At 61.7% G+C, this 57486-nt stretch carries 54 protein-coding genes (1 of these 54 only partly in view); 26 read left to right on the top strand and 28 right to left on the bottom strand.

Annotated features, from left to right (window positions below):
- Positions 1-532: the beginning of a sensor domain-containing phosphodiesterase gene (locus C8D92_RS07100; RefSeq protein ID WP_116918892.1), read on the bottom strand. 1820 nt of this gene lie to the left of the window's left edge; only the first 532 of its 2352 coding nucleotides appear in the window; it begins with the start codon at positions 530-532; the stop codon falls past the left edge of the window.
- Positions 533-780: 248 nt separating this feature from the next.
- On the opposite strand from C8D92_RS07100, the gene C8D92_RS07095 reads away from it, so the two are divergent.
- Complete coding sequence (locus C8D92_RS07095) at positions 781-1527, top strand: ParA family protein (protein WP_116918891.1); 747 nt, start codon at positions 781-783, stop codon at positions 1525-1527.
- A 36-nt stretch (positions 1528-1563) separates the two neighbouring features.
- On the opposite strand, the gene C8D92_RS07090 is transcribed toward C8D92_RS07095, so the two are convergent.
- Complete coding sequence (locus tag C8D92_RS07090; protein ID WP_116918890.1) at positions 1564-3156, bottom strand: GMC family oxidoreductase; 1593 nt, start codon at positions 3154-3156, stop codon at positions 1564-1566.
- 258 nt (positions 3157-3414) lie between these two features.
- On the opposite strand from C8D92_RS07090, the gene C8D92_RS07085 reads away from it, so the two are divergent.
- Positions 3415-4995, top strand: coding sequence for a hypothetical protein (locus tag C8D92_RS07085; RefSeq protein WP_116918889.1), 1581 nt, complete (start codon positions 3415-3417; stop codon positions 4993-4995).
- An 11-nt stretch (positions 4996-5006) separates the two neighbouring features.
- Here the strand turns inward: C8D92_RS07085 and C8D92_RS07080 are convergent, their stop codons facing one another.
- Entirely contained in the window at positions 5007-6761 is a 1755-nt protein-coding gene (locus C8D92_RS07080; RefSeq protein WP_116918888.1) for a GGDEF domain-containing protein, read from the bottom strand.
- A gap of 228 nt (positions 6762-6989) precedes the next feature.
- Between C8D92_RS07080 and osmF the strand changes: the two genes are divergently transcribed.
- From osmF to C8D92_RS07060, 4 genes are read left to right on the top strand one after another with little or no spacing between them, the layout of a single operon-like run.
- Positions 6990-7913 carry a glycine betaine ABC transporter substrate-binding protein OsmF gene (gene osmF / locus C8D92_RS07075; protein WP_409456184.1) on the top strand — a complete coding sequence of 308 codons (924 nt, stop codon included), beginning with the start codon at positions 6990-6992 and terminating at the stop codon, positions 7911-7913.
- 3 nt (positions 7914-7916) lie between these two features.
- Complete coding sequence (locus C8D92_RS07070) at positions 7917-9095, top strand: ABC transporter permease (protein WP_243402395.1); 1179 nt, start codon at positions 7917-7919, stop codon at positions 9093-9095.
- Positions 9092-10036: an ABC transporter ATP-binding protein gene (locus C8D92_RS07065; RefSeq protein ID WP_095611987.1), complete on the top strand. Its 945-nt coding sequence runs from the start codon at positions 9092-9094 to the stop codon at positions 10034-10036. The genes C8D92_RS07070 and C8D92_RS07065 overlap by 4 nt, the downstream gene beginning before the upstream one ends.
- Complete coding sequence (locus tag C8D92_RS07060) at positions 10029-10751, top strand: ABC transporter permease (protein WP_116918887.1); 723 nt, start codon at positions 10029-10031, stop codon at positions 10749-10751. Before C8D92_RS07065 ends, C8D92_RS07060 begins: the two co-directional genes overlap by 8 nt.
- Position 10752: 1 nt before the next feature.
- Here the strand turns inward: C8D92_RS07060 and C8D92_RS07055 are convergent, their stop codons facing one another.
- From C8D92_RS07055 to C8D92_RS07045, 3 genes are all read right to left on the bottom strand, one after another.
- A complete protein-coding gene (locus tag C8D92_RS07055) occupies positions 10753-12063 on the bottom strand; it encodes a DUF2252 domain-containing protein (protein ID WP_243402394.1) in 1311 nt (436 codons plus the stop codon).
- Between the two features lie 45 nt (positions 12064-12108).
- Positions 12109-13878 (bottom strand): PAS domain S-box protein, encoded by a 1770-nt coding sequence (locus tag C8D92_RS15935; protein WP_116918885.1) that lies wholly within the window; start codon positions 13876-13878, stop codon positions 12109-12111.
- Positions 13879-14007: 129 nt separating this feature from the next.
- Positions 14008-14898, bottom strand: a complete 891-nt coding sequence (locus C8D92_RS07045) for a LysR family transcriptional regulator (RefSeq protein WP_116918884.1) — start codon at positions 14896-14898, stop codon at positions 14008-14010.
- Positions 14899-15008: 110 nt separating this feature from the next.
- Here C8D92_RS07045 and metE point away from each other — a divergent pair, with 110 nt between their 5' ends.
- Positions 15009-17279 carry a 5-methyltetrahydropteroyltriglutamate--homocysteine S-methyltransferase gene (gene metE, locus C8D92_RS07040; RefSeq protein ID WP_116918883.1) on the top strand — a complete coding sequence of 757 codons (2271 nt, stop codon included), beginning with the start codon at positions 15009-15011 and terminating at the stop codon, positions 17277-17279.
- A gap of 471 nt (positions 17280-17750) precedes the next feature.
- Here the strand turns inward: metE and C8D92_RS07035 are convergent, their stop codons facing one another.
- Together C8D92_RS07035 and C8D92_RS07030 are read right to left on the bottom strand one after the other, a co-directional pair.
- Positions 17751-18179: a hotdog fold thioesterase gene (locus tag C8D92_RS07035; protein ID WP_095611992.1), complete on the bottom strand. Its 429-nt coding sequence runs from the start codon at positions 18177-18179 to the stop codon at positions 17751-17753.
- Positions 18180-18267: 88 nt separating this feature from the next.
- On the bottom strand, positions 18268-19077 hold the full coding sequence (locus tag C8D92_RS07030; RefSeq protein ID WP_116918882.1) for a PhzF family phenazine biosynthesis protein: 810 nt from the start codon (positions 19075-19077) through the stop codon (positions 18268-18270).
- A 213-nt stretch (positions 19078-19290) separates the two neighbouring features.
- On the opposite strand from C8D92_RS07030, the gene C8D92_RS07025 reads away from it, so the two are divergent.
- Complete coding sequence (locus C8D92_RS07025; RefSeq protein ID WP_158222400.1) at positions 19291-19902, top strand: CAP domain-containing protein; 612 nt, start codon at positions 19291-19293, stop codon at positions 19900-19902.
- A gap of 24 nt (positions 19903-19926) precedes the next feature.
- On the opposite strand, the gene C8D92_RS07020 is transcribed toward C8D92_RS07025, so the two are convergent.
- Entirely contained in the window at positions 19927-20898 is a 972-nt protein-coding gene (locus C8D92_RS07020; protein ID WP_116918880.1) for a GGDEF domain-containing protein, read from the bottom strand.
- Positions 20898-21914 (bottom strand): response regulator, encoded by a 1017-nt coding sequence (locus tag C8D92_RS07015; protein ID WP_116918879.1) that lies wholly within the window; start codon positions 21912-21914, stop codon positions 20898-20900. The genes C8D92_RS07020 and C8D92_RS07015 overlap by 1 nt, the downstream gene beginning before the upstream one ends.
- Before the next feature lie 173 nt (positions 21915-22087).
- On the opposite strand from C8D92_RS07015, the gene C8D92_RS07010 reads away from it, so the two are divergent.
- Complete coding sequence (locus C8D92_RS07010; RefSeq protein WP_116918878.1) at positions 22088-23500, top strand: alanine/glycine:cation symporter family protein; 1413 nt, start codon at positions 22088-22090, stop codon at positions 23498-23500.
- A gap of 60 nt (positions 23501-23560) precedes the next feature.
- Here the strand turns inward: C8D92_RS07010 and C8D92_RS07005 are convergent, their stop codons facing one another.
- The 5 genes from C8D92_RS07005 to C8D92_RS06985 form a co-directional block, all read right to left on the bottom strand.
- The gene (locus tag C8D92_RS07005) at positions 23561-24598 is read right to left on the bottom strand and encodes an SPFH domain-containing protein (RefSeq protein WP_095611998.1); all 1038 of its coding nucleotides are present in this window, start codon (positions 24596-24598) and stop codon (positions 23561-23563) included.
- A gap of 1 nt (position 24599) precedes the next feature.
- Entirely contained in the window at positions 24600-25061 is a 462-nt protein-coding gene (locus C8D92_RS07000) for an NfeD family protein (RefSeq protein ID WP_116918877.1), read from the bottom strand.
- 1 nt (position 25062) lies between these two features.
- Positions 25063-25458: a gamma-glutamylcyclotransferase family protein gene (locus tag C8D92_RS06995; protein WP_116918876.1), complete on the bottom strand. Its 396-nt coding sequence runs from the start codon at positions 25456-25458 to the stop codon at positions 25063-25065.
- Positions 25459-25469: 11 nt separating this feature from the next.
- Positions 25470-26204 (bottom strand): nitroreductase family protein, encoded by a 735-nt coding sequence (locus tag C8D92_RS06990; RefSeq protein WP_095612001.1) that lies wholly within the window; start codon positions 26202-26204, stop codon positions 25470-25472.
- Positions 26205-26288: 84 nt separating this feature from the next.
- Positions 26289-26495: a DUF3565 domain-containing protein gene (locus tag C8D92_RS06985; RefSeq protein ID WP_116918875.1), complete on the bottom strand. Its 207-nt coding sequence runs from the start codon at positions 26493-26495 to the stop codon at positions 26289-26291.
- 83 nt (positions 26496-26578) lie between these two features.
- Between C8D92_RS06985 and chrA the strand changes: the two genes are divergently transcribed.
- Both chrA and C8D92_RS06975 read left to right on the top strand, forming a co-directional pair.
- Entirely contained in the window at positions 26579-27730 is a 1152-nt protein-coding gene (gene chrA, locus C8D92_RS06980; RefSeq protein WP_116918874.1) for a chromate efflux transporter, read from the top strand.
- A gap of 53 nt (positions 27731-27783) precedes the next feature.
- Positions 27784-28257, top strand: coding sequence for a DUF6231 family protein (locus C8D92_RS06975; RefSeq protein WP_116918873.1), 474 nt, complete (start codon positions 27784-27786; stop codon positions 28255-28257).
- Between the two features lie 117 nt (positions 28258-28374).
- Here C8D92_RS06975 and C8D92_RS06970 read toward each other — a convergent pair whose 3' ends face one another.
- Positions 28375-29178: a fructosamine kinase family protein gene (locus tag C8D92_RS06970; protein WP_279338314.1), complete on the bottom strand. Its 804-nt coding sequence runs from the start codon at positions 29176-29178 to the stop codon at positions 28375-28377.
- 38 nt (positions 29179-29216) lie between these two features.
- On the opposite strand from C8D92_RS06970, the gene C8D92_RS06965 reads away from it, so the two are divergent.
- The 4 genes from C8D92_RS06965 to proX all read left to right on the top strand — a co-directional run bounded on the left by C8D92_RS06965 (position 29217) and on the right by proX (position 32272).
- Entirely contained in the window at positions 29217-29621 is a 405-nt protein-coding gene (locus tag C8D92_RS06965) for a YkvA family protein (RefSeq protein WP_116918872.1), read from the top strand.
- Positions 29618-30355 carry a sulfite exporter TauE/SafE family protein gene (locus C8D92_RS06960; protein WP_116918871.1) on the top strand — a complete coding sequence of 246 codons (738 nt, stop codon included), beginning with the start codon at positions 29618-29620 and terminating at the stop codon, positions 30353-30355. The genes C8D92_RS06965 and C8D92_RS06960 overlap by 4 nt, the downstream gene beginning before the upstream one ends.
- A 30-nt stretch (positions 30356-30385) precedes the next feature.
- On the top strand, positions 30386-31189 hold the full coding sequence (locus tag C8D92_RS06955) for a crotonase/enoyl-CoA hydratase family protein (protein WP_116918870.1): 804 nt from the start codon (positions 30386-30388) through the stop codon (positions 31187-31189).
- A 69-nt stretch (positions 31190-31258) separates the two neighbouring features.
- A complete protein-coding gene (gene proX, locus C8D92_RS06950; RefSeq protein ID WP_116918869.1) occupies positions 31259-32272 on the top strand; it encodes a glycine betaine/L-proline ABC transporter substrate-binding protein ProX in 1014 nt (337 codons plus the stop codon).
- A 148-nt stretch (positions 32273-32420) separates the two neighbouring features.
- Here proX and C8D92_RS06945 read toward each other — a convergent pair whose 3' ends face one another.
- Positions 32421-33470, bottom strand: coding sequence for an NAD(P)-dependent alcohol dehydrogenase (locus tag C8D92_RS06945; protein ID WP_116918868.1), 1050 nt, complete (start codon positions 33468-33470; stop codon positions 32421-32423).
- Between the two features lie 123 nt (positions 33471-33593).
- Between C8D92_RS06945 and C8D92_RS06940 the strand changes: the two genes are divergently transcribed.
- Positions 33594-34760 carry an acyl-CoA dehydrogenase gene (locus C8D92_RS06940; protein ID WP_116918867.1) on the top strand — a complete coding sequence of 389 codons (1167 nt, stop codon included), beginning with the start codon at positions 33594-33596 and terminating at the stop codon, positions 34758-34760.
- 178 nt (positions 34761-34938) lie between these two features.
- On the opposite strand, the gene C8D92_RS06935 is transcribed toward C8D92_RS06940, so the two are convergent.
- Positions 34939-35820, bottom strand: a complete 882-nt coding sequence (locus tag C8D92_RS06935; protein ID WP_095611795.1) for an EamA family transporter — start codon at positions 35818-35820, stop codon at positions 34939-34941.
- 268 nt (positions 35821-36088) lie between these two features.
- Here C8D92_RS06935 and C8D92_RS06930 point away from each other — a divergent pair, with 268 nt between their 5' ends.
- Positions 36089-37945: a methyl-accepting chemotaxis protein gene (locus tag C8D92_RS06930; protein WP_116918866.1), complete on the top strand. Its 1857-nt coding sequence runs from the start codon at positions 36089-36091 to the stop codon at positions 37943-37945.
- Between the two features lie 34 nt (positions 37946-37979).
- Here C8D92_RS06930 and C8D92_RS06925 read toward each other — a convergent pair whose 3' ends face one another.
- Complete coding sequence (locus C8D92_RS06925; RefSeq protein WP_116918865.1) at positions 37980-39026, bottom strand: GGDEF domain-containing protein; 1047 nt, start codon at positions 39024-39026, stop codon at positions 37980-37982.
- Between the two features lie 168 nt (positions 39027-39194).
- Here C8D92_RS06925 and C8D92_RS06920 point away from each other — a divergent pair, with 168 nt between their 5' ends.
- A complete protein-coding gene (locus C8D92_RS06920; protein WP_243402392.1) occupies positions 39195-40334 on the top strand; it encodes an HD-GYP domain-containing protein in 1140 nt (379 codons plus the stop codon).
- Positions 40335-40374: 40 nt separating this feature from the next.
- Here C8D92_RS06920 and C8D92_RS06915 read toward each other — a convergent pair whose 3' ends face one another.
- Together C8D92_RS06915 and C8D92_RS06910 are read right to left on the bottom strand one after the other, a co-directional pair.
- Positions 40375-40776: a CBS domain-containing protein gene (locus C8D92_RS06915; protein WP_095611818.1), complete on the bottom strand. Its 402-nt coding sequence runs from the start codon at positions 40774-40776 to the stop codon at positions 40375-40377.
- A gap of 220 nt (positions 40777-40996) precedes the next feature.
- Positions 40997-41914 carry an alpha/beta fold hydrolase gene (locus C8D92_RS06910; protein ID WP_243402391.1) on the bottom strand — a complete coding sequence of 306 codons (918 nt, stop codon included), beginning with the start codon at positions 41912-41914 and terminating at the stop codon, positions 40997-40999.
- A 236-nt stretch (positions 41915-42150) separates the two neighbouring features.
- On the opposite strand from C8D92_RS06910, the gene C8D92_RS06905 reads away from it, so the two are divergent.
- Together C8D92_RS06905 and C8D92_RS06900 are read left to right on the top strand one after the other, a co-directional pair.
- Positions 42151-43515, top strand: coding sequence for an alanine/glycine:cation symporter family protein (locus C8D92_RS06905; RefSeq protein WP_116918863.1), 1365 nt, complete (start codon positions 42151-42153; stop codon positions 43513-43515).
- Positions 43516-43631: 116 nt separating this feature from the next.
- The gene (locus C8D92_RS06900; RefSeq protein WP_095611799.1) at positions 43632-44285 is read left to right on the top strand and encodes a peroxiredoxin; all 654 of its coding nucleotides are present in this window, start codon (positions 43632-43634) and stop codon (positions 44283-44285) included.
- Between the two features lie 67 nt (positions 44286-44352).
- On the opposite strand, the gene C8D92_RS06895 is transcribed toward C8D92_RS06900, so the two are convergent.
- The 5 genes from C8D92_RS06895 to C8D92_RS06875 all read right to left on the bottom strand — a co-directional run bounded on the left by C8D92_RS06895 (position 44353) and on the right by C8D92_RS06875 (position 49414).
- Complete coding sequence (locus C8D92_RS06895) at positions 44353-45129, bottom strand: MetQ/NlpA family ABC transporter substrate-binding protein (protein ID WP_165819255.1); 777 nt, start codon at positions 45127-45129, stop codon at positions 44353-44355.
- A gap of 33 nt (positions 45130-45162) precedes the next feature.
- Positions 45163-45831, bottom strand: a complete 669-nt coding sequence (locus C8D92_RS06890) for a methionine ABC transporter permease (protein ID WP_095611801.1) — start codon at positions 45829-45831, stop codon at positions 45163-45165.
- A complete protein-coding gene (locus C8D92_RS06885; protein WP_116918861.1) occupies positions 45828-46835 on the bottom strand; it encodes a methionine ABC transporter ATP-binding protein in 1008 nt (335 codons plus the stop codon). Before C8D92_RS06885 ends, C8D92_RS06890 begins: the two co-directional genes overlap by 4 nt.
- A 358-nt stretch (positions 46836-47193) precedes the next feature.
- Positions 47194-47775 carry a hypothetical protein gene (locus C8D92_RS06880; protein WP_095611809.1) on the bottom strand — a complete coding sequence of 194 codons (582 nt, stop codon included), beginning with the start codon at positions 47773-47775 and terminating at the stop codon, positions 47194-47196.
- 157 nt (positions 47776-47932) lie between these two features.
- Positions 47933-49414 (bottom strand): amidase, encoded by a 1482-nt coding sequence (locus C8D92_RS06875; protein ID WP_116918860.1) that lies wholly within the window; start codon positions 49412-49414, stop codon positions 47933-47935.
- Positions 49415-49613: 199 nt separating this feature from the next.
- Between C8D92_RS06875 and C8D92_RS06870 the strand changes: the two genes are divergently transcribed.
- Positions 49614-50369, top strand: coding sequence for a sulfite exporter TauE/SafE family protein (locus tag C8D92_RS06870; RefSeq protein ID WP_116918859.1), 756 nt, complete (start codon positions 49614-49616; stop codon positions 50367-50369).
- A gap of 48 nt (positions 50370-50417) precedes the next feature.
- On the opposite strand, the gene C8D92_RS06865 is transcribed toward C8D92_RS06870, so the two are convergent.
- Positions 50418-51302, bottom strand: a complete 885-nt coding sequence (locus tag C8D92_RS06865; RefSeq protein ID WP_116918858.1) for a DMT family transporter — start codon at positions 51300-51302, stop codon at positions 50418-50420.
- Entirely contained in the window at positions 51299-53653 is a 2355-nt protein-coding gene (locus C8D92_RS06860) for a sensor domain-containing diguanylate cyclase (RefSeq protein ID WP_116918857.1), read from the bottom strand. Before C8D92_RS06860 ends, C8D92_RS06865 begins: the two co-directional genes overlap by 4 nt.
- 199 nt (positions 53654-53852) lie before the next feature.
- Between C8D92_RS06860 and C8D92_RS06855 the strand changes: the two genes are divergently transcribed.
- The 5 genes from C8D92_RS06855 to C8D92_RS06835 all read left to right on the top strand — a co-directional run bounded on the left by C8D92_RS06855 (position 53853) and on the right by C8D92_RS06835 (position 56927).
- Complete coding sequence (locus C8D92_RS06855; RefSeq protein WP_095611814.1) at positions 53853-54626, top strand: MotA/TolQ/ExbB proton channel family protein; 774 nt, start codon at positions 53853-53855, stop codon at positions 54624-54626.
- On the top strand, positions 54613-55008 hold the full coding sequence (locus tag C8D92_RS06850; RefSeq protein ID WP_095611815.1) for an ExbD/TolR family protein: 396 nt from the start codon (positions 54613-54615) through the stop codon (positions 55006-55008). Before C8D92_RS06855 ends, C8D92_RS06850 begins: the two co-directional genes overlap by 14 nt.
- Positions 55009-55012: 4 nt before the next feature.
- Positions 55013-55426 (top strand): ExbD/TolR family protein, encoded by a 414-nt coding sequence (locus tag C8D92_RS06845; RefSeq protein ID WP_095611816.1) that lies wholly within the window; start codon positions 55013-55015, stop codon positions 55424-55426.
- On the top strand, positions 55423-56190 hold the full coding sequence (locus tag C8D92_RS06840) for an energy transducer TonB (protein WP_243402390.1): 768 nt from the start codon (positions 55423-55425) through the stop codon (positions 56188-56190). The genes C8D92_RS06845 and C8D92_RS06840 overlap by 4 nt, the downstream gene beginning before the upstream one ends.
- Before the next feature lie 218 nt (positions 56191-56408).
- Entirely contained in the window at positions 56409-56927 is a 519-nt protein-coding gene (locus C8D92_RS06835) for an Hcp family type VI secretion system effector (protein WP_116918856.1), read from the top strand.
- Positions 56928-57486 lie beyond the last annotated feature (559 nt).

Here is a 57486-nt window from a genome sequence, read left to right as displayed (position 1 = left end):
GAATTGCCAGGTTGAGTTCGGCGGTGTCAATGTATTGCGGGGCGTGTGTCTCATGGAAGACCCGAGACACCTCTTCCTCCATGAGCGCACCCAGATTCCGGAGTACGTCAAACGCCAGGGTGTCGGGGTCCCTCGGATGGGAGTCCAGCAAGCAAAGCGTGCCGATACGGGAACCGGTTGGCTCACGAATCGGCACGCCCGCATAGAACCGGATGTAGGGCTCACCGACCACCAGAGGGTTGTCCCGGAAGCGCTTGTCCTGCCAGGTGTCCGGTACAACAAACAGGCGATTCTCCCGGATCGTGTGGTCACAGAAAGAGATGGCACGGGGCGTTTCTGACAGGGTGGTGCCCTGCTTCGACTTGAACCACTGACGCTTGGCATCGATCAGTGAAAACAGGGCAATACGGACCCCATAGGACTGCTTGGCAATCCGGGTCAGGCGATCAAAGCGCTCTTCAGGCAGGGTGTCCAGCAGGTTGAGCCTGTGCAGCGCACTGTAACGCTGTTGTTCCTGTGCCGCCGTTGTCATCCCCTATCCTTCTGTGAGAACAATGGCGATTTCCGCTGTGCGCTCCAGTCTATCTATCCATTGCCGGTCGACCCCACAGTCGGCATCCACCTACCACAATAGAACAGGTTGGGTGGTTCTGCCTATGGAGATGACAGACTGTTATGATTTCCCGCAGCCTTCTGCACTGTCATCATTTTGCAATCATCACGCGCCGAGACAAAGGTATGATGTCCGGCCATTTGCTACGCCCCCAACAAGGAGATGCCATGCGGGTCATTGCTTTCCACAACCTCAAAGGCGGCGTCGGAAAGACGGCCGCTGCCGTGAACACGGCCTATCTCGCCAGCCAGGCCGGCATATCGACACTGCTGTGGGACCTCGACCCCCAGGGCGCCGCCTCATGGCTTCTGTCGGATGATGAGGAGCCTGATGCCAGAAAGCTGGGCCAACTGGTAAAAGGCAAATCACCCATCGGATCGTTCATCCGAAGCACCCCTTTTCCGAAGCTGGATCTGATTCCTGCGCATCACAGCTTCCGCAACATCGACATCAAACTCGACGATGCGGACAACGATCGAATGCTCAAGCAGTGGCTCAAGCCGCTGTCGGAAGAAACCAGTCTGGTGGTTCTCGACTGCCCGCCGTCATTGTCACGTCTCGCCGAGCAGATACTGCGGACAGCCGATGGCATTTTCGTACCCCTGATCCCGACCTGGCTGTCATTGAACAGCTGGGAACAGCTGACTGCCTTTGCCAAAGACCGGAAAATCAAAACCAACCGCCTCCACCCCTTCTTCTCCATGGTGGATCGACGCAAGTCGCTGCACCGGGACCTGGTTGCCAATAAAGACCTGCACCTGCCTGAAGGCATGCACACGACGATCCCGAACGCCAGCGCCATTGAGCGCATGGGAGAGGAACGATTGCCCGTGGAGCAGGTCAGCCGCCGCTCAGCGGCCGCAGGCGCCTATCGCGATCTCTGGTCTGAGATCCAGGGCATGATCTGGCGCTGATCCGGTCCGTTTACCCGGCCCGAATCATTGTTCCTATCATTGCCCCTTCAGGATGGCATCGGCGGCCTTCTCGGCGATCATGACCGTCGGCGCGTTGGTGTTGGCGCTGACCACATTCGGCATGATCGACGCGTCCACGACGCGCAGGCCCTCGAGACCGCGCACACGCAGATCCGTATCGACGACCGCCTGGTCGTCCTGACCCATGCGACAGGTCCCAACCGGGTGGTAGACGGTGTCGGCCCGCTGGCGAATCAGCTGGCGCAGGGCATCGTCCTCAGTGACGCCCTCGCTGAACAGGTCCTTACCCCGGTAAGGCGCCAGGGGCGGCGCTTCGAGAATCTCACGCATGGCCTTGACCCCGCGCAGCAGGGTTTCCAGATCCTCATCCTCGCCCAGAAAGTTGGGGTCGATGCGCGGTGCATCCATCGCCCTGGCACTATTCAGGCCCACAGTGCCCCGGCTCTTGGGACGAAGGACACAGACGTGGCAACTGAAGCCATGCCCCGGGTGCAGTTTGCGGGCATGATCATCGACGATGCTGACGACAAAGTGCAGCTGCAGGTCCGGTATCTCCATGTCCGGACGGCTTCTGATGAACCCGCCCGCTTCGGCAAAGTTGGTGGTGAGCATGCCACGGCGCTGGCTCTGGTACGCCCGGAAGGCCTTGAGCATGTGCACACTGCCCCGTAGCGAGAAGCCGAACAGTGTCGGGTCCGGCGACTTGTACCCGGCGATGTAATCAATGTGATCCTGTAGATTCTGCCCCACGCCGGGCAGCTCGTGATGAACCGCCAGTCCCTGACGTTCCATTTCCTCCCGAGGGCCCACCCCGGAGAGCATCAGCAGTTGTGGGGACTGGAATGCGCCGGCACTGAGGATCACCTCGCGCCGGGCATCCAGGGACTCGGTCTGGCCGTTGCGATGCACCGTCACGCCGACCGCCCGGTGCCCCTCAAAGCGCACTTTTTCCACATGGGCATCGGTCAGGATGGTGAGATTGGAACGCTCGCGCACCGGATCGAGATAGGCACTGGCGGTGCTCCAGCGCTCTCCGTCTTTCTGCGTGACCTGAAAGCGTCCAACGCCCTCGAAGGTCGCGCCATTGAAATCCTCATTTCGGGGGTAGCCACAGGACTCGCCGGCCTCGATAAAGGCCTCGTCGATGGGGTGGGGCGAGCGCAGGTCCGCGACGTTCAGTGGACCACCGACCCCGTGAAACGCATCCTCACCCCGCTCCTGATTCTCACAGTAGCGAAACCAAGGCAGCACGTCGTCCCAGGACCAGCCCGGACAGCCCGACTCGGCCCACGCGTCGTAATCAGAGCGGTGACCGCGTGTGTAGATCATGGCGTTGATGGCGCTGCTGCCCCCCAGCGTGCGCCCGCGTGGCTGGTATCCACGACGGCCATTGAGACCGGGCTGGGGCACGGTGTCAAACCCCCAGTTCAGCGAGCGATACAGTTTGTTCGGGAGAATCGCCACGCAGCCGGCAGGCGCATGGATCATCCGGCTCTTGTCGGTCGGACCGGCTTCCAGCAGGCACACGCGGTTCTGTCCATCAGCGGACAGACGGTTCGCCAGAACACAGCCTGCGGAGCCACCACCAACAATGATGTAGTCGTACATGGATTGCCCTTGTTGTTGTTTTGGGGGTAGTTAATCACTGAACGGTATCAAAGCACGGGCCACAGGCCACCGTCCACACGTCATCATATCGTCATCGCTTGTGTGGAGACTCCCTGGTGTCCTGTCTGATTCATTCGCTGACCCGGTTTGGAACGACCAAGCCGTCGCTATCGCGCCTTGCCCACAGACCGTTCAGCAGTGGCTCAGTCAGCAAAAGAACCCGACCGGACACGAGACATTTTCCTCAGGAGTAGCAGTATGTCGGAAGCGTCCTCGCTGATCGTTGAAAGACTCTGGCGCCTCAAGCGGGGCGTTGATAACGGTGACTGCCAGGGACTGGCCTTTGTCCACCTCAACAACCTGCTTCGCGACCCCGTCTACCGGGACGAGGTCCTCGAACAGGTTGCCCGTCAGGGCACGGACGAACTGCGGGCACTGGCACGGGAAATCCAGGCGATGGATCAAGGCGAGCCGTTGCTGGCCCGCTCGCCCCAACCTGTCCAACACACTCAACGGACCACCGCCACGTCGAAAAGACACCCCTGGCGCCGTCGGGCGCTCTGGCTTCTGCCGGCCATGGGGACGGCTCTGGCCATTTCGGTGGGGTTCACCGCGTTCGAAAACCGGGCCGAACGGATCGACAGTGACATCACGAGCGTCACCACCTGGGAGTCGGGACGTACCTATATTCTTGACGACATTGTATTCGTGCGGAATACCCGCCTGACCATTCAGCCGGGCGCGCGAGTCGAGGGCACCAATGGGGCCGCGCTGGTCGTGCTGCCGGACAGTCAGCTTTACTCCCGCGGGCAGGCCGGCAACCCGGTGGTGTTCACCAGTCATAAAGCCGAGGGACAGCGCAGCCGTGGCGACTGGGGCGGTGTCGTGCTGCTCGGCAATGCGCCGGTCAACCAGCCCAACGCCTCCATCGAGGGCCTGCACGCGGGCACACGGGCGGGTCAGTTCGGCGGCAGCGACGCCGATTCAAGCTGTGGCGTCGTCGAATACACCCGGATCGAGTTCGCGGGCTACGAGGTGTCCAAGGACAATGAGTTGAACGGTCTGACGCTGGGGGGCTGCGGCCGCAACACCATTATCCGCAATGTGCAGGTCCACCGGGCCCTGGACGATGGCATCGAAATGTTCGGCGGCACGGTCGATCTCAAGAAGGTCCTGATCACCGGCGCCGGTGACGACGGCATCGACTGGGACTGGGGCTGGAATGGCCGGGTCCAGTTCGCAGTCATTCAGCAGCATCCGGATGCCGGCGACAATGCGTTCGAGGGCGACAACAACGGCGACAGTCATCAAGCCACGCCACGCTCCGAACCGACGTTCTACAACGTCACGCTCGCCGGCTCCGGCCAGGGCGCGACCCAGCACCGAGGCATGGTCCTGCGCGAAGGCACAGGCGGCCATTTCCACAACATGATCATCGACAGCTACGGTATCGGCGCGCTGGACACCCGTGATGAAGTCTCCGCTCTGGTCGGCAATGACCGGTTGACCTTCACCAACAACCTGATCGCCAACACCGGCCGGATCGGCGTCCGGAAACAGGAGCGCGGCGACCGGGACGATGACTTCGGCTTCGATGAACAGGCATGGATCAAGACACCGTCGTCCGACAACTTCTTCGAGATCGGCAGCGCGCTCCAGCCCGCCGCCCGGAATGTCCGGCATCCGGCGTTCGAGTCGTCCATTCCCATGCGCCAGATGACGGCGACGACACCACCGCAGAGCGAGTTCTTCGAGGAATCCGCCACGTTCCAAGGCGCTCTGAATCCACTGACGCGGGACTCCTGGATAGAAGGCTGGACCGCCTTTCCCGTGGATTGATCAGCACGTCCTTAACTGACCGCCCGCGCTGATGGCCGCGGTTCGGTGGTCTCAATATAGAGACCACCGGCCGCGCCCTTGGCCCGGGTCTTGGCCAACGAGGCGGTATCCGCCAGCTGTGCCGGGGTCCGCTCGTCACCCGTCGGTACCCGGACAATCCCGGCCGACAGGCTAACTAACGGGAACGTGGACTGGGCGCCAGTGCGGTCCAGGCTCTGTACGCGTCCGGCCTGTCGCATCGACGCCGGGTAGTGCCCCTGGCAGTCGCGCGCAAACAGGACCTGGGCCCGCTCGCACAGTCGCACACTGCCAGGGCCATCGGTCATCACGACGAAATCGTCTCCGCCAATGTGTCCAACGAACGCCTCGTCCGCCCGGAACAGGCTGGTGAGGATGTCCGCCAGTTGCACAATCACCTGATCCCCGGTCCGGTAACCCAGTACATCGTTGAGTGGTTTGAAGTGGTTGATGTCGAAATAGATCAGGTCAAAGGCCTCGCTGGCGGTGACCCGGCGCTCCATTTCCTGCTGAATGGGGACATTGCCTGGCAACCCGGAGAGCGGATTGGCATGGCGAGCACGAGCCACCTTCTCTTCGGTAATGCGCTGGAGCACGGAACGGGTGGACCCCAGTCCCACATACCGCTGGTTCTCGGTCACGATGAAGTGCTGCTTCAGGTAATGGACGTCCTCATCCACCAACAGCCGGCTGACCGATTCAAGTGGGGTGTCGCGGTCGACGACCAGCGCGTCTGTCGACAGCATCGTCGTCACCGAGTGGCGCTCATTGAGAGAGCGTCCGTAGGGTGAGCTGAACGTTTCCAGCACGCGCCACTTGTGCAGCAGCCCCAATGGTCGGCCGTCTTCAACCACCGGCAGAGCGTACACCCCAGGTTCCGCCTGGAGCCGTTCCCACGCCTCGGCTAGCGTCGTCGAGGGGCTTGCAGGCGGGACAGACTCGGTCAGGTGCCGCGCGGTTTCCCGACCCGGACTCTTTGGCGCTGGCGGGCGGGCTCGGACCAGCGGCGCCAGATCGGCTCCCGGAATGGCCGCTGGCCGGCCATAGAGAAACCCCTGAATATAGGTGATCCCCAGAGCGGTCATCACCCGCTGCTCGGCCTCGGTTTCCACGCCTTCTGCGATGAGCTGGCACCCCAGCCTCCGGGAGAGATCCACGACCGAACGCACGAACTCTTTCTTGACCAGATCGGCATCGATGCCCCGGATGAAGTGGCGATCGATCTTGACGAAATCCGGCTTCAGCTCGGCCCAGAGCTTCAGGCCGGAGTACCCGCTGCCGAGGTCATCGATGGCGACCGCAAAGCCCTGCTCCTGCAGCCAGGACAGGCTTCCCCGGAGCGTGGAGAGATCAATGGCTGGGTAGCGTTCGGACAGTTCAACGACGATGTCCGACGGATTCAGTCCATGCTGCTCCAATAGGTGTCTGAGACGAACCTTCTGAAATACCGGCGGCATCAACAGTGCCGGGCTGACATTGACGAACAGCTTGTGGGGAATGCCGTGGCTGGCCCAGGTGGCCGCCGCCATCCGCAGACAGGCCCGTTCCAGCTCCACGGTCCGCTCACACCGCTCCGCTGTTTCGAAAAGCAGTGGTGCCGCGTGCAGGAGGCTGTCGGATGGTCCGCGACTCAGTGCCTCGTAGCCAAACACCTGCTGTTGCCGGGTGTCCACGATCGGCTGAAACAGGGTTCGAACCGTGCCGGTCTCCAGAATGCGCGCGAGGTCACGGGCGAGGTCATCATACATCGGGATTCTCTCTTGCTGGCAGTGCTAACGCACCACCGAGCCTGTCTATCAGAATGACCCCATGACTGTAACGCGGGAATGTGACAGCGCCTTGACGCGTTCGATAACCGGAAGTGTCGCAAAACCAGCCCGGTCTTCAGCACGTACTGATTGGCGAATGAATTAGCCAGACGGGACACTCTCCGCCTAGACTGACTGGAGGTCCCCAACCACGACAAAGGAACCAACATCGTGATTGCCACCACTTTGCGCCGCGTCGTCCAGACACTGCTGCTGACCCTGCTCCCGCTGACTGCCAGCCAGGCCAGCGAGCCGGTCGTTGTCTCCTCCAAGATTGATACCGAGGGATCAGTACTCGGACAGATGATTCTCCAGCGTCTGGAGAACGCAGGGATTCCCGTGGAAAACCGCTTGCAGCTCGGCGGCACCAGCATCGTACGCAATGCGCTGATTGCCGGCGAGATCGACATCTACCCCGAATACACGGGCAACGCCGCATTCTTCCATGACCGGGCAGGCAGCGATACCTGGCAATCCGCCGATACCGCCTATGAAATGGCCGCCAAGCTCGACCGGAAAGCGCACGACATTGCCTGGCTGACGCCAGCCGACGCCAACAACACCTGGGCGATGAGCGTTCGACAGGAGCTGGCGCAACAACAGGGGCTGAAGACGCTGGAGGATCTGGCCCGCTACCTCAACAAGGGCGGTCGATTCCGGTTCGCCGCCAGCGCGGAGTTCGTCGAATCCGCCAGCGCCCTACCGGCGTTCGAGTCCGCCTACGGGTTTGACCTGACGGAAAGCCAGCTGCTGGTCCTGTCCGGGGGCAACACGGCGGCGACCATGCGTGCGGCCGCGCTGAACAGCAACGACGTCAATGGGGCCATGACCTACGGCACCGACGGCGGCCTTCAATCCATGGGCCTGCGGGTTCTTGCGGACACGAAAGGGGTTCAGCCTGTCTATCAACCGGCCCCGATCATTCGTCGCACCACCCTCGAAGCCTATCCACAGATCCGGTCTCTGTTGACGCCGGTCTTCAAGGCGCTGGATCTGGAGACCCTCCAGACGCTCAATGGCAAGGTCGCTGTGCAGGGGGCGCCGCCGGCGACAGTCGCCGCCGATTTCCTGGAAACGCTGCCCGCTGACTGACCCGTGCCGTCCAGTCGACGTCCGGTCAACCGGGTTCTGTTCAGTCTCTCGCTGCTGGCGCTGGCATTACTCTGGGGGCTGGACACAGGGACCGTCGTACCCAACCGGATCATGCCCGGTACCGGCCACGGTCCGGTAGACGGCATCGGTATCGGTCTGGCGCTCGCAATCAGCCTGGGCCTGGCCGGTGTGGCCTTACTGGCACTGCTGCCCTCAGCGCCCCGGGACGCGTTCATCACGGTGCTTCTCACGGCGTTGCTCGTGTCCGTCCCGTTCCTGTTGGACCATTTCATCACCCGGAAAATGGCGGACGCCGGACCCTACGCCAGGGCAGGCATTGGCGCGGGGCTCTGGTGTCTGCTGTTTCTGCTGGTGCTGATGCTGGGCGAGTCACTGAAGTATGCCCGCTGGCGGCGCCTCTGGCAGCCGCTTATCCTCGTCATCACCCTCGGTGCCTGGGGCCTGGCCGTCAGCCAGGGTCGACTGGATGCCCTGGCACTGGTCCGGGAATTCCAGGCACGACCGGGGCCCTTCATGGAGGCGCTGTCAGCGCATCTGCTGCTCGCCATCGGCTCGGTGCTGGTCAGCCTGCTGATCGGCTTCCTGCTGGCGGTCAGCGGACTCCACCGTCCGCGATGGCGTTCACTGGTGCTCAATACCGTCAGTTTCCTTCAGACCATACCCAGCCTGGCGCTATTCGGCCTGCTGATTGCGCCATTGAGCCTGCTGGTCGACGCCGTGCCCGCTCTCAAAGCATTCGGTATCAGCGGCATCGGCTGGGCGCCGGCGTTTCTTGCCCTGGTGGCCTACAGCCTCCTGCCCATGGTCCGGAACACCCATGTCGCGCTCACCGGCGTCGCCAGCGACGTGCTGGACGCCGCCCAGGCCATGGGCATGAACGGCTGGCAGCGTTTTGTTCAGGTCCGCCTGCCGCTGGCGATGCCGGTGGTTCTGGAGGGCATTCGCATCACCACCATTCAGGCCATCGGCCTGACCGCTGTGGCCGCTCTGGTCGGCGCTGGCGGCTTTGGGACCTTCATCTTTCAGGGGCTCGGCCAGGCCGCGATGGATCTGGTAATGCTCGGCGCCCTGCCGACCATCGCTCTGGCGCTGATCGCCGATACCGTTTTCGGCGGTCTGACCCGCTGGCTCGCCCCTCCCGGACAGGAGCCGACCCGATGATTGAGTTACAGGATCTGTCCTGCCAGTTTGGCGAAAGCCGGGCCGTGGATCGGATCAACCTGACCATCAACACCGGCGAACTCTGTGTCCTTGTTGGTCGCTCCGGTTGCGGCAAGTCCACCACACTGCGGCTCATAAATCGTCTGATTCCCCGCAGCAGTGGCCAGATCCGCATCGACGATCAGGACGTCGAGCAGTTCGATGCCCGCCAGCTGCGACTCGGTATGGGGTACGCCATTCAGGGTACTGGCTTGTTTCCTCACTGGACGGTGGCCCGCAACATCGCCATGGTGCCCCGGTTGCTGGGCTGGTCACGGCAGCGCATCGACACGCGTATCCGGGAGCTTCTGGAGCTGTTCGATCTCGATCCAGCAACGGCGGCGCGTTATCCCCACCAGCTCTCCGGAGGACAGGCCCAGCGCGTCGGGGTCGCCCGGTCGCTGGCTGCCGACCCGCCGATCCTGCTGATGGATGAGCCCTTCGGCGCGCTGGATGCCATCACACGGGAAGCACTTCAGAACGAAATGCTGCGCATCCAGTCGACGCTTCGTAAGACCGTCGTCTTCGTGACCCACGACATCGACGAGGCACTCAAGCTCGGCGACCGGATCGCGGTCATGGACCAGGGCCAGATTCTGCAGCACGACACGCCGTCGACCCTGCTGCGTGAACCCGCCTCGGAGTTTGTCGACCGGCTGTTTGGCACTGGGGACCGAGGGCTGAAGCTGGCGAGTCTGTATCCGGTATCGACGGTGATGACACCCACGAAAGACGCTGTCTCGACGTCAATGACCACCATTCCCCACGACGAATCGGTCCGACAGGCTCTGTCGCTGATGGTGTGGCACGACACGCACGCTCTGACGGTGATGGACGACCGCCGGGAACCAATTGGTGTGGTCCGCTGGGATCAGCTTGCCGGGGGCGATCGGAATGCGTAATGCCCTGGCGCCCACCCTCTGGTTGGCCCTGCTGGCCGGTCTGACGTTCGCCATGCCCCTACTGGAGCCATTGCTGGCCTGGATCGAACCCGACCGCCAATCGGTGCTCTATCAGCGTGAGAGTCTGGCGGCCCTGTTGTTGAATCATTCCATGCTGGTCGTCGGCGCCACGCTGGTAGCGGCCCTGGTCGGCATCGGAGCCGGCATTGCCGTCACCCGACCCGGCGGCCGCGACTTTCTGCCACTGGCCAGCCGCCTGGCCTCCATCGGCCAGACATTCCCGCCCGTCGCGGTACTGGCACTGGCCGTGCCCATGATCGGTTTCGGCAACGGCCCCACACTGCTCGCCCTGATGCTGTACGGGTTGCTGCCGATTCTCCGGAACACACTGACCGGACTCGATGGCGTCGCCCCTGCCGTGAAGGAAGCCGGCACCGGCATGGGACTCTCCCGACCCGCGCTGCTCCTGCAGGTCGAGTTACCGTTGTCGAAGCGGGTGATTCTCGCCGGCATCCGCACGTCCATGACCATCAATATGGCGACGGCGGCCATCGGCTCGACCGTCGGCACCCAGACCCTGGGCGATCCGGTGATCGCCGGACTGGTCAATGGCAATACGGCCTACGTCCTACAGGGCGCCCTTCTCATTGCGGTGCTGGCGTTGTTTACCGACAGTCTGTTCGAAACGCTAGAACGCCGTTGGGCCATCGCCTGACTCACTCACCCGCGTCGCAGAACCACTGATAATCCTGCGTCACGCAGTCAGCGTACTGGCGGGCAATGGTCGTGGTCAGCCGGACAAAGCCCTTCTTGTCGCTGCCAATCACTTCGGCCAGCGTGTCTTCAAAACGAAAAGGGACGTCCGGATTCAACGCCCGGCTGGCACGCTTGTGCTCGGTGGCAAGAATGTGCCCCCAGGTGGCAGCCATCTTGCGGTACCGCTTGGGCTTGTCGAGGCTGTCGGTCGGGAAGTCTTTCTTGAACGGGGAACGCTCGCGAACCGAATAGGCCCCGTCGTCCAGCAGCAGCCACCCCAGATACCGATCGGGGTGTTCGGCCATCGCATGGAACGCCTCCGCGTGGCGCTGGCCTTCATGCTCGAACACACTGTCATACGCCGCGCGTTCCTCCGCCGTCATGGCAGCCAGTGCCGCCGGCCCGTCCTGGCGTTTGACGTCGAGTATCACGTCGTCGTTCTGGCCCTCGTGGTCCCCTTCAATCAACACGTAGTAGCGAGGCGTGCCCAGCGACCCGGTGCCCGCCTTGATCCGCCGCACCACGTCTTTGACCTTGAAAAAGCTGGTGTCATCCGGTGCGGCTTCGGCGTCGACAATCCTTTGACGATAGGCCTCGAACGCCGTCATGAATGCTTTGCGCTGCTGGGGAGACAGGCGCTTGAGCTTGTGATGCTCCGTATCGAAAACGCGACGGCCGTTTTTCTGGAGCCGGGTCCACTTACCCAGCATTTTCGACCGGGTTTTCTTGCTGCCTACCTTTTCCAGAAACGGTCGCAGGGGTTTGCCGGTCGTTCCGGCGGTGAAGTGCACTTCCCGGTCAGGATCGTCCGGCTGATAGTGCGTGGCGGTCTTGCGGTAGGCGGACACCATCTCCGCCAACCCCTCGTCGATGGCGTCGGCATCCAGCTGATCGTTCTCACGGGCATCCAGCACCATGCTCACCGCCAGGCGCCAGAGGTCATACTGATAATCGCTGACAATGCCATCGTCGAAGTCGTCCAGCCCGAAAATCACCTCGCCCTCATGGTTGGCGAAGGCGCCGAAGTTGTAGACATGGGCGTCGCCCTGAATCCAGGTCTGGGTACCCGGCACCCCGCCGTAGAACGCAAAACGCCAGTCCCGGTAGAGATCCGCCCAGAACAGGTGACTGGTACCCCGAAAAAAACGATACGGGGACTCGGCCATGGCCGCGTACTTGCGGGCGCGGGCCACGTCGTCCAGGTCCGCATTCGCCTCACGAATCTGTGCGAGGAGCTGATGACGACGGTTGTGCAGTGTGAGGTCTTTCAAGACGCCCTCCTTTGTGGCGGTGTGAGTAAACACGATACCCCGTCCTTACTCGCCATGACGATCCATATCAGACTCAGAGTGATCACTTTCTTCGACAATGAGTGCCCTCAGGGCATCTGCCAGTTTTTCCACACGGCTATTGGTTTCGCGAACCAGACGCTGGATCTCCGAGGCCGACTCGGAGGACTTTCTTGCCAACTGACGCACTTCATCCGCCACGACGGCAAACCCTCGCCCCGCCTCGCCGGCCCGTGCGGCCTCAATCGCGGCGTTCAACGCGAGAAGATTGGTCTGGTCGGATATATCGTCAATGACTCTGATAATGGACTGAATCTCATCGCTGGAACTCTGCACTCGCTCCATCTCACGATCGGCGACTTGCGCGGCCTCAGCCCGGTCACTGATATCGATGCCGTACGTGACGATGTACCGAACCTCTCCGGAAAAGTCGCTGATGGGACATACCGTCAGATCAAACCAGCGCGCCCCGTTGTGATGACTCTTTAACTGGTATGCCCCCTGAACCTGCTGACCGGATTTAACCCGGTCAAACGCCTCAGCACCAATCACTGTCCGCAGGTTCAGGCCCAATGAATCACTGTCGCCAACCCGTTCCAGTGAGAAGCTTTCCGCAAAATACTCATTGATACTGAGCAAATCACCGCCAACGGACCATTCCGCGACCGCGTTACTGGTACTGACAGCCTCGAAGCGCTTCGAATACTCCAGAGCGCGCTCTTTGGTGTCTGTGACATTGGCCTGGATGGATATGAAGTGGGTCAGGCGGTTCTGGTCATCGAATACGGGGTTGATCGCCAGAGAGACCCAGTAGGGCTGCCCGTCTCGGTCGTAGTTCAGAATCTCATCATAAAACGGCTCCCGAGCCTTGAGCGTGGCCCGTATCCTCTCCACTGTTTCGGGATCCGTATGTTCGCCCTGCAGTACCTCCCCTGGTTTTTTGCCTCGAACATCGTCCAGTGTGTATTTCGTCAGCTTAACGAAACCCTGGTTCACATACTCGACACGACCGCCTGGGTTGGTGATGATCACCGCATTGTCGGTCTCATCAGCCACCATCGAGAGCATCTCAAACTCTTCCCGGCGCTCCACCGCCTCCGTCACATCCTTGAGGAACGCGGTGTAAAGAATACGGTCCGCCAGCTCGATCTTCGATAGAGCAAGGGAGGCCCAGCGCCGATCGCCATCACGCCGATGGATCGGAACCTCGCGGGTGGTCCCAACAATCTTGTCCTCGCCAGTACGGCGATTTCGATCGACAAGCTCATCATGCTCGTCCCGGATGTCAGGCGGCACCAACATCTTAACGTTTTCACCCAGCATTTCGTCCCGGGAATACCCCCAGAGCTCCTCCGCCGACGCGTTCGCGAAGATAATTTCGTTGTTTTCGTCAATCGTGATCACCGCATCCAGTGCCTGCTCAAGCGTCTGATTGATCACCTGACGGCTTTCACGCTCTTCTCGAATATCCCGAACGAAGGCCGTGTAGTAGTGCTTGTTGCCAACCAACACTTTGGTCAGCGCCAGGCTCACCCACACCCGAGCGCCGTCCTTGCGCTCCAGCTCGACCTCGCGACTGGTACCGACGATCCGGTTCTCGCCGGTCTGGCGATTGTGATTGATGTACTCGTCATGGGCGCTGCGGTGTTCGGCAGGCACCAACATCTTGACATTCTGGCCAAGCACTTCCTCTCGTCGGTAGCCCCAAAGCCGCTCTGCGGCGCCGTTAAAGAAGGTGACGCGGTTTTGATCGTCGATTGTGACAACCGCATCCAGCGCCTGCTCCAATGCCTGCATCTGTTGATTACTTCGCCCCAACCCGAATAACAAACTCAGTCCCCCCGCAATGGTGAAATTCGACGACCTGTAAAAAAGGTAGCCGATTCGACTGCTCTTGCGTAGCGTCCGTTCAGGGAATGGTGATGACTACTGGGTGCCACCGCTCTTGCACAACGCCAGAAATCCTTTCAGGTAGTCGACCTCCGCATCCCTCTCGCGCACCCCCAGATAAATCTGCTTTTGAATACCCGTTGAACCGAGACTCAGGGGAGCAATCGCCATACGGTCGGCGTATTCATTAACCAGCCAGCGCGGCAGCGCCGCCACGCCACGACCCGCCGCCACCATCTGCAGCATGATGTCCGTGGTCTCAATGGTCTTGTGCCGGCGCGGTAGTCGCTGCGCGGGCATGAGGAACTGGCTGTAAACGTCCAGCCGCTCCATCGCAACGGGATAGGTGATCAGCGTTTCCTCCGCCACGTCCCGGGGCGTCACCCAGTCGCGCTGCGCCAGGCGATGGTCGTTGCTCACCACCAGCACCTGCTCGTAATCGAACACCGGCTCGTAGCACAGTCCGGGCCTGCGGACCGGGTCCGGTGTGACCAGCACATCAATCTCATGGCCCAGCAATGCCCCGAGTCCACCAAACTGGAACCGCTGCCGCACATCCACATCCACACCCGGCCAGATGGCGAGATAGGGGTCCACCACTTTCAATAACCACTGATAGCAGGGGTGGCATTCCATGCCAATACGCAGCGTCCCGCGCTGCCCCCGGGCAATCTGTTCGATGACATCCTCCGCATGGGCCAGTTGCGGCAACAGCCGCTCGGCCAGCGACAGCAGGTAGCGACCGGCCTGAGTGGGAATCAGGCGACGGCCTTCCCGGCGCCAGACCGGCGTGCCCATCTGCTCTTCCAGCCGGCGGACAGTATGACTCAGGGCCGACTGGGAAAGGCACAGCGTGTCGGCAGCCGCGGTCAACGACCCCTGACGGTCCACTTCACGAATCAGGGTCAGATGATGACGTTCAATCATGACGACTCCATGACATTTTTTCATGATTTATTGAAATAATACCATTTTATATCATGGGTTCGTCACTCGTATCCTTTCAGTCGCTTTTTCACTGTCAGGAGACACCCACCATGACCATCACGCACAACCTTGGCTTCCCGCGCATTGGCGCGAAGCGCGAGCTCAAGTTCAGCCTGGAAAACTTCTGGAAAGGCCTGGAAGCGGCCGAGAGCCTGCTGACCACCGGGCGCGAGCTGCGCCAGCGGCACTGGCGTCAGCAGTCGGTTCTCGATCGCGTTCCGGTGGGCGACTTCTCGCTCTACGACCAGGTGCTCGACATGAGCATGACCCTCGGCCATGTTCCGCAGCGGGCCGCCCGTCTCGGTGGGTCCGAGCTCGACACCTACTTCCGGGTGGCCCGGGGGCGGTCAGCTGGCGACAGCAACGGGGTGGCGGCCGGGGAAATGACCAAGTGGTTCGACACCAATTACCACTACATCGTGCCGGAGTTCACGGCCGATACGGACTTCGAATTGAACCCGGAACGACTGCTGACGCAGCTGGAAGAAGCCAAGGCCGCGTCGGTCCGCGCTAAACCGGTGATCATCGGTCCGGTCACGTACCTCTCGCTGGGCAAGGCCAAAGACGACTCCGACCCACTGCAGCTTCTGGAACGGCTGCTGCCGGCGTACTCGGCACTGCTGGATCAGCTGGTTGCCGCCGGAGCCGACTGGGTCCAGATTGACGAGCCGGTGCTGGTCACCGATCTGGACGAGCGCTGGCAGGACGCGCTGCGCACCGCCTACGCCACACTGGGGCAGTCCACCGCCCGACTGCTGCTCACCACCTACTTCGGGCGCCTCGGAGACAACCTGCCACTGGCCTGTGAGCTGCCGGTTGCCGGCCTGCACCTGGACACCACCCAGAGTCGTGTCGAGGCGGACGACGCCATCGCCCGGCTGCCGGACGACCGGGTGCTGTCGCTCGGGGTCGTGGACGGTCGTAACATCTGGAAAGCGGATCTCGGCGACCGTCTGGACTGGCTGGAACCGCTTCACCACCGGCTCGGTGACCGTCTCTGGCTGGCGCCATCCTGCTCGCTGCTGCATGTGCCGGTGGATGTCACCAATGAGAGGAAACTGGACCCGGAGATCCGTTCCTGGCTGTCCTTCGCACTGCAGAAGCTGGAGGAGCTGCGGGTACTGGCGCGGGCGCTGAATGAGGGCCGCGAAAGTGTCGGGACCGAACTGGCCGAGAATGCGCAGGCAATCGACAGTCGCCGCCAGTCCGACCGGGTCCGGCAACCGAGCGTCCGCGATGCCGTGGCCAACATCACGCCGGCACTGGGTCAGCGCCAGAGCCCATACGCCGAGCGCGCGAAGAAGCAGTCCGCATTCCTGAAACTGCCAGACTACCCGACCACCACCATCGGCTCTTTCCCGCAGACGAAGGACATCCGCCAGACGCGTCTGAAGTTCCGCAAGGGGGAGCTGAACGAGGGCACCTACCTGAACCTGATGCGTGAGAACATTGCCTACGCGGTGACCGAACAGGAGAAGTTGGGCCTGGACGTGCTGGTCCATGGCGAGGCCGAGCGTAACGATATGGTGGAGTACTTCGGCGAACAGCTGGACGGCTACGCCTTCAGCCAGTTCGGCTGGGTCCAGTCCTACGGCTCACGCTGCGTCAAACCACCGATCCTCTACGGTGACATCACTCGCCCGCGGGCGATGACGGTCGACTGGATCCGCTACGCCCAGTCGCTGACCCGGCAACCGCTCAAGGGCATGCTGACCGGGCCGGTGACCATCCTGAACTGGTCCTTCGTCCGGGACGACCAGCCACGAAGCGACACCTGCTACCAGATCGCCCTGGCGATCCGTGAAGAGGTGCTGGATCTGGAGAAGGCCGGTGTGCGGATCATCCAGATCGACGAGGCGGCTCTGCGCGAAGGCCTGCCCCTGCGCCGGTCGGACTGGCAGACCTATCTGGACTGGGCGGTCACCGCGTTCCGGATCGCGGCCAACGGCGTTCAGGACGAGACACAGATCCACACCCACATGTGCTATTCGGAGTTCAACGACATCATCGAGTCCATCGCCGACATGGACGCGGACGTGATCACCATCGAGACGTCCCGCTCGGACATGGAGCTGCTGGATGCCTTCGACCACTTCCAGTACCCGAACGAGATCGGCCCCGGTGTCTACGACATCCACTCGCCCAACACGCCGAGCGAGGGTCACATCGTCGAGCTGATGGCGAAGGCAGCCGAACGGATTCCCCGCGAACGGCTCTGGATCAACCCGGATTGCGGCCTGAAAACGCGGCAGTGGGAGGAAGTCCGGCCCGCGCTGGCGAACATGGTCAACGCGGCAAAGCAGCTTCGACAGAATCAGTGATCGTTTATCGCCACGGAAAAACACGGAAAGCACGGACGCCGTCCTTCGGACGTGGCTGACTCACTGTAGGAGCGAGCTTGCTCGCGACCTCTTCGGAGGTATTCGTGGGGCTCTAGTGTCTCGTCTGGTTAATTCGCTGACTTACTGAGCCATTGAAAGGTCTGAGAGCAAGGCGCGATGGCGACGGTTTGGTGGTTCCAAATCGAGTCAGCGCAACGCGGCTATCAGACCTTTCAGGGGCTCCCGAAGGGCGCGCCGCTGACGGCTCTGGAGCGGCGTTGTCAGCCCTTGACGGGGAGTGACCCCGCCTGCGAGCTGACGCCTTGCCCAGAACCGTCAGGGGCACGCAGTAAGTCAGCGAATTAACCAGACGAGACACTAGCGACATAGGTCGCTTGCAAGCAAGCTCCTACAGTTATCCCGCAGCCCTATTCCGCGTCGTTCCGCGTTTTTCCGCGGCAAACCCGATCGTTACCGCCGATCCACCACCGCCATCGTCAGCCGCGAAATACAGGTCTTTTTGCCCTGCTCGTTCTCGATGATGATCTCCCACACCTGGGTGCTGCTGCCCAGGTGGATGGGGCGGGCGGTACCGGTGACCCAGCCGGAGGTGACCGACCGCAAGTGGTTGGCGTTGATGTCCAGCCCGACGGCCACCTGATTCTCGCTGCGCAGGCAGTGGTTGGCGGCCATGCTGCCCAGCGTTTCCGCCAGCAGGACCGACGCGCCACCGTGGAGAATGCCAAACGGCTGATGCGTGCGGTGATCAACCGGCATCCGCCCGCGGACGAAGTCATCCCCCACTTCCGTGTATTCGATACCCATGGCTTCCACCGCGGTATTGCGGCTGTGTTCGACCATACCCGCCAGGTCCGGGCGTCGGCTCCAGATTGCGCTCATTGCCTTTTCCTCTCATGCAACAACACACCCTCCTGATGAGGATGCAAACCAGGCCGCAGTCTAACCGCAGTCACGACATCAGCACCATTCAGTCCGGTAACGCAATCTCTCCGGCCATGTAAAACGCGCACTGCCCGGCAATGGCGACCCGATCACCGCGCAGTTCACACTGCAGACGGCCACCGCGAGACGACAACTGACGCGCATCGAGTGCCGACTTGCCCAGGCGTTCCGCCCAGTAGGGGGTCAGCACACTGTGAATGGAGCCCGTCACCGGGTCTTCATCCACGTCGACGCCAGGGGCAAAGTACCGGCTGACAAAATCCGCCTCGTCGCCGGGCGCAGTCACGATCACTCCCTGATTGCCAAGCGCCTTGAGGGACCGCAGGTCCGGATCCGCTTGACGCACATCCGCCTCACTATCGAGCACCAGCATGTAGTTGGTGTCATTGGGAACGAAAAAAGCCCGGTCAGGCACCACACCGAAAGCCTCCCGGATGAGATCAGGCGTCTCGACCGACTCGAAGCCCAGATTGGGGAAATCCATCTCGAGCCAGCCATCGGCCCGGCGCGTCACGCCCAATGGGCCGCTCCGGGAGTGGAAACGCACCTGATCCGCCTCCCAGCCCAGCCGGTTGAACAGCACCCACGCCGTGGCGAGGGTCGCATGACCGCAGAGCGGCACCTCCGCCGCCGGTGTCATCCACCGCAACTCGAAATCGGCATCACGAACGCTCGAAGGCACAAGAAAGGCCGTTTCCGACACATTATTTTCCGCCGCTATGGCCTGCAGGACGGCATCGTCCAGCCAGCCTTCGAGAGGAACAACGGCGGCGGGGTTGCCAGAGAACAGTTGCGCGGAAAAAGCATCCACCTGGTAAAGGCGAACCGTTGGCATAGAACCTCCATCGTCATTGAGCACCCAGCAATTGTAACGACTCCTGGGGACGTGCTGATCAATTTCCTAGCGTCCCCCCCAATGGCAGACGGTCAGCGATCCCGAGCCGTGTTGCGTTCCATCACGAACGGTTACCGATTGTATTTTGACGAGGTTTTTACGTTTTTTGTGCCGGTTACTCGTCATTATGGCGACATCGACAATGGAGCCAATATGATGACACCGACAAAACAGCGTTTGATCACAGCCCTGAGCGCGCTGGCCCTCACTGCCTGCGGGGGTGGGGGCGGAGGCGACGCAAACGCCCCAGAAGAAGCACCGTCAGAGGCGGTGGCATCGGATCAGTCCAGCGATGACACAGGCACCGACAAAACCACGACGGTGGTTGTGGATGGGTGCGAAATCTCCAGGCAACAGGCCCGGGTGCTGAAAGCGGTCAACGAATTCCGATCGCAGCCACAGTCCTGCGGCGACAAGTCCTTCAACTCGGCACCGGCTGTTTCCTACAGCTGCGCACTTCAACCCGCAGCGGACCGTCATTCCAACGATATGGCAAGCAACAATTTCTTCAGCCATACGGGGTCCGATGGCCTGAAAGTCGCGCAACGAGTCAGCGAACAGACAGACTACCAGTGGTCCCTGCTCGGGGAGAACATTGCGGCCGGGTTCAGCGATCCACAGGCAATGGTTAAGGCCTGGGGGGAAAGCACAGGTCACTGCAAGAACCTGATGAATCCTGATTTTGACGATATGGCCGTCAAACGGGTGGACGGCAAACAGACTGATTATGACAATTACTGGACCCAGGTTCTGGGGGGCGCATAGCCGAAGGGCGCGACCGGACCTGGGTCAGCATTCCAAGGACGAAACGACCACCCTGTTGCGGCCAGTGTTTTTCGCCTCGTAGAGCGCCTTGTCGGCCCTCTCAAGCCATTCCTCCTGATGGCGATCAGAGGCTTTCACAGTGGCAACACCCAGGCTGACGGTAACGGAAAGGGTCTCTCCACCGAGCGTTGTGACAGAACGGGCTTCTATCGCTTCGCGGAGGCGCTCGCAGACCAGAAGGGCACCATCGTTTCCTGTTTCCGGCAGCATCAGCGCAAACTCCTCACCGCCATAACGCCCGGCAATATCCACCTGCCTCAGACACTCCCTGAAGACATTCGCGACCATCCGGAGCACCTCATCGCCAGCCAGATGACCGTGCACATCGTTCACCTGCTTGAAGTGGTCGATGTCCATCATCACCAATGCGCAGTCTTGGCCGTAGCGCCGATGGCGCTCCAGCTCTTCAATCAGAATGGTTTCCCAGGTGCCCCGATTGAGCAGTCCGGTCAGGCGATCCACCTGACTCAGAGCTTCCAACTGCCGGTTGGCCCGCTCCAGGGCCTGACGGCCCGAGGCGGCATCGGTGACGTCGTAGATCAGCAGACAGACATGCTGAACGTCACCCTGTGCATTAGTCAGTGGCGAGATCGTAATGTTCTGGTACATGAACCGTTCGGTTCCGGTGACAGGACGGCTGTTACGAAACCGGAACAGGTAAGGTCGCTGCTCCCAGGAAGAAAACATGCGGGTATTGAGAAGTCGGGCGGAGGCCATCTTGCGACGCAGCCAGTCGGCAGGCAGATCCGGAAACACGTCGAACAATGAGCGACCGCGAACGCGAGTGGCCGTCATGCCGCTGTGGTTTTCCATGAAATCGTTCCAGACCTGAACCCGGTCCTGATTATCCAGCACGATCATGCCCACCTCGATGGTGTCGATCATGTCGATCAGCCAGTGAAAGTCCGCAATGTTGCTCGTGTTATCAGGGCTCATCAGTCCAACAGGTAGCTAAGGCGTTCTCGAAGCAGGGGAATCGCCTCCTCTGCAAACAGCAGCAGAAAGTGACAGCGAATGTCCGGGGCTTCGACCGCGTAGTTCAGTTCAATCGCCAGCATGTTCTGCCAACGATCGGTGTTCTGCTCCAGCAGGTCATCCACCCGCAAATGAGTACCCAGCACGACTGGATGACTGATGCCAAAATTGACGTCCAACTGGTCGCCGAGTCCTTTCAGAAAAGCGCCGGTCAGGATGCTGGAGATGTCCATCAGCACTTCTGTCTCAAGACCGGGCTCGCCAGCATCCGGATAGCCCAGCAGGTTTGCCATGTCCGCAAAACGGCTCTCCGAGAACATCAGTAGAGCCTCTCCACAAAGCCCCGAGCCGATGAACCCCTGGCAGGCTCCGGACCAGGAACCGCCGTCCTTTGTTGCCGTCAGAGCCATGCGCAACTCGTTGGGAGTCAGCTCATTGACACGCGGGACCGGCAAGCGAATGAAGACATTGAGCAATCGCGCCAGCAGGTCCCCCGCCCGCCCCATGGCCACATTGGACAGCTCCCGCAGCACATCAAGCCACTGGTCAGAGCCGGTGGAGGGCGATTCGGGCGAATACACAGAGGCGGCGCTGTCACTTTCCGAGGGGCGGTACAAACCATACTCGGTCAGGAGCGTTCGCACTTTCTCAGCGGAGGTGGGCTTCTCGATGAACGCCAGCGCTCCGAACGCCATCACCCGCTCATGGGCGTCCGGTTGAATATCACCGGAGACGACAATGACGATCGTCGGAAGCTCCTCATAACGGATCCTCTCCAGAACGCCGTAACCATCCAGCCCTGGCATATTGAGATCAAGAAAGAGCAGATCGGCCTGCCCCTGGCGAACCTGCTCCAGACACTCTTCGCCGTCGGCGGCGTACTGAACAGTGATCTCCCAATCCTCTGGCAAGGCCCGCGCCATCTGCTTACGGGCCATCCCGGAGTCGTCACATACAAGAACGGAAGTGGTAGTCATTGGACATGTTCAAAAATGAATGAGTGCCGACGGCACCGGACAGCCGACCGAATTTTGAGTCTAGCAGCTCAGTGGCATCCCTGCCCGTCAATCAGGGACTGCGCGGATGCCCCGGAGGCGGTCAGCACTGTTAGTTTCCGGCGAAATTCTGACCCCCTGATGGAGTCATCGCCATGTCAGTTGTCGTGGATTTTCTGAACAACGTGCTATGGGGCTATGTGCTTGTGTACGGCCTGCTTATCGTTGGACTGTTCTTCTCAATCCGCCTGGGATTCCTGCAGTTCCTTCATTTCGGAGAAATGATTCACGCCATTCGCGGTTCCCGGGACAGCGACCGCCATGGCATCTCTCCCTTCCAGGCGCTGTGCACCAGCCTGGCCTCCCGGGTCGGCACCGGTAATCTGGCGGGCGTTGCGGTCGCGCTGTATCTCGGTGGCGCCGGCGCCATTTTCTGGATGTGGCTGGTAGCTCTGGTTGGCATGGCCACAGGCTATGCCGAAAGCACGCTCGCGCAGCTCTACAAGGTCCGCGATGGCCAGGGACAGTACCGGGGCGGACCGGCGGTCTATCTCTCCCGCGGACTGAACGCTCCCTGGGCCGGAGCCATCTTCGCGGTCTGCCTGATCCTGTCATTCGGGCTTGTTTTCAACGCCGTTCAGGCCAACTCGATCGCGGACGCCGTGGAAGGCGCCTTCGGCGTTCCCAAGGGCTGGGTCGGCATCGTCATTGCTGTCTTTGCCGGCATCGTCATTTTCGGCGGTCTGCGCTCCATCGTGCGGTTTGCCGAGATTGTTGTGCCATTCATGGCCGGGGCCTATGTCCTGATTGCCCTGGCCATCATGGCCATGCACATCGACCAGGTGCCAGAGGTCCTGATGACCATCGTCAAAAGCGCTTTCGGGCTTGAGGAGGCCGCCGGCGGGGCTGCCGGTTCGGTCACCGCCGCCATGCTCAATGGCATCAAGCGGGGGCTGTTCTCGAATGAGGCCGGCATGGGTTCAGCGCCGAATATTGCCGCCACGGCCACACCCGCACCTCACCATCCCTCCTCTCAGGGTCTGGTTCAGGCTTTCGGCGTCTTCGTGGACACGCTGATTGTCTGTACCGCGACGGCGGTGATGATTCTGCTTTCCGGAGTCATGGAACCCGGCTCCGGCGTGACCGGCACACAGCTGACTCAAGAAGCTATGGAGAGCCACATCGGCCCGGCCGGTGGGTATTTCATTGCCATCGCCATCCTGTTTTTCGCCTTCACGTCGATCGTTGCCAACTATACCTATGCCGAAAACGCCCTGATCTATCTTGGCGGTGGCAACCGAAAGGCCATTACGCTGCTGCGCCTTGCGGCGCTGGGAATGGTGATCTGGGGTGGCTATCAGGCGGTCGTCACCGTTTTCAACACGGCGGATGCGTCCATGGGACTGATGGCCACGATCAACCTGATCGGTATCGTTCTTCTCTCCGGCACCGTCGTCAAGCTGACTCGGGACTATCTGTCGCAGAGAAAGGAAGGGAAAGTGCCGCACTTCCGGGCCAACGACTATCCCGAACTGGCCCAAAAGATCGACACGTCGATCTGGCACTGATCAAGCGAGCAGGCCCGCCGTCGCCTGGCGGCGGCACCTGCTCCCGGGACGGTCACTGGCTCAGGAAGACGCCGAGCCGGCTGCAGCACCGCTGACGGCACCCGTGCGCAGAGCCTCGTTAGCCAGTGGCGCCCCCTCAGGGGAACCGGCCAGGTCCCGGAACATGCCCATGGAGCCCAACAGGGCAGAGGACTCATAGGGCACGAAGACCCGTTCGCCGTCCTGAGCCATGGTTGGCAGTGCCTTGATGTAGCTCTGACCCAGCAGATACCCCACGACGGTCTGTTTGTCATCCTCGCCTTCACCAAGGGCGTTCAGAACCAGCCGGATCGATTCCTGCTCACCCTCGGCACGCAGTATCGCGGCCTCTTTATCACCCTGTGCATTGAGGACCGCTGATTCCTTCTGGCCCTGTGCCTGGGCAATGGCCGCAGATTTTTCACCCTCCGCTTCGGTGACTGTCGCGCGTCGTTTGCGCTCGGCCGCCATCTGCAATCGCATGGCTTCTTCGACTTCTTCAGGCATATTGATGTCCTGAACTTCCACGCGATTGATTTTGACACCCCACTTGGAGGCCGGCTCTTCCATGGCCGCCTGGATGTCGTTATTGACCTCGGAGCGGGACTCAAACAGCTTGTCGAGTTCCATTTTACCGACCACCGAACGCAGCGTGGTCTTGGCCAGCACCTCCACGGCCTGACTCATGTTGGCCACTTCATACACCGACCGGCGCGGGTCGATGATCTGGAAGTAGAGAGCCCCGTTGATGCGAACCGTCACGTTATCGGTGGTCACCACCGGCTGACCCGGAAAATCCATGACGGTCTCGCGACGGTCGATCCGCGTTTCCTCGCTGGTGACGGGGTAATAATCGTCACCCGCTCGCTGGTAACGGATCAGCGTGATGGCACGGGGCTTTTCCACGAAGGGGATGATCAGGTTGATGCCGCTTTCCAGCACCCGGTGAAAGGTCCCGAGACGCTCGATGACCATCACCTCGGACTGACGAACGATCACCAGCCCCTTGATGATCACGATAATGCCCATGGCCACGACAAACAGGCTGAGAATCAGCCCCGGTGACACCATTGTTTCCATACTATGACTCCCTGTCGGAGGATTGTGAGTGAACGAGGGCGACAGTGCCCTCAAAGCGCTCCAGCGAGACACGGGTGCCCGCCGGTAATTCGGTTGCCCCCGTATCGAGATCCTCGATGCGGTAAAAATCGCCTTTGACCTTGATACCGGCAGCGCCGTCAAAGTCGCGCTGAGTCACGATGAAGATCCGGCCCTGTTCGGCCCCTGTTCCCGTCGTGCCATAGGCCACCCCCCGAGGCGAGAACCAGGGGCGAATGTATCGAATGGTGATCGGCACCAGAATGCCGGAAAAAACGCCCATCCAGGCCAGTTGAGCCGTCACACTGCCTCCAAGAGCGGAGACAATGGACGTCAGTGCGGCAGCGACGGCCAGTGCCAGCAGCACGAGTACACCGGACGTCAGTTCGGCCAGACCAAGCACCAGCGCCAGGATCAGCCAGAGGTGGGTCAGTGTCCATTCCATGTCACGATCGTTCCTGTACTGAGTGTTCCTCAGGCGTCGCTCCCCAGTCACCAGCGTCCAGGCGGGGGCAGCCTTCCACGGAGTGATTGTAAAGGTAGAGCCAGGCCATCCCATGGCGAGTGGATACCAGCCGGCGGTGATACAACCCGTCGTTCGGCGCTTCCGGGCGATAGCCCTCCAGCGCATCCACCTCCCCGAACGTCGCGTCATCCACCGCGTAGACTTCAACGCGGATGCCATTGGACGGTTCCCGTCGTGCCCCCGGATAGGGGCCCAGGTCGTAGAGGACGATGTCGCTGAACCAATCCTCGCCCAGGTACCGGGCATTCGCCATATAGTGGTGATTGGATCGACCTGCTTTCAGAGTGCCGTAAACGGCAATGCGATACGCCCCCATATAAGCCTGCCTCAGAGATAGTGAACAAACTCGTTCCGGTTGAACCGATACTGCTGGCTGTAGATACCCTTCTCACCGCAACGACCGGCCGCCAGCATCATAATGACGTCCCCGTCGTCCGGCACATCGAGCAGGCGGTTGATGCGCCAGGCGTCGAAGCCTTCCATCGGGCAGGAATCAAAGCCGTGGGCGCGCAGGGCCAGCATCAGGTTTTCCGCGGCCAGGGCCGTCGACTTGGCTGCCCAGACCCGCATGGCACACGGCGAATAGGGCCCGCGTGGCACCGGCTTGCGCAGCCCGGTCACCGCACCCAGCATTTTCTTCGCCAGCCCGAACGCCCCCAGCGGCCCCTGACTGTAATGGAGCGGAGCGATCTTCCGGTAGTACTTTTCGACGATCGGCGGGACGCTCTCGCCCGGCCACTCATCGACGGCCCGGCGGCTGTGATCCCGCCAGGTGCCGGTGCGGGCAACGATACCAATCAGAACCGGCGCCGTCTTGGCCGCATTCTGGCCCAGACAGGCATGGGCGACCCGGTCCCGCAGCGCGGGCGTGCGGACTACACGGAACTCCCACGGCTGCAGGTTACTGGAGTTGGGTGCCAGCATCGCCAGATCCAGGCACTCATCCAGAATGGCGTCCGGGATCGGCTCGTCGGTAAAACGACGGACCGAGCGTCGACTCCGCACGATCTTGCGGAATTCGTCCACATCAATGTCGGTGGTCATTCGGGCTTGCGTATTCATGGCTCAGGTCATCCAGCAGGTTTGCGCCACAGCATAACCGATCCGGCGCTGAGGGAAACACGCGAGCATGCACCCGCGGGTCCACTAAGGCCGGTCGGCGGGTTCCCCGCGATCGCATTTGAGACATTCCAGCCCCATACCCAACCGCCCCTGTCGCCCGGCAACGGTGGTTACCCAGGGCCGGCAGACCCACGGCGGTTTGTGACGCACGTGCTGGTTATGGCCACAGGCCAGTTCTGCGACCCAGTGCCTTTCCTCGTCCTGATGGAAACCGACGATGGGTTGCTGCATGGTATCCCGCTCATCCGGCTGTCATCGAATTGTCACCAAGGCATCGCAGCGTCATTACTACGACACCATCAAGCGATATAACCATGATTGTACGCGAGATATTCCTGACCTTTCTCAAGCTCGGGCTGACGGCATTCGGCGGCCCCGTCGCGCATCTGGGCTATTTCAGGGAGGAGTTGATACGGCGCCGCGGCTGGCTCGAAGAGGCCGCCTATGCCGATCTCATTGCCCTGTGCCAGTTCCTGCCGGGACCGGCCTCCAGCCAGGTCGGCTTTGCGCTTGGGCTCGCCCGGGGCGGTCTGCCCGGGGCTGTGGCAGCCTGGACTGCCTTTACGCTGCCCTCCGCACTGATCCTGATGGCCGTAGCCAGCGGGGCCGCGATGATCGACGCGTCCATCCTCCATGGCCTGAAACTGGTGGCTGTCGCGGTCGTCGCCCAGGCACTTTGGGGCATGGCCAACAAGCTCTGCCCGGACCGGGAGCGGGCGGCGATCGCGGTGGGTGCCCTGCTGGTGCTCGCCTGGGTTCCGGGGTCATCCGGCCAGATCCTGGCACTGATCGCCGGTGGCCTGGCCGGTTACCGGTGGTGCCGGCCTGTCAGCCAGTCCACCGGGGCGGCACTTTCGATCCCGGTTTCCCGACGATTGGCGACCGGTTGCCTGATCGCCTTTGTCGCTCTGCTGGGCGGCCTCCCCATTCTTGCCGCCCTGATCCATTCCCCGGGGCTGTCACTGGTGGATGCCTTCTACCGGGCCGGCGCGCTCGTTTTTGGCGGCGGCCACGTGGTCCTGCCCATGCTGGAGTCGAGCGTGGTTGCCCCCGGGTGGCTCGATCAGGACACGTTCCTGACCGGCTATGGGGCGGCACAGGCCATTCCCGGACCGCTTTTCACACTGTCCGCCTATCTCGGTACCGCGATCAACGGCGTCACCGGGGCGGCACTGGCCCTGATCGCCATCTTCCTGCCCGGCCTGCTGATTCTGCTTGGCACCCTGCCACTCTGGAGCTGGCTCCGCGACCGGCCCCATGCCCGGGCCATCATGGCCGGCGTCAACGCAGCCGTCGTCGGCCTTCTGGCTTCCGCCCTGTATGATCCGGTGTGGACGAGCACGGTGTCCGGACCACTCGATGTCGCCATCGCCGCCGGCGCCTTTGTCGCCCTGACGCGCTGGCAGGTGCCGCCCTGGCAGGTGGTGCTTGGCACCGCCGTGGCGGGCAGCCTGCTGGTCGGTTAACAGGCACGGCACGTATGATGGACACGATCCCCATTCAGCAAGCAGGAGCGCCCATGACTCCCGAACAGGCGTTAAGCCAGGTACTGCGGAGTTGCCAACCATGCCAGCTACTGACCTGTGGCGCCCGTGCGGATGCGGTGGGTCAGTCCTGGGCCGGTGCCGATGCGTCGCACGGCTGGCAGCAGCTCGATCCCGATGCCCCCAATCAGGCCTTCCCGCTGCCCACAAAACCCGAACTGGCATTGATCAGTGACACGCTGGAAACCCTCGACCACCAGAGCGGAGAGATGCTTCTGGGACAACTGCGCAACTACGGCACCCACCAGATTGCCGTGGTGGTCACCGATGACAGCGACTGGCCGTTCCGCGACTTCATCAGCCTGGGCTTTTTCCGCCAGGGCCCCGTCGAGGCCGATCCGCCCGCTACCCTTTTTACCTACAACATCGACCGGTACAACCACAGACGCGCGTGGAACAACCCGGACTACTGGGCCAATCCGGAGATGTGGGGGAAGGCGTGGTGGTAGGCCGGTCTGAAGGTCTGAAGGTCTGAAGGTCTGAAGGTCTGAAGGTCTGAAGAGCGATGGTTTCTCGATCTGAGGACGTGGACCAGCACGTCTTTAAAACCTTCAAACCTGCAGACGTTAAAGCGCTCTAATCACCTCAAACCCACGCTCGCAACCGCCCAGATAGCCCCCGCCAAACAGGTTGTAGTGATTGAGGTAGTGGTACAGGTTGTAGATGGCTTTCTTGGTCCGGTAATCGCGGGTGATGCCAATGGCCCGGTCGTAGGCGTCATAGAACGCAGGCGAAAAGCCGCCGAACATCTCGGTCATGGCCAGATCGGCTTCGCGGTCACCCTGGTAGACGGCCGGGTCGATCAGCCAGGGCGAGTCACCGTCGAACAGCACATTGCCCTGCCAGAGGTCGCCATGCAGCAGGCTGGGCCGCTCACAGCGCTCGTTCAGCCAGTCCACCAGGCGTGCGTGCTGCTCCTTGAGCACGGATTCGAAGCGCTGGCGCACCCGGCCATCGCGGATCAGTCCGACCTGAAAGCCCAGGCGATCCACCGTGAAGAAGGTGCCCCAGTCATTGCTCCAGCGATTGGGCTGGGGTGAGAGGCCGATGTAGTTATCGTTACGCCATCCAGAGGATTCGGCCGTCACCGAATGCAGCGCCGCCAGTCCATCACCAAACGCTCGCATCTGCGCATCGTTGCCCGGTCGGCTGGCGATGGCATCCAGGGTCATGCTCTGCTCGTCTGCGTCATACACCCGGGGAACCTTCAGCCGCGACTCGCCCGCCTGCGACAGGGCCTGGCGCAATGCCTCCAGCCCCTCGGCTTCGCAGAGGAGGGCATCGCTGTGTGGCGTGTCATTGGTCTTTCGAAACATGGACATGGTACCAAGTGTAACGGATGCCAAAGCCGCATTGGCACAGTCGGCCATTTCCGGGATCATAATGAGTCGTCGACGAAGGAGTCATCATGAGTTGGTTTAACCGACAGCGAGCGCAATCGGAACTGGACCGCGAGGCCGGCAAAGTGCATCCCGATGATCTCGGGGCGGTGCTTGAGAAGCAGGCGGACATCGAGCGCAAAGTTCAGAACAGCGGCCGGCTGGAGCGATTCAGCGGCGATATCCGGCTGATGTTCGACATGGTGCGCGACTACTGGCAGGGCCATTACCGGGAGATTCCCTGGAAAAGCATCGCGGCGGTCGCCGGTGCGCTGGTGTACGTACTCAATCCGTTGGACCTGATCCCTGATCTCATTATCGGCTTTGGCTTCATTGATGACGCGGGCGTCGTTGCTGCCTGCCTGAAGCTGGTGGAGTCCGATCTGCACCGCTACGCCGCCTGGCGCGCTCATCGTGACGAGCGCGCCTCATGAGCGACGTCTCGCTGCTGCAGATCCTGCTTGCCAACCTGGCGCTGATGGCCGGTGCCGGTCTTCAGGGCGTGGCCGGCTATGGGATCGGAACGCTGTCGGCACCGCTACTGTTCCTGATCAGCCCGGTGTTCGTGCCTGGCCCCCTGACGCTCAACGCGGTGATCCTCACCGTGATGCTGCTGGTCCGGAACCGTTCCGGACTGAGTTTTCGCGAGGTACGGTTCGCGATTGGCGGCGACGTGGTCGGCACAGCGTTGGCTGGCGCCACCCTGGCAGTGCTCTCGGCGCAGGGTTTTGAGCTGGCCTTCGGCGCACTCATCCTCACGGCCGTCATCCTGAGTGTTGCCGGGCTGCGTCCAAGGCTCACGCCACAAAACAGCGTGTTCGCCGGGGCTGCGTCCGGTTATATGGGTACCATCACGGCAGTTGGGGGCCCACCCATCGCCCTGATCTACCAGAACGAAGCGGGACCGCTGGTCCGGGCGAACATGTCAGCGTTCTTTTTGTTCGCCAGCTGTGCCAGTGTCGTCGCCCTGGTATTCTCCGGCTACATTCACCTCCGCGAGCTGGGGCTTCTGGCGGTCACATTTCCCGGTGTGCTGCTCGGATTCCTGCTCTCCGGACGGCTGGTCCGACGGTTGCCTTTCGAGGCGCTCAAACCCATCATTCTGGGCATTGCGGCCCTGTCCGGCACGGCCGCCGTGATCCGCGGCCTTCTGACCTATCTGGGGTGATGGCCCTCCAACAGCCAACGGGAGAAACCCATGACAGAACCCAGGATCACCACCCGGCGCGACGGCGCCGTGCTGGTTGTCACGATCAATCGACCCGACGTGCGTAACTGTGTCGACCGCCCCACCGCCGAGGCACTGGCGGACACTTTCCGTGACTTTGAGTCCGACACTGACCTGTCGGTGGCGGTACTGACCGGAGCGGGCACGCATTTCTGTGCCGGTGCGGATCTCAAGGCGGTGGCGTCCGGCGATCCCGAACGTCGCAACCGGCTTGAGCCCGACGGCGACGGTCCCATGGGACCCTCACGGCTGCGCCTGACCAAGCCAGTCATTGCCGCGATAAGCGGCTACTGCGTGGCGGGGGGACTGGAGCTGGCCGCCTGGTGTGATCTGCGTGTGGCGGACACATCGGCCGTGTTCGGGGTGTTCTGCCGACGGTTTGGCGTGCCGCTGATCGACGGCGGCACAGTGCGGCTGCCCCGGTTGATCGGCCAGAGCCACGCGCTGGACCTGATCCTCACCGGACGGCCCGTTGATGCGGATGAGGCCGGTCGCATCGGTCTGGCCAACCGGGTGGTACAGGCCGGCGCCGCTCTGGAAACGGCCATCGACCTGGCCCGGGAACTGGCCGTGTTTCCCCAGACCTGCCTGCGTAACGACCTCGTGAGCGCACACCAGCAATGGGCCCTCGATGAGAACGAGGCGCTGTCTGGAGAGTTCCGTCTGGGACAGGCCACGCTCGCCTCGGGCGAAACCGTCGAAGGCGCCGGCCGTTTCCGGGATGGCCAGGGCCGGCACGGTGCCTTTGGACCCACCAGCCCTGACGAGCGATAGTCGTCTAAACTGAGTGGAAAGGCCCGACAGCACCCGGCCCCATATTCAAGCAGCACAGAGGAGTTCGACATGCCTGGCCAGTGGATTCGACGCGGCGGCCTTGTGACCCTGGCCGTCCTGTTGGTCGCCAGCCCGATCACGTTTGCCCAGGAACAGCCCGGGCAGGGCGTGACGGTACAACCCGTCAAAAGCTCCATTGCTGAGGAAACCTTCCAGACACTGCTGGTGTCGCGGGCGCTCGAAGCCCTGGGATTCGAGGTAAAACCCATCATGGACCTGGAGTACGACAGGGGGCATGTGGCGGTCGCCAATGGCGAGGCCACCTTCATGGCCAACCACTGGGATCCGCTGCACACGGATTTTTATGAGGCAGCAGGCGGGGACGACGCCCTGTACCGCAAGGGGACCTATTCGCCCGGCGCGCTACAGGGCTATCTGATCGACCGGGAAACCGCCAGACAGTACGACATCACGAACATTCAGCAGCTGAAGGATCCTAAGATCGCCCGTCTTTTTGACGACAACGGGGACGGTCGCGCCGATCTGGTGGGGTGCCCCGAGGGCTGGGGATGTGAACAGGTCATCGAGCATCATCTGGATGCCTACGACCTGCGGGACACGGTCAGCCACCGTCAGGGTATCTACTCACAGCTGATCAACGACACTATTGAGCGGTTCCGTGACGGACAACCAGTCCTCTATTACACCTGGACGCCCTACTGGGTCAGCGCCGTCATGGAACCCGGCGACGACGTCCTCTGGCTGGAGGTCCCGTTTTCCTCGTTACCCGGCAAGCGCAGCAATGTGGATACCTCGCTGCCGGATGGCACCGACTACGGATTCCAGGCCAACAACCAGCGCATCATTGCGAATCAGGCTTTTGCCGACGAGAACCCGTCGGCGGCCAGGCTGTTCGAGATCATTCAGCTGTCCGCGAACGACATCTCGAACCAGAATCTGGCGATGAGAAATGGCGAGAATCGACTGGCGGACATCCGCCGCCACACCAGTGAATGGATCGAGTCGCACCGGGAAACCTTCAACCAATGGCTTGAAAAGGCCCGCGCGGCCGCCCAGGAGTAACCCCCAACGCAGGCCGATCCCGACACGGAGCGTGTACCGTCGTCACCTGCCTTGAAAGGGCCCAGCCAATAACGCTGGTGTTGAAGGTGCCTCGCTGGGCTTTTTGATGCCATAACCGGGGGAGGGGCTCACCTCTCCGCAGGCGGTCTCAGGTCAGTGATTTCATATCAATCACAAAACGGTACTTTACATCGCCTTTCTTCATGCGTTGATAGGCGTCATTGATGTTGTGGATATCCAGCATCTCGATATCACACTCAATGTCATGCTCCGCGCAGAAGTCCAGCACTTCCTGGGTCTCCGGCATGCCACCGATCAGCGACCCCGCCAGCACGCGACGCTTGCCCACCAGGGCACCGGCCTGCAGCGCAGGCTCAACCGGTTCCAGCAGCCCGACCAGAATGTGGGTCCCGTCGAACGTCAGGCAGTTCAGGTACGGGTTGAGATCGTGCTGGACCGGAACCGTATCGAGCAGGAAATCAAACGATTCCGCAGCCGCTTTCATTTGCTCCCGGTCGGTGGACACGATCACGTGGTCGGCGCCCTGCTTCTTCGCTTCGGCGACTTTGCTCTCGGAGCGGGTAAAGATGGTGACTTCCGCGCCCAGGGCCTTGGCGAATTTGACGCCCATGTGCCCCAGGCCGCCCATACCAATGACGCCCACTTTGTGGCCAGCCCGCACGCCGTAATGGCGCAGCGGCGAGTAGGTGGTGATGCCGGCACAGAGAATCGGCGCGGCAGTGGCCGAGTCGAGTTTCTCCGGCACCTTGACCACAAACCGTTCGCTGACGACAACGTGGTTGGAATAGCCACCGTAGGTCACCGACTCGTCATGACGATCCTTGCCATTGTAAGTGGCCGTCATACCTTCCAGGCAGTACTGCTCCAGGCCCGCCTCACAGGCCGAGCAGCTCCGGCAGGAATCGACCATACAGCCAACGCCGACGACATCGCCCACCTGATAGTTGCGGACTTCCGGACCAACCGCCGTCACCCGGCCGACAATCTCGTGCCCGGGAATGACCGGGTAGACGGTGGCGCCCCAATCGTTCTCGACAAAGTGAATGTCCGTGTGACAGACCCCACAGTAGTCAATGTCGATCGAGACATCGTCCGGGCGCGGCTCGCGCCGTTCAAACTCAAACGGGGCAAGCCCCGAGTCACTGCTTTCGGCGGCGTATCCTTTAGCGACAGTCATGGAAACAACCTCTTCGTTTGAAATTTAGTGTCCCGACTTGTTGTTGGCATCCTACGATACAGGGCCGTCCCTGGACGTGCTAACGTGCCGGAACACCACGAAAGTCTAATATCGGGAGGGTTCATGACCGCCAGTGCCTGGAATGACCTGCTGCAACTGGAACACCAGCTCAGCGATACCGAGCGCCAGATCCGAGATGCGAGCCGGCGATTCTGCGAGACGGAACTGCAACCGGGCATTCGCGAAGCCAACCGTCATGAGCGCTTTGACCGCGATCTGTTCCGGGCGATGGGCAGCCAGGGACTGCTCGGTCCGACATTGCCGGCTGCTTATGGCGGCCCGGAGCTGAGTCATGTGGCGTACGGGCTGATTGCCCGGGAGGTGGAGCGGGTGGACTCGGCGTACCGCTCGTGTCTGAGCGTCCAGTCCTCGCTCGTCATCCATCCCATTGAGCGTTATGCCACCGAACCGCTGAAACAGCGGCTGCTGCCGGAACTGGCGGCTGGGCGACTGGTCGGCGCGTTCGGCCTGACCGAGCCCGATCACGGCTCCGACCCGGGCAGCATGGCGACCCGCGCCCATGCCGTGGAAAACGGATACCGGCTCAATGGCAGCAAGACCTGGATCACCAACGCGCCGATTGCCGATGTTCTGGTGATCTGGGCCAAGCTGGACGGCGAGATCACCGGCTTCGTGGTCGAACGTGGCAGCCAGGGGCTCCACACGCCACGCCTGGAAGGCAAGTTTTCGCTCCGCGCCTCTGAAACCGGGTCTGTCTTTCTGGATGAGGTATTCGTCCCCGAGGAGAACCGACTCACGGTCAGTGGACTCCGCGGCCCCTTCAGTTGTCTCAACAAGGCCCGGTACGGCATCTGCTGGGGCGCGCTGGGCGCGGCGGAATTCTGCTGGCACGCGGCCCGGCAGTACGCGCTGGAGCGGCAGCAGTTCGGGCGCCCGCTGGCTGCCAATCAGTTGGTCCAGAAAAAACTGGCCGACATGCAGACGGAGATCACGCTGGGCCTTCAGGCCACGCTTCAGCTTGGCCGGCTGATGGATGCAGGCGAGGCGTCCCCGGATGCCGTCTCACTGCTCAAACGCAACAACGCCGGCAAGGCCCTCGACATCGCCCGAACCGCCCGGGACATGCATGGTGGCAACGGCATTTCCGATGAATACGACGTCATCCGCCATGTGATGAACCTGGAATCGGTGAACACCTACGAAGGCACTCACGACATTCACGCGTTGATTCTGGGCCGGGGGCAGACGGGGATTCAGGCGTTTTATTAAGTTGGAGCCACGGAAAGACACAGAAAGCACGGAAACGCCCTTCGGGCGGAGGAGGGGTATTTTAAGGTCGGAACGAGCTCATACATCGCGACTATTTCAGACCTTGAGCCTTCATTATTTTCAAACCTTTCCGTGTTTTGCTGTGTCTTTCCGTGGCAAACACATCCTTATCATCGACTCAGGTCGTCACACGACCTCGCCCCCACCACGCATACTTCGAGAACCGGGTGTTGAGCCACAGCGAGAAGGCGATGACGCCGCCGCCCAGGGCGAGGCGCAGAAGATCCGCGTCCTGATTCCAGATCAGCAGATTCACGACAAGACCCGCCGGCACCAGGGCGTTGTTCATCACACCCAGTGTGCCGGCGTCGACGAGGCACGCCCCCCGGTTCCAGAGGAACAATCCCAGCCCTGAAGCGGCCAGCCCCAGCCATGCCAGAATACCCCACTGAACGCCGTTGGCGGGTAGCATCTGGTGATTGCCAAAAATCAGGAACGATGGGAGCGCAAAGACCAGGGCTCCGGCATAGAAATAACCGAAGAAACGATACAGAGGCACCTCCGTCGGAATGCGATGAATCAGATGTCGGTAACCCACCTGCCCGGCCGCAAAAGCCGCGTTCGCCACCTGCAGGAGCAAGAACCCCGTTAGATAGTCACTACTCAGACCGTCGTATCGGATGATCATCGCGCCCACGGTGGCCACCGCCGCAGCCAGCAGCGCGACCGGCGAGAAACGCCGATTGAGGGCGTCATCGATCAGCGTCACGTACAGCGGTGTAAACACCGTGAACAGGAGTACTTCGGGCACAGTGAGATAGGCGAAGGACCGGTACAGGCACAGGTAGGTGATGCCAAACTGCAAGGCCCCGACCACGGTAACGCCCAGCTTGAGCGACGTTGGCACCCCCCGCCACCGCGTCAGCGGCAGAAAGGCAAGACCGGCCAGAACCACTCGGCTGAGCACGGCAAAATCACTGTCCACCTGACCGGCCAGGAATTCGCCGATCAGGCTGAAGGAGAACGCCCAGAGAATGGTGACGAAAACGAGAAGTGCCATGAAATAAAAACCGCCATTCAGTGGGCGCCCTGGTGGCGCCCGGAGTGTATCGAAACGGTGCGTGGCCGACGATTCCAGCCCCGGTCCAGGGCATCGTAAACCAAACCGCGCGTCGGCTCACGGACGCTTACTCAATTTTACAGCAGCGTCGCCGATAAGCTCTTGAGCAGGCTGTATCATACAGTTGAAACGCATTCTTTGAGCCATGGGCACTGGCTGAGACGCTGGAGTCGCTCGCGTCCCGAGTGTTCCTGAGGAGTCGCACACCATGAACCTGGTCCGTTCGTATTCCAACCTGCCACTGGTCGCCAAGCTGGGGAGTGGCTTTGCGTTGCTGATCCTGATGTCGATGCTGATCGCCGGCATTGGCCTGTTCGCGCTCGACATGTTCAGTCAACGCTCGACCGTGGTATCAATGGTCAGCAATATGGAATCCAGCCTGCTTGAGTCCCGTAACGCGGAGAAGAACTTCCTGTTGCGCAATGACCAGCAGTATCTGGAAACCGCGCGCAATCAGGCCAACAGCGCCAGTCAGCAGGTGCAGTCACTGCGCGACCTGCTGGTCGTGCCGGCGGGTCTCGAACGACTGGACACGATCGAATCCAGCGTAACGGACTATCAGGCGCAGCTCGGTGAGCTCCAGCTGGCGGTCCAGGACCGCCAGACAGCCGCCAAATCCGTTCAGAGTGACGCCACGGCGCTTGAGGGTGCGCTGCAATCACGCTTCCAGTTCCGAAAAGTGACGGACGCCTTCAAAGCGATGCGGTCCGCCGCCCAGGATTACGCGTCAACCAACGCCGACGGAGCCATCAATGCGTTCGAGACCGCCAGCAGCAAAGCCGCCGATCAGATCGCCGGCCTCCAGGTCGACGAGCAATCCCGCAAGACACTGAGCGATCCGTTCGAAGCGTATGTGTCCTCTTTCGAGAGTCTGGTCAGTGCGACCCGGGCCACACACGACATCGAGGATCGGATTGTGTCCTCGGCCCGAACAGCTCTGGAGACGGCCGTCGAGCTGCGCGAGATCCAAATGGGAAAGCTTGAACGCGACCGCGGCATGGCCGTCACTCAAATTGTCGCCACGACCATCGGTGTGCTGGTCGCTGCCGTGCTGATCGCCTGGGTTCTCACCCGTAACATCGTGGGACCTGTCCGCCAAGCGGTGGATGTGACCAGCCGCGTCGCTTCCGGCGATCTGCGCGTGGAAGTCGACTCTGGCCGCACCGATGAACTCGGCCAACTGCTCGCCGCGCTCGGTACCATGGTCACCAGCCTGCGCGATCTGGTTCGGCGCATCGATACCAGCGCCACCAGCATCGCCTCGTCTTCCGAAGAGATGTCCACGATCACCCAGCAGACCAGCGAAGGGGTAAACCAGCAAAAGGACCAGACCGACCAGGTGGCCACCGCCATGAACCAGATGGTCTCCACCGTCAACGATGTGGCCCGCAGCGCCGAGGAGGCCTTCAACGCCGCCAATGAGGCAAGCGAAAAGTCCGGCTCCGGCGAGAAGGCGGTTGAGGAAACCGTTTCCTACATCGCCGACCTGAACCGCCAGGCCGAAACCACCATGGAGCGCCTGCAGGGGCTGCAGAGTGACACCGAGAACATTTCCACCGTGCTCGATGTCATCAAGTCGGTCGCCGACCAGACCAACCTGCTGGCGTTAAACGCCGCCATCGAGGCGGCCCGAGCCGGCGAGCACGGCCGTGGCTTCTCGGTCGTCGCCGAAGAAGTGCGGTCGCTGGCCCAGCGCACCCAGAGCTCCACCTCGGAAATCGAGACGCTGATCGAGAACCTGGTCGCCAGCGCCGGCGAGTCGGTCACGACCATGGAAGCCGGCACGAAACTGGCCAACCAGACGCTGGACAGCGCCCGCTCGACCGGCGAGACCATCCGCGAGATGGCCGGCGCCGTGGAGAACATCCAGCAGTACAACAGCCAGATCGCCACCGCCGCCGAGCAGCAGACCTCGGTCGCCGAGGACATCAACCGCAACATCACCCAGATCCGCGACGTCTCCGATCAATCCGCCGCCTCGGCCAACCAGGTCTCGTCCGCCAGCGACGAACTCGCCCGGCTCGGTGAGGATCTGCGCGAGCAAGTGTCCCGTTTCAGAGTGTGAGTTGATCGTCCCATTCGATACGGTCACCGGACGATTAACAGGAGGGTACCGCAGTGGTTAAACGATCATCCTCGATCGCTTGTGCGTTCATGTCGTCTTCCATCCGCTCAGCCACAACAACCTTGTTTCGTCCAGTCGTCTTGGCTTCGTAAAGGGCAGAGTCGGCCCGTTCCAGCCACAGGTCATCGGACTCGCCGACGCGCAGTGAGGCCACGCCAAACGACGCGGTGATCCGGCTGCCGCGCGGACCGCGTAGCTCGGTCATGATCTTGTAGCGCAGGTTTTCCGCCACGGACGCCGTTGCTTCGGGGCGCACTCCGGGCATCAGAAGCACAAACTCCTCACCACCGAACCGGAACAGTGTGTCACTGAGCCGGGTATGGCGGTTGACCAGATCCGCGACATCCCGCAGGACCACGTCACCAACACCGTGGCCATGGTTGTCGTTGATGGTCTTGAAATGGTCGAGATCCAGAATCACCAGAGCATGAGGCGTGTCATTGCGCTCGAAGGTGCTGATCGCCGCCTGCATCTCCTCTTCCATGACGCGACGGTTCTTGGCTCCCGTCAGTGGGTCGTGGGTGGCGAGCCGTTCCAGCCGGATACGCTGGTCTTCATTGCGGCGCCCGAACACATAGGCACAGCAACTAACCATAATGCCAGTCGCGAGAAAGGAATACAGAGACTGATTCTGATCGAATGGGTCACCAACCAGCACCACGGCTCCCAGCATCAGCAGGTTGCAGACCGTCGCCAACGCCGGTGGTGCCAGAAAAAAACTGGTGACCAGCACAACATAAATCCAGAAAATCGCCTTGGTACCAATCACAATCGCAACGGCGGCCGCGCCGGCTGAGATCAACACACACATAAACACACCCGCCCGACGGGAATCGCCTGTCACCCAGGCGTACGTCATGCCAGCAATAATCAAGGTCACGATGGCGGTATCCAGCAAACCCGCTAATACCTCGCCATTCCAGAACCGGAACACGGCAAACGGCACAATACCGGTGACCGCACTGACACCAAGCAGCGTGATGATCGACAACTGAAAGTCGTTGCGAAACCGGTAGAACATGGATGTATGTCGCTGTTATTGATAGGGCGCTATTTTTACCAGTTTGAAGAATAGCTCAATTTCATTGCAGTGTGTCCCCAATGACACAAACGGTTACAGTGGGCCTTTCATTGCATCCGAGACCACGATTCAAGCAGACTGGCTAAATAGGTTAAGGAGTAAGATCGTGTGAATTCCGCTCACCTGATGCGCGTTGCGCCCGGCGCACTGGTTGTCGGCAAGCCCCTGCCATGGGCCGTCTACGACGATCGTGGCAACGTTCTGTTAAAGCAGGGATATGTTATCCAGAACGATACCCAGCTTGAGCAGTTGTTTGAACGAGGGCTTTTTCACCCCCGCCACTACGAAGTGGACATTGGCGCCGATCAGGATCAGGAGGAAGAGCCGCGCGAGCGCAACCCATTCGCCGACTACGGGCCACTACTCAAAACCCTGAGCACGACCATCACACACATCAACGAGCGCTCTCCCGACGCCCGGGAGCGACTGCTCGGACTTGCCCGTTTCATTGTTCGCCTGTGTCGCCAGGCGACCGACCCGTGCCTGGCCCTGGTTCACCTGTATTCCGTTCAACCGGACGCCCGTGAACAGCTTTTGTTCTACGCCATCCTCTGCAGCGTCGTGGGAGACTATATGGCCATGGATGAAAAGCACCAGACGGTCATGGTGGCGGCAGCTCTGACGGGCAATCTCGCGTTACAGCCTTTTCTTGACAAGCTGAACCGCTCCAACCGGCGTCTATCAGAAGATCAACGGGCCATCCTTCGGAAACACCCCCAGCTCAGTGCCCAGGCACTCGAGAATGCCGGTGTGGATAACCGTCTGCTTCTGGCCATCGTCATGCAGCATCATGAAGAGCCCGATGGCAGCGGTCATCCGCAGGGCCTGCGTGGGGAGCAAATACGGCCGGAGGCCCGTGCATTGGCTCTGGCCGAACGGTATATGGCGATGATCACGAAACGTCCGTACCGTGAACGCCTGGGCATCACCAAGGCAAGGGAGCTACTGGCCAGCGCCGCTCAGGCTGACAGTGACCAAGCCGCTCCTAACGCCCTGCTCAAGGCGCTGACCGATACGCCTCCCGGCGCCCTGGTTCGACTGGCCAACCAGGAAATCGCCGTGGTGACAAAACGCCCGCTCGGAACCTCCGGCCCCGAAGCACAGGCCATCATCAGCCCCGACGGCTATTGGTACATGAGCAGCTCATACCGGGACTGCAGCCACGAGGAGTACGCCGTCATGAACATCGAGATGCCGGACATCCTGCCGCCCATGGATTTCGCCGTGCTATGGGGTTACGGCGAATGAAGGGCTCCGACGAGAGCAGCCAGCCCCGTCAAACGCCCCCTTATTCGGCCGCGGCATAACGTGGCGTTTCGATCCCGCAGCCACTCCGGGCCAGGGCAGCCAGGATGGCCGTGCGCGTGACGATGCCTTTAAGGCGACCTCCCTCCACCACCGGGTACACCTTGGGTTTTTCCTTCTCCAGCTTCTGGGCCAGGTCCACCACCGATGTTTCCGGCGAGATCGTGTAAGGCGTGCTCACCATCACGTCATCCACCATCGGATCGCCTTCGCTGTGATAATTGGACACCAGCAACGCGTGGATACAATCCTGCTCCGACACAAAACCGATCACATGCCGCTTCTCATCGACGACCGGAAGCCCCGTGACGTGATTCGCCAACAGGGACTTGACGACCTTGGTCAGCGGCGTCCCGCAGCGGATCGGCTCAATGTGGTTCCACATGACATCACTGGCTTTCAATGAACGAACGGACACGGTCTCTCTCCCTCTTCCCAGGGTTGGACGCACCGGTTTTCACCGGCTCTACCCTTAATTTAGGCGAGATGGTTCGCTATTGGAAATACGAATGGCTGATAACGCCGATGCGTTCTCCCGGTTGCCAGCGGCAGGGCCATGACGGGGCCGACACGACATCGTGTCGACCAGCCGGAAAACCGGCCATTTACCCGCGAATCATGTCCAGACTGTGACCCGCCAGCGTCGGCATCAGGGCGTTCGGCAGATCGTGCCCCATGCCCGGGATCATATGCCGGTGTGCGTGGGGAATCAGGTGGGACAGCTGCTCCGCCGCAACCGGGCGCACCAGCGGGTCGTCCTTGCCGTGGATAATCGTCGTCGGTACCCGGATCTGGCGGGTCACGTTAACGAGACTGCCCGCACCAAGAATCGCCCGTGTCTGGCGCAGGATACCGGCAGGATAATAGCTTCGGCGATAATCCGAGCGGACCCGTTCGGCGACTTCATCCAGATCCGCCGGATAGTCCGGACTCTGAATCGCCTGCCAGAAGCGCACGGAGCGTTCCACCACCGAGGCCTCATCATGGCCATTGGTCCCACCACCGGACAGCTTCCAGATCAGGGCCGGCTTGGGCATGGGCAGGCTCGGGCTGTTGGCCGATGTCATCACCAGCGTCGCGGACCGCACCCGCTCCGGGTACCGCCCTGCCACGAGCTGACTGATCATACCGCCCATCGAAATACCGAACAGATGCACCGAGTCGATGGCCATCGCATCGAGAATACCGACCAGGTCGTCGGCCATGTCATAGAGGGTGTAGGGCGCCGGCACCGACAGCCCCAGCCGGTAACGGGCCATCGCCTTGAGCGGGTGGCCCTTCACATGCCCCTTGAGGCGGCTCGACAGACCGATGTCACGATTATCGAAGAGAATCACCCGATAGCCCGCGCGGGTGTACTGATCGATCAGGCTGTCCGGCCAGAGCGTCATCTGACCCGCCAGGCCCATGACGAACATCACCGGTTCCCCCTCCGGATTGCCCCGGGTTTCGACACAGAACCGGAGTCCGTTGGCCGGCATCTGAACCGGCGTCTCACTGGTCTCGAATTCGGCTGCACTCACGCGTGGTTACCTGCTGTTGATGGTTTGGAGATATCGACCAGATTACCGGATTCGGGCCGGACCGCCATGCGCCGGTTGTCATGACCGCACTGTCATTCCGGCAACCCGCCTGCAGACGCTCTGTTGCACCAATCTACCCCATTGTATTATCACCGCTTTTACGCAAAGCGGCTATACTGACTCGCAGACAGTTAGCATCGCATTCATACCGAACATGATCGCAGGACGACACGACCATGGAAACACTGACCCAACTCATTGAAACGATCAACGGCTGGGTCTGGGGCCCGCCCATGCTGATCCTGATTCTCGGGGTCGGCCTGTTCCTGAGCATCGGTCTCAAGCTCATGCCTATTCTGAAACTGGGTACCGGCTTCCGACTGATGTGGCAGGGTCGGGCGTCGCAGACCGAGGACGGGGAAATCCCCCCGTTCCAGGCGCTGATGACCGCACTGTCCGCCACCGTCGGCACCGGCAACATCGCCGGCGTCGCTACGGCAGTCTTTCTGGGCGGCCCCGGGGCGCTGTTCTGGATGTGGCTGACCGCTCTGGTCGGCATGGCCACAAAGTATTCCGAGGCGGTGCTTGCGGTAAACTACCGGGAAGTGGATGAACGCGGCGCCCGGGTCGGCGGCCCGATGTACTACATTCGCAATGGCCTGGGCGCCCGCTGGACCTGGATGGGCGTCCTGTTCGCCCTGTTTGCGTCCATTGCGGCTTTCGGCATCGGGAACACGGTGCAGGCCAATTCCGTTGCTGATGTCCTGGAAACCAACTTCGACGTCCCACACTGGGTGACCGGCATCACTCTGGCCACGCTCGTGGGGCTGGTCCTGATCGGCGGCATCCGCCGGATCGGCCAGGTGGCCAGTTCACTGGTGCCACTCATGGCGATTTCATACCTGGTGATGGGATTGATCATCCTCGGCCTGAACGCCGCCGCCGTGCCGGAGGCGATGGCGATGGTATTCCGTCACGCCTTCAGCCCGATTGCGGCCCAGGGCGGTTTTGCCGGCGCCGCCGTCTGGGCGGCCATCCAGTTCGGCGTCGCACGCGGCGTGTTTTCCAATGAGGCCGGCCTTGGTTCGGCCCCGATCGCCCACGCCGCCGCCCAGACCCGCAGCCCGATTCATCAGGGCATGGTCGCCATGCTCGGCACCTTCCTGGACACGATCGTCATCTGCACCATCACCGGCTTGGTGATCATCACCTCCGGTGTCTGGAGCAGTGGCGAATCCGGTGCGGCCCTGACGTCCATGGCCTTCGCCGAGGCGCTGCCGGGTGTGGGTAACTATCTGGTGGCCATCGCGCTGGCCGTGTTCGCCTTCACCACCACTCTCGGCTGGTCGTTCTACGGCGAACGCTGCGTGGAGTTTCTGTTTGGCGTAAAAGCCATCACGCCGTATCGTATCCTGTGGATTGTTGCCATTCCCGTCGGGGCGACGCTGAACCTGGGTTTCGTGTGGCTCGTCGCCGACACACTGAACGCCATGATGGCGATTCCCAACCTGGTGGCACTGGCCCTGCTCAGCCCGGTGGTATTCCGCTTGACCCGGGATTTCATGGCCAGCAATGGCGACGGTTATAACGAGAAGCCATAACAACCGGAGAAAACAATCTTTTGAAGGTCGCGCAACGACCCTCATATGATGACAGGAATGGCTTGATTTTGACTGGCCCGGTGGTCGGGCCAGCAATATGGAAAGGAGGATCACCTATGAGCCTGCGTCTTGGAGACACAGCACCCGATTTTGAACAGGAATCCACCGAAGGCACGATCCGGTTCCACGAATGGCTGGGTGACAGCTGGGGCATTCTGTTCTCGCACCCGGCGGATTTCACCCCCGTCTGCACCACCGAGCTGGGGCTGACCGCGAAGCTGAAGGACGAGTTCGCCAAGCGCAATATCAAGGCGATCGCCCTGAGCGTGGATCCGGTGGAGGACCACAAACAATGGATCGATGACATCAACGACACGCAGGGCTGCACCGTCAATTTCCCGATCATCGCGGATCAGGACCGAAAGGTGTCCGAGCTGTATGACATGATCCACCCGAACGCCGACGCCACCGCGACAGTACGCTCGCTGTTCGTGATCGACTCGGACAAGAAGGTTCGGCTGACCATTACCTACCCGGCCAGCACGGGTCGCAACTTCAACGAGGTGCTGCGGGCCGTCGATTCGCTGCAGATGACGGACAACCACAAGGTCGCCACGCCGGGTAACTGGGAGAAGGGCGATGACGTGGTCATTGTTCCAACCCTGCAGGACGAGGGCGAAATCCAGGAGCGTTTCCCGAAAGGCTACAAGGCGGTCCGGCCATACCTGCGCATGACGCCGGATCCGACGGCCAACTGGAGTGGCGAATAACTCATGCAACGAAAAACGGCCGGGGTCACCCGGCCGTTTTTTAACGCAAGCCTGTCAGCAACGGCCATCAGAACGCCGGTACCACAGCCCCCTCGTATTCCTTCTCAATGAACCCCCGGACGGCCGGAGACGTCAGCGCCTCGGCCAACGCCTGCACCGCTTCGCCGTCCCGATTGTCCGGACGGGCGACCAGGATGTTCACATAGGGCGAGTCCTTGCCCTCCAGCACCAACGCGTCCTCGGTCGGCTTGAGACCGGCTTCCAGCGCGTAGTTGGTGTTGATCATCGCCATTTCCACCTGATCCAGAACCCGCGGCAGCGTCGCCGCTTCCAGCTCGTAGAACTCCAGATTTTTCGGGTTCTTCGCGATGTCCTGCGGCGTCGCAGTGATCTTCGCCTGATCACTCAGCTTGATCAGGCCCTGTTGCTGGAGCAGCAGCAGCGCACGACCGCCATTGGTCGGATCATTCGGGATCGCGACGGTGGCACCGTCGGACAGCTCATCGAGTGAACCGATTTTTCGGGAATAGGCACCGAACGGCTCGATGTGAACGCCGATGACACTCTCAAGCTCGGTGCCACGCCCGTCATTGAACTCCTCCAGATACGGCAGATGCTGGAAATAATTGGCATCCAACTGCTTCTGATCCACCTGGATGTTGGGTTGGACGTAGTCGGTGAACACGCTCACTTCCAGATTGATGCCCTGTTCCGCCAGCTTGGGTTTGACGAACTTGAGAATCTCGGCATGCGGCACCGGCGTCGCCGCCACCTTGAGCGTTTCATCCGCCTGAGCGGTTGCAAAGGCCAGCACAGACGCCAGTGCCACCAGAGTCTTTTTCAGAGTCATGGATTGTCCTCGTTTTTCCCGAATTGATTATCGATGGCTGAAGTACAGCACCAGCCGATCGCCCAGCATCTGCAGCAGCTGAACGAACACCACCAGCAACGACACGGTGATGATCATGACATCGGTCTGGAACCGCTGGTACCCGTAGCGTATCGCCAGATCCCCCAGACCGCCACCGCCGACGACGCCGGACATGGCCGCGTAGGAAACCAGCGTAATGGCCGTTACGGTAATACCGGCAATGAGGCCCGGCAAGGCTTCCGGCAGCAGCGCCCCGAAAATCACCTGGCGCACACTCGCGCCCATGGCGCGGGTGGCTTCGATGATGCCCCGGTCGACTTCCCGCATGGAGGTCTCAACCAGACGTGCAAAAAATGGTGCGCCACCGGCCACCAGCGGGGGAATCGCACCGGCCACCCCCAGCGAGGTGCCGATCAGCATCACCGTCACGGGAATCATCACGATCAGCAGAATGATGAACGGAATCGAGCGCAGTACGTTCACGACGAAGGACAGAATGGCGTAGGCCACAGGCTGTTCCAGCAACTGCCCCTTACCAGTCAGAAACAGTAATACGCCTGCGGGCAGCCCCAGCAGCACACTGAAAAACAGTGACACACCCACCATAATGAGCGTGTCCCAGCTCGCCATCCCAATCTGGGGCCAATCCACCCCGGTCAGCAGACTTTCAATCATCGCAGCACCTCCACATGCACGTCGGCCCGATCCAGCGCGGCGAGGGCCGCATTCAGATCCCCCCCCACCAGCGACAGGGTCAACTGCCCATAGGGCGTCTCCTTGATGCGATCAATCCGACCGGAAAGAATGCTGAAGTCCACTCCGGATTCACGCGCCACGCTGCCAAGCAGTGGCTCATAGGTGGACTCCCCCTGAAATGTCAGTCGCAGGATACGCCCCCGGGCGCGGGCAAAATCCTCCTGCATCTCGTCTTCGTCCACCTGCTCGCTCTCGAACACGAATTCACGCGATGTGGTGTGCTGCGGATGCAGGAACACGTCGGTCACGGGTCCGGATTCCACCACCTCACCGGCATCCATCACCGCCACCCGGTCGCAGACGCGGCGCACCACGTCCATTTCGTGAGTGATCAGTACGATCGTCAGGTTCAGCTCCCGGTTGATGTCCGCCAGCAGGCGCAGGACCGACTGCGTCGTCTGGGGATCGAGGGCGCTCGTGGCTTCATCACACAGCAGGATGCTGGGGCGGCAGGCGAGAGCGCGGGCGATACCGACCCGCTGTTTCTGGCCACCGGAAAGCTGCGCGGGATATTTGCGGGCCTGATCGGTCAGGCCCACGCGCTGCAGCAGCTCGTCGACCCGCTCGCGGATTTCCGCCCGGCTGTAGATGCCCGCCAGCTTCATTGGAAACGCAATATTGTCGGCCACCGTCTTGGAAAACAGCAGGTTGAAGTGCTGGAATATCATGCCGACTTTTCGTCGAAAGGCACGCAGGTCCTCATCGCCATAACCGGTGACATCCTCACCATCGATGACGACACGGCCACCGCTGGGCGCCTCCAGCCGGTTGATCAGTCGCACGAGGGTGGACTTGCCGGCACCGGAATGGCCCACGATTCCAAATACCTCGCCATTGGCGATCTCCAGCCGGGTCGGTTTCAGCGCTGGCACCGCGCGACCGTCCACCACGTAGGACTTCTCCACATCAATCAGTTCAATCACGGTTGTCCCCGGGGGTTCTGTGACGAAAACCGGGCATTATACCCGAGGGAAGGCAACACCCGAATACCGGCAACCCCTGACGGGTCGGGCCCCTTCGTCAAGCAGGCTCGGCTTTGTCTGCACCTGCTGTCCGGGCCGTGATGAATGATGCGCATTCAGAGCGTGTGCAAACGCGTCACTGGCCTTTAACGCGTGTCGGTTGGGTTGATCAGCACGGCGCACCATTGCGGGACTGGCATGTTCGGTTCGAATGAGCGCAACACCGCCGTGCTGCTCTGACCAGCGACACAGCAGTGATCAAGACCACTCGAGACCCTGCCGGTCGACACCGGGCCGACGGGCAGGGTCCGAACCGATGTCAGTGCAGGCTGCGCATTTCGCGAGGATAAAGCGCGGCACTGACTTCGGGTTCTTCAAGCAGATCGGCCAACTCGCGGTCCACCTCGGTTTCCTCGCCGTCTTCCGGCAACGGCTCGAACAGGGTGTTCAGCCATGCGGCCACGGAAGGGGCGTCCCCCCGATCATAGTCTGTGGACAGCGCTCCAATCCGGCGGAATCCAACAATCCGCTGGTGGCGCGGGTCGCGAATCTGCTCGAAACCACGCCAGTAAATCCGGTCGCGGGTGTGGAGCTGGACGAACAGGGTATCGATCGGGTCGATGGTGTCGTCATCCGGCTCCTGGCCGGTTTCCTGGCGGGTTTTAATGGTGGTCCAAGCCGGGTAGAGCACCGCCACAGCGTCCGCCGACACATGCTCCCGGGCCGCGCGCAGGATCAGGGCCCAGCGGGCCTTGTCCGCGTCCGTCTCCAGGGACTGGATCGGCAGATCGTAGCTCTGCTCCGGTGACAGGACGATGGCCATCATCGGGGCATCCAGCTCACCCATGGCCTCGCCCTGGGCCACGGATACCAGTTCATCAATCGCAATCTGCTGCTTCATGATCGCTTGCCTCCTCCTGCCAACAACGGGGTCGGGAGACACTGGTCGGCGGTTGCCCCTCAGTGACTGCCCAGGGTGGGCCATCGAAATCGCCCACGCCTACCGACAGCATAGCCGGTCTCTTTACTGGGTTAAACGTGGTGTCGACACGGACGGATCACAACCCGATGGCCTCATAACGATGGGACCAGGGCATGGCCTGCTCCAGTTGCGCTGCCAGTTGCAACAGCACAGTCTCCTGCCCATGGGCGGCACCGAGTTGAACACCGACTGGCAACCCGTCGGCGGTCCAGTGAGTCGGAACCGACATGGCCGGCGTGCCGGTCAGATTCGCCAATTGGGTGAACGGTGTGCGCGCGAGGCTGTCCATCGCCATATGGTCCACCAACCCACTGCGATGCACCAGCTTGCCGGCCCGAAGCATCAGCATCAGACGCTCGGCGAACCGCAGCGCGCCCGGGGTGTCCAGCTCACCGATGCGGGCCGGCCCCTGCCCTGTGGTCGGACACAGATACAGATCCCGGGTGCCGAAAAACTGGCCCAGTGCCCGGGCGAAATCGTTCCATTGCTGGCGCATACGGACGTAATCCGGCAGCGGCAGGCTTCGCCCGAGCATGCCGATCAGCCGGGTATCCAGCTCGAAATCCGCGTCACTGGCTCCGAACCGCTCTTCCGCCCGATCAATGATGGCCGAGACCTCGCCGAAGTACAGCCCGAGATAACACCGTGCCAGCGCCTGTCCGTCAATCTCGGGCTGGGCATACTCCACATGATGCCCCAGGGCTTCCAGTGTTCGGGCGGTATTCTCAACGGCGTCGATACACTCCGGGGCCACATCGGTGCCATAAGGAGACGCTGTAAAAACGCCGATCCGCAACGGTCGTGGTGCGTCACTGAGCGCATCAAACCAGGACGTCTCCGGCATGGGAATGGCGAACGGATCACCGGGCTCCGGGCCGGCGAGCACGTCCAGCATAGCGGCACTGTCCCGGACCGTTCGACTGACCACCAGGTCGGCCGAGGCACCGGTCCAGTACTCACCGTTCTGAGGGCCTGCGGACAGGCGGCCACGGGATGGTTTCAGACCAAACAGGCCGTTATAGGCGGCCGGAATCCGGATCGAACCACCGCCGTCATTGGCACCCGCCATTGGGACCACACCGGCAGCCACGGCGGCCCCGGAACCGCCACTCGAACCGCCCGGCGTGCGGTCGGTGTCCCACGGATTGCGGGTTGGTCCCCAAAGGCGGGACTCGGTAACCGCTTTCAGGCCCAGTTCAGGCGTCGTGGTCCGGCCGAGAATCGTGAGACCCGCCGCTTTCGCCCGCGCGACATAGGCCGAATCCACATCCGCCACCTGCTTGAGAAGCCCACGACTGCCCATGGTGCAGGGCTCACCCGCCTCTTCCTGAGCCAGATCCTTGCAGAGAAACGGCACCCCGGCAAACGGGCCATCGCCGGCCTCTGTCCGGGACTGTGCCCGGCCAAATCGTTCGTGACAGATCGCGTTCAGAGTCGGGTTGACCGCTTCGGCCCGCTCAATGGCCGCTTCGGTCACCTCCCGCACCGATAAATCACCCGCGCGAATGGCCTGTGCCAGACCGACGGCGTCAAACTGACGGTATTCATGACTGTCCATGGTATGCCCTCATTCTTGTTGTTCTCCGGGATCATCTGCTGAGCAGTCCGGACTTGTGACTTGTGACTTGTGACTTGTGACTTGTGACTTGTGACTTGTGACTTGTGACTTGTGACTTGTGACTTGTGACTTGTGACTTGTGACTTGTGACTGCCTATCATACGGTCCAGCCTGTTGCCGGCAACCGGAGTCGTCCCCGTTGATCACCGAATGGCTGCCTGATGCCCTCTCACCCGCTCTCGCGCTGGTTTTCTTCGGCCTGTCCGTTGTGACCTCCATGATCACGGCGAGCCTCGGTGCCGGTGGCGGCGCCCTCCTGCTCGCACTGATGGCCCTGTGGCTGCCACCGGCCGCCATCATTCCGGTCCACGGCGTCATTCAGTTGGGCTCGAATGCGGGCCGGGCCAGCATGACCTGGCACCACATTGACTGGCGGGTCATCGGCGCGTTCCTGCCTGGCGTGATCCTGGGGGCTGGCGTCGGGGCGATGCTACTGGCGCACCTGCCGGAGGCCATCTGGCAGCTCACCATCGCGCTTTTCATTCTCTATCTATGCTGGGGACCGCCTCTGCCCAAGGGCATTCTGGGCCCTGTCGGCACGTTTTGCGCCGCGACGGTGACCACATTCGTCAGTCTGTTTGTTGGCGCCACCGGTCCGTTGGTGGCTGCATTTGTGAAGCAGATTCACCGGGACCGGTTCCGCACGGTGTCGACCTTCGCCACGGCCATGACCCTTCAACACCTGCCCAAAGCGCTGGTCTTCGGTCTGGCGGGGTTCGCTCTGGCCGAGTGGCTGCCATTCATTGCCGTCATGATCCTGTGCGGCTTTTTCGGCACCTGGCTGGGCCTGCGCATTCTGAACGAACTCAGTGATTCGCGCTTCAAGCGCTGGTTCAACATCCTGCTGACGGTGCTGGCACTGCGACTGATCTGGCAAGCGGCTGGGAGCTTCTGAAAAAGCCCGTGAGCCGCCTCAGGAGCTTTTTCAGAGGCGGCGCCCTAATTAGGGGTGGCCCAGCGCCCGGCGCTCCTTCCAGTCTTCGATCACGCCATTGACGGCCAGCGACCCGAGGATGATGCTGCCGCCGAGGAATCCGAGCGGCCCCGGCAGTTCACCGAGAAAGAACCAGACCAGCAACGTGCCCAGCACCGTCTCCAGCAACAGGAACAGACTGACCTCCGCCGCAGGCAGGTAGCGCGGCCCGGTCTGGATCAGGATGCTGGCGACCGGCAGAAAGCCCACGCACAGCAGAACGATCAGACCGAAATCCCGCCATCCCGGCCACTGCGCGCCACCAAACAACGCCGCTGTGACGGCCACCAGCACCGCGCCGATGATCAGCATCACACTCATATCGGCCTCGGGCCGGGACCGGGCGACGGCCAGGTTGGACGCCAGCGAGAAAGCCGCCACCCCCGCCATGACCAGCCCAATGGGCTCACCACCGCCCATCTCGCCGACGGCCATGAGCGAGGCGCCACCCACACAGATGAGGATCAGGATCCAGGTGCGCAGCGGAAGACGTTCCTTCCAGACCAGCCAGGCGATCAGGGCGGCAATAACCGGCGCCGTGTTGAGGATCACCAGCACATTCCCGGCCGCCGTGTACTTCACGCCGGTGACGAAACCGAGGGTACTGCCGGCGAACGCCACGCCGCAGTAGAGCCCCCGTTTGCCGCAACGGCGCATCTGGATCGGCAGATCGCGTCCATACCGAAGGTGATTGATGACCAGAAAGGACAGGCCGATCAGCAGACCGCGCCAGAACAGGAAGACCACGGGCGTGACGCTCGTGGCTTTGACCAGCAGCGAGTCCGGAGACAGAAACAGGACGCCAAGCCCGGCAATCACGAAGCCACGCCAGCGCAGGGAATGCGCCGATGTCACGGCTCTTGCACCACGATTTCATCAGGGTCGATCACCACCCGGTTCCGCCCCAGACGCTTGGCCTCATAGGCTGCCTCATCGGCCCGATTGACGACATCACGAATGGCGTGATCATCCTCACCCAGTGCCGTCAGACCAATACTGGCGGTCACCCCATACGTGCGGCTCCCGTCTGCCACGGCGAGATTCGCAATCGCGCCCCTGAGATTCTCGGCAATAACCGACGCACGCTCCATATCACATCCGGTCAGAATCACGGCAAACTCATCGCCCCCCAGGCGGGCCACCAGATCACTCTGGCGCACGCCATTCTGAAGGGCCTCGGCCAGACGCTTCAGAAGATGGTCGCCGACCAGGTGCCCGCCTGTATCGTTCACTGGCTTGAAATGATCCAGATCAATGAGCATCAAGGCCGTTGGGCGCACGTTCTCGGCCACCAGTCGCGTCAGGACATCGTTGAACGCACGCCGGTTTGCCAGTCGCGTCAGACTGTCATGAGTCGCCTGCCAGGACAGGCGCTCCTCTTCCCGACGGCGCTCACTGTCATCACGAATGACAAACACCAGCAGCTCGTCCTCATCGCTCCGGTCCGGGCGAATCAACGTCAGCTCGACCTCGAAGCGCTCGTTGCGGGCATTCTCAAGAATGGCATCCAGGCTGTTCAGTGCCGGTGACGTCAGGAAATCCTCCAGCGTCCATGAGCGATCATCCGCCGTGATCCGGACGCCCTCAAACAGGACCGTGCCCTCCAGCGGCTCATTCAGGCCAAGAAAACGGGCAGCCGGCGGATTGGCCGAACGAATGACCCCCGACGCATCCGTGAGCAACACCCCTTCCTGCATAACCCGCAACGTACTCTCAGCCCGGTTTCGCTCCGCTCGCAGGCGCTGCTCAAGTTGATGCTCATGGGTGATATCACGCACCACCGTCACGGTTCCCAGCTGACGGTCATGGGCTTCCACACCGGAGGTCATCGCCTCCACCCAAACCACTTGCCCGTCGTCACGGACGAGGCGGAGCCGGCCATAGTACACATTCCCCGAAGCGACCGCGCGCCGCCATTCGTCAACCACTTCCGGACGATCGCGCGAGTCAATCCATCGGGACATCGGGTAACCCCGGATCTCCTCCGCGGGGAGCCCCAGAATCGCCTGAAAGGCGCCGTTGGTGTAGGCCAGATGCCCCTCGACATCGGCCTGGGCGATGCCCGTTGGCGCCCGCTCGGACAATGACCGGAAGAAGGCCTCGCGCTCTTCGAGATGCCAGGCGGCTTCCTCGCGCTCGGCCATGACATCGTTGAACGTTGTCGCCACCCGCCGGATTTCGAGTCCGCCCCCGACGCGCACGGGCTCGGTTCGACGGCCGGCATGGCGTTCAACGATCTGGCCCGCCAGATCCTCCAAAGGCCGCAGAAGCCGGCTGAACACCCGCAGTGTCAGCGGCACAATCACCACCACCGTAACCAGAACGACCCAGAAGACCGTCCAGTAAAGACGATAAACGGGGGCATAGGCTTCCCGGATGGGAATCGCGACGGTGACGAACCAGGGCGCTTCATTCAGCTGGCGGTACGCAACCAGCACGGTCTGTCCATCGCGATTATTCGCCCGCCGAACCCCTTCTTCACCGGCAAGCGCCGACCGGATCGCCGGGTTCGTCCCGGGCACCGGCTGATTGATGTGCTGCGGATTTGGATGGGCCAGCATGGTGCCGCTGCGCGTGCCGACGGTGACATACCCCGTTCGACCTAACGTCAGCTCGTTGATCCGCCCGGTGAAATTGTTACCCGTCAGATCGAAGGAACCCTGGAGCACGCCGGTCAGGCGCCGGACGTGGTCGAACACCGGAGCGGCAATGACCACCACCGGGGTCTGTCCGTTGCGGGAGACCATAGGCTGGGAAATCACAGTCGTCATCTGACCGGTCGCACGCTGGAAATACTCCCGATCGTCAATGGAAACACCGGCCAACCTCGCGTCCTCTGGCAGCGCCGCCAACAGATCGCCACGCTCATCCACCAAATAGAGGTTGTCCATCAGTTCGGACAACACCTGCTGGCGCTTCAGCAGCAACTGCGCGCGCCCTTCCAGCGCCTCTGAGGACATGGTCAGACCGTCGGCAGCTCGGGTGACGGCCCGGTAGCGCTCATCCAGAAGGCCATCGATGCGGTTGGCGACCATCCCCGCCATGGTTCGCGCGCCGTCCCGGGCCTGGGACGCCAATTCGTCACGGGCGGTGATCGTGCCCACAACGGTGGCTGTCAGAACGGTGAACACGACAACAAATACCATGACGCCAACAGCCTGATGCCGGACGCTGTCGAGCCAGTGCGCAATCTGTTTCCAAAGCATACCGTTCCCGGGGTTCACCCTCGCTATCGGTCAGTCTAGTTAAGTTGGCGCGTCATTCTACGATCCGCCGCAGACGCCGGCATCCGTCGAACCGTGATACCCCGCGAATAGCAGTGGAAAAGTTCAATAAGAATCGTTACTATTTGCGGGTTGCTGTCCGAGCCCAGACACCCGCTTTCGCCGGGAACCGGAGCCCAAGATGTCCAGTCTTTCCACAACGATGACCACCGGCCCCCTGCACCAACTGATCGATTTCGGCGGCCCGGTCATGATCGTACTGCTTGTCCTGGCGGTGATTGGTTTTGCCACCTTCCTGTACACCGTGATGGTCGGCACACTGTTCGCACCACGGACGACCCGGGCCGTTCGCTCGGCCATCGATCAATGGCGTGCCCGCCCCAGCCAGGACGTGAGCCAGTCCCTGAACAACCGCACGGGGCGCCTGGCCCGCTGGAACCCACTGGTCCGGCTGACGGCTGACACCATGAAGGCCCGCCTGGCCAACACCAGCGAGACACAGGTCCGGGAACAGGCGGCCCAACAGGCCCAGCGCGCACTCCAGCCATTTGAAGCGCCCCTCAAGATCATTGAAGTGATCGCGGCGCTGGCCCCACTACTGGGCCTGCTCGGGACCGTGATGGGCATGATGGACGCTTTCAACGCCATGGCCGCCACCGAGGGCCGGGCCAATGCCAGTCAACTGAGCGGCGGGATCTACGAGGCCCTGTCCACCACCGCCGCCGGCCTGGTGGTCGCCATTCCCATGGCTGCGATTGCGGCCTGGCTGGAATTCCGCCTGCGCCGTCTCAATACCGGGATGAACGAGACGCTTGTGGCGATCCTGAGGGTTCCGCTGGCGACAGGCACGGACAACCAGAACGACGATCCGGATGCCGCCGTGTCGGACCAGGCCGTTCCCTCAGAGGCCCGGGCGATACCGGAGGACCAGCGCTTCGCCCATGCAGCTGGTTGAGCCCCGTCCACCCAAACGCCTGCCCATTCGGATGACGCCACTGATCGACGTGGTGTTCATCCTGCTGGTGTTCTTCATGCTCACGTCCCGACTACTGCCAACCAGCCAGATTGAGCTGGAGAACGTGACGAAAGCCGGTGCGCCCAGCGATGCCGAGCCGGTCCCGTCGCTGACCCTGCTGGGCAGTGGCGACGTACGTTGGCGGGGCGAGGACTGGTCGCTGCCGGCACTCACGAACGAGCTGGAGCAGGCCGCCGTGACCGAGCTCAATCTGTCGACGGAAGGCGAGGCCTCGCTGGGCGAATTCACCCGGGTTCTGACCACGCTGAAACAAACCGGCATCACGGTAAGCTGGGATCGGCCAGCGCCGGGCGAGGCCTGACCCCATGACGCCACTGAAGCAGGAACCGATCGCCAGCCACGAGAAGCCCCTCATGGATCGGGTGGAAGACGCCATGCTGCCCCTGATCAACCTGGTGTTTCTATTGCTGATGTTCTTCATCCTGGCGGGACGCCTGACGGACGACCCACTGCCACCCCTGCCAATGAGCCAGGGCACCGAGGGCGGAGAGCAGCCTTCGGTGGATCTGATCGTGACCGGTCCCGACCAGTGGCGCATCAACGGAGACCCCGTGTCTGCCGACCAGCTGACCCAGCACCTGGCGGTCTCTCCCGGCGAACGTCCCCTGCGGATCGGTGCAAACCGGGATCTGAGCATGGCATCGCTGGAGCGCCTGTTCCGTCGCCTGGAGCAGGCCGGCTACGAGACCGTCACGGTCCTCACGGAGCCGGCCTCGTGAATCGTCCCGTCCAGTGTGTCCTCATGCTGATTGCCATTCTGGTGACGCTCACCGTCGGCGCGCTGGCACTGCGGTCGCTGCCGCAGGACCTGAACGCCAGGGGCAATGCCAGCCAGACCAGCCGGACCGCCATCCAGATCTCGCTCGCGGATGCGACGCAGGCCGAGTCCGCGTCGGCCCCGGAGCCTCAGCCATCAACCGAGCCGGCAAAGCCAGAGCCAAAGCCGAAGCCAACACCAGAGCCCGAACCGGAACCGGAGCCTGAACCGACGCCAGAGCCAGAGCCAGAGCCAGAGCCAGAGCCAGAGCCAGAGCCAGAGCCAGAGCCAGAGAAACAGGCTGAGCCGGCCCCCGACATGGCGTCAACGGATAAGGCCACCACTCAGGCGCAGACAACAACCTCGGCCGAGACAGCCCGTGAAGGTGAAACGCAGGAATCGGCCAGCGATGTGTCGCTTCAGGCCGGCCAGTCCGACCGGACGGACGAATACCTGACCCGGCTGAACCGGCATCTGGCGCGTCACTATGACTACCCCCGGCGCGCCAAGCGCCTGAACCAGGAAGGCACGCCCGAAGTCCGGTTCCGCTTCAACCGGGACGGGGAGCTGGTGTCGTTGTCCATCACCGCCCCCTCCGATTACCCGCTGCTGGATGAGGCCGCAAAAGACATCATCCGCGACGCGGAACCGCTGCCCGTCGTTCCCGAGGATATGGAAGGACAGACCTTTGGCTTTACCATCCCCATCCGATTCCAGCTTCAGTGAGGCGCCAGGCGCATCAAGTCAGGACTTGCCCGGCGAGCAAGTATTTGCCCGAAGAACGCAACAAGTTGCTTGCCTCCAAACCCACCGAAAACAAGAAAGTGATCTCATCTCGCTGATATAAAACAGGTTATTAATTCTGGCACAGCCCTTGTTATGAAACGCATGACCAGAGCGGAAAGGACTCTGGCATTCATTCACACACGTCATGGAGCAGACACATGCCAACTCCTTGTTATATCAGCATCGAAGGCCAGACTCAGGGCAACATCACCGCCGGCGCATTCACCTCCGACTCCGTCGGTAACATCTACGTGGAAGGTCACGAAGACGAAGTGCTGGTGCAGGAATTCGACCACACCGTCACCGTGCCGACCGACCCGCAGTCCGGTCAGCCCTCCGGCCAGCGCGTTCACAAGCCGTTCAAGTTCACGGCAGCACTGAACAAGGCCACGCCGCTGATGTACAACGCGCTCGCATCCGGCGAAATGCTGCCGAAGGTCGAGCTGAAGTGGTACCGCACGTCTGTGGAAGGCAAGCAGGAACACTTCTTCTCCACCATCCTGGAAGATGCGACCATCATCAACATCGACTGCAAGATGCCGCACTGCCAGGATCCGTCCAACGCGGAGTTCACTCAGCTGGTGGAAGTGTCCGTGGCTTACCGGAAAGTCTCCTGGGAGCACACCATCGCCGGCACCTCCGGTGGCGACGACTGGCGCTCACCGATGGAAGCGTAAACCATACCGGTTGCGCAACCTGAAACGGCCAGCCATGCTGGCCGTTTTGGATTGGGTAGCCATCGAATAGAATATCGCCGCGGAACCCGCGGAAAGACGCGGAAGAGATTGAATAGCCACAGAAAGACACGGAAAGCACGGAAACGCCCTTCGGGCGTGAACAATAAGTTGTAGGAGCGAGCCTGCTCGCGACGCACTTGAGAGTTCTATCGCGTTTGCGATCAAACGAGTCGCTTGCAGGCAAGCTCCTACAGTCTCTTCACGATATTTTTCCGTGTTTTCTGTGTCTTTCCGTGGCTAAAAACGTCTTTTTATTTTTCCGCGTCCTTCCGCGGATTCCGCGGCGAACAAGCAATCGATTCATCTTCACGGACCGAAGATCATGCCACAGGCCAAAGGACTGCAATTCACCGTCCGGGTGGGCCAACTGCCGGACGATCATTTCGCGGTGGTGGGCTTCTCAGTGCACGAGGGGCTCTCCGAGTTGTTCGAGGGCGTTGTTGAGCTGGCCAGTACCGATGCGGCGGTTGCCGCAGGGGACGTGCTCGAACAGCCCATC

This window comes from Tamilnaduibacter salinus, assembly GCF_003096655.1.
In the GTDB taxonomy this organism is placed as follows: Bacteria; Pseudomonadota; Gammaproteobacteria; order Pseudomonadales; family Oleiphilaceae; genus Tamilnaduibacter; species Tamilnaduibacter salinus.
The sequence above is the reverse complement of the archived record's forward strand: the minus strand, read 5'-3'. Positions and strand labels throughout refer to the sequence as shown.

Excerpts from the sequence above, each read along its gene's own strand:
- C8D92_RS07095 (WP_116918891.1), top strand. The coding sequence starts at position 781 with ATGCGGGTCATTGCTTTCCACAACCTCAAAGGCGGCGTCGGAAAGACG.
- C8D92_RS07090 (WP_116918890.1), bottom strand. The coding sequence starts at position 3,156 with ATGTACGACTACATCATTGTTGGTGGTGGCTCCGCAGGCTGTGTTCTG.
- C8D92_RS07085 (WP_116918889.1), top strand. The coding sequence starts at position 3,415 with ATGTCGGAAGCGTCCTCGCTGATCGTTGAAAGACTCTGGCGCCTCAAG.
- C8D92_RS07080 (WP_116918888.1), bottom strand. The coding sequence starts at position 6,761 with ATGTATGATGACCTCGCCCGTGACCTCGCGCGCATTCTGGAGACCGGC.
- C8D92_RS07065 (WP_095611987.1), top strand. The coding sequence starts at position 9,092 with ATGATTGAGTTACAGGATCTGTCCTGCCAGTTTGGCGAAAGCCGGGCC.
- C8D92_RS07060 (WP_116918887.1), top strand. The coding sequence starts at position 10,029 with ATGCGTAATGCCCTGGCGCCCACCCTCTGGTTGGCCCTGCTGGCCGGT.
- C8D92_RS15935 (WP_116918885.1), bottom strand. The coding sequence starts at position 13,878 with ATGCAGGCATTGGAGCAGGCGCTGGATGCGGTTGTCACAATCGACGAT.
- C8D92_RS07045 (WP_116918884.1), bottom strand. The coding sequence starts at position 14,898 with ATGATTGAACGTCATCATCTGACCCTGATTCGTGAAGTGGACCGTCAG.
- metE (WP_116918883.1), top strand. The coding sequence starts at position 15,009 with ATGACCATCACGCACAACCTTGGCTTCCCGCGCATTGGCGCGAAGCGC.
- C8D92_RS07035 (WP_095611992.1), bottom strand. The coding sequence starts at position 18,179 with ATGAGCGCAATCTGGAGCCGACGCCCGGACCTGGCGGGTATGGTCGAA.
- C8D92_RS07030 (WP_116918882.1), bottom strand. The coding sequence starts at position 19,077 with ATGCCAACGGTTCGCCTTTACCAGGTGGATGCTTTTTCCGCGCAACTG.
- C8D92_RS07025 (WP_158222400.1), top strand. The coding sequence starts at position 19,291 with ATGATGACACCGACAAAACAGCGTTTGATCACAGCCCTGAGCGCGCTG.
- C8D92_RS07020 (WP_116918880.1), bottom strand. The coding sequence starts at position 20,898 with ATGAGCCCTGATAACACGAGCAACATTGCGGACTTTCACTGGCTGATC.
- C8D92_RS07015 (WP_116918879.1), bottom strand. The coding sequence starts at position 21,914 with ATGACTACCACTTCCGTTCTTGTATGTGACGACTCCGGGATGGCCCGT.
- C8D92_RS07010 (WP_116918878.1), top strand. The coding sequence starts at position 22,088 with ATGTCAGTTGTCGTGGATTTTCTGAACAACGTGCTATGGGGCTATGTG.
- C8D92_RS07005 (WP_095611998.1), bottom strand. The coding sequence starts at position 24,598 with ATGGAAACAATGGTGTCACCGGGGCTGATTCTCAGCCTGTTTGTCGTG.
- C8D92_RS07000 (WP_116918877.1), bottom strand. The coding sequence starts at position 25,061 with ATGGAATGGACACTGACCCACCTCTGGCTGATCCTGGCGCTGGTGCTT.
- C8D92_RS06995 (WP_116918876.1), bottom strand. The coding sequence starts at position 25,458 with ATGGGGGCGTATCGCATTGCCGTTTACGGCACTCTGAAAGCAGGTCGA.
- C8D92_RS06990 (WP_095612001.1), bottom strand. The coding sequence starts at position 26,204 with ATGAATACGCAAGCCCGAATGACCACCGACATTGATGTGGACGAATTC.
- C8D92_RS06985 (WP_116918875.1), bottom strand. The coding sequence starts at position 26,495 with ATGCAGCAACCCATCGTCGGTTTCCATCAGGACGAGGAAAGGCACTGG.
- chrA (WP_116918874.1), top strand. The coding sequence starts at position 26,579 with ATGATTGTACGCGAGATATTCCTGACCTTTCTCAAGCTCGGGCTGACG.
- C8D92_RS06975 (WP_116918873.1), top strand. The coding sequence starts at position 27,784 with ATGACTCCCGAACAGGCGTTAAGCCAGGTACTGCGGAGTTGCCAACCA.
- C8D92_RS06970 (WP_279338314.1), bottom strand. The coding sequence starts at position 29,178 with ATGGCCGACTGTGCCAATGCGGCTTTGGCATCCGTTACACTTGGTACC.
- C8D92_RS06965 (WP_116918872.1), top strand. The coding sequence starts at position 29,217 with ATGAGTTGGTTTAACCGACAGCGAGCGCAATCGGAACTGGACCGCGAG.
- C8D92_RS06960 (WP_116918871.1), top strand. The coding sequence starts at position 29,618 with ATGAGCGACGTCTCGCTGCTGCAGATCCTGCTTGCCAACCTGGCGCTG.
- C8D92_RS06955 (WP_116918870.1), top strand. The coding sequence starts at position 30,386 with ATGACAGAACCCAGGATCACCACCCGGCGCGACGGCGCCGTGCTGGTT.
- proX (WP_116918869.1), top strand. The coding sequence starts at position 31,259 with ATGCCTGGCCAGTGGATTCGACGCGGCGGCCTTGTGACCCTGGCCGTC.
- C8D92_RS06945 (WP_116918868.1), bottom strand. The coding sequence starts at position 33,470 with ATGACTGTCGCTAAAGGATACGCCGCCGAAAGCAGTGACTCGGGGCTT.
- C8D92_RS06940 (WP_116918867.1), top strand. The coding sequence starts at position 33,594 with ATGACCGCCAGTGCCTGGAATGACCTGCTGCAACTGGAACACCAGCTC.
- C8D92_RS06935 (WP_095611795.1), bottom strand. The coding sequence starts at position 35,820 with ATGGCACTTCTCGTTTTCGTCACCATTCTCTGGGCGTTCTCCTTCAGC.
- C8D92_RS06930 (WP_116918866.1), top strand. The coding sequence starts at position 36,089 with ATGAACCTGGTCCGTTCGTATTCCAACCTGCCACTGGTCGCCAAGCTG.
- C8D92_RS06925 (WP_116918865.1), bottom strand. The coding sequence starts at position 39,026 with ATGTTCTACCGGTTTCGCAACGACTTTCAGTTGTCGATCATCACGCTG.
- C8D92_RS06915 (WP_095611818.1), bottom strand. The coding sequence starts at position 40,776 with ATGTGGAACCACATTGAGCCGATCCGCTGCGGGACGCCGCTGACCAAG.
- C8D92_RS06905 (WP_116918863.1), top strand. The coding sequence starts at position 42,151 with ATGGAAACACTGACCCAACTCATTGAAACGATCAACGGCTGGGTCTGG.
- C8D92_RS06900 (WP_095611799.1), top strand. The coding sequence starts at position 43,632 with ATGAGCCTGCGTCTTGGAGACACAGCACCCGATTTTGAACAGGAATCC.
- C8D92_RS06890 (WP_095611801.1), bottom strand. The coding sequence starts at position 45,831 with ATGATTGAAAGTCTGCTGACCGGGGTGGATTGGCCCCAGATTGGGATG.
- C8D92_RS06880 (WP_095611809.1), bottom strand. The coding sequence starts at position 47,775 with ATGAAGCAGCAGATTGCGATTGATGAACTGGTATCCGTGGCCCAGGGC.
- C8D92_RS06875 (WP_116918860.1), bottom strand. The coding sequence starts at position 49,414 with ATGGACAGTCATGAATACCGTCAGTTTGACGCCGTCGGTCTGGCACAG.
- C8D92_RS06860 (WP_116918857.1), bottom strand. The coding sequence starts at position 53,653 with ATGCTTTGGAAACAGATTGCGCACTGGCTCGACAGCGTCCGGCATCAG.
- C8D92_RS06855 (WP_095611814.1), top strand. The coding sequence starts at position 53,853 with ATGTCCAGTCTTTCCACAACGATGACCACCGGCCCCCTGCACCAACTG.
- C8D92_RS06850 (WP_095611815.1), top strand. The coding sequence starts at position 54,613 with ATGCAGCTGGTTGAGCCCCGTCCACCCAAACGCCTGCCCATTCGGATG.
- C8D92_RS06845 (WP_095611816.1), top strand. The coding sequence starts at position 55,013 with ATGACGCCACTGAAGCAGGAACCGATCGCCAGCCACGAGAAGCCCCTC.
- C8D92_RS06835 (WP_116918856.1), top strand. The coding sequence starts at position 56,409 with ATGCCAACTCCTTGTTATATCAGCATCGAAGGCCAGACTCAGGGCAAC.